Source organism: Lentzea sokolovensis (assembly GCF_033949975.1).
In the GTDB taxonomy this organism is placed as follows: Bacteria; Actinomycetota; Actinomycetes; order Mycobacteriales; family Pseudonocardiaceae; genus Lentzea; species Lentzea sokolovensis.
The window spans coordinates 170,994-227,668 of the sequence record NZ_JAXAVU010000007.1; the positions used below are offsets into that span (position 1 = coordinate 170,994).

A 56,675-nucleotide genomic window follows, 5' to 3' on the forward strand; every position below is an offset into this window, starting at 1 on the left:
GCCCCGACTACGGCCTGGGCCTCGCGGTCGCGTCGTTGCCCTGCGGCACGACGGTCTACGGCCACGACGGCCAGATCCACGGCTACGGGACGATGATGGTCGGTACGCCCAACGGCAAGCGCCTCGAACTGTCGCTCACCGAGGCGGCCGACGGCGCGAGCCCTGGTGACGGTTACTCCCGTTTGCTGAACCACGTGTTCTGCTGATTTTCGGGCAGAACAAAAGGGGAGCTGGGTTGACCCAGCTCCCCTCCCGGCGTTCGAAGAACTAGTTGAGACCGCTCTTCATCGCTTTGACGAGCTCACCGTTCGAGGTGTCTCCGGACATCTCCCAGAAGAAGGCGCCACCGAGACCCTGGGTCTTCGCGTAACCCATCTTGCCGTTGATGGTGGACGGGGTGTCGTAGCTCCACCACTGGTCACCACACTTGGCGTAGGCCGTACCCGCGACCGTGCCCGTTGCGGGGCACTGCGTCTTGAGCACGTTGTAGTTCTGGTTGCCCGGCTCGATGCCCGGCGCGGGGCCGGTAGCCGTGCCACCAGGAGCGTCCTGCGTCACGCCGGACCAGCCGCGGCCGTAGAAGCCGATGCCGAGCAGGAGCTTGCTGGACGGAACGCCCTTGCCCTTCAGCTTCTGAATCGCCGCGTCGGAGTAGAAGCCCGGCGTCGGGATGCCGTTGTAGGACGTCAGCGGGGAGTGCGGAGCCGTGGGGCCCTGCGCCGCCCAGGAACCGAAGTAGTCGTACGTCATGACGTTGTACCAGTTCTGGTACTGCGCGGCACCGGCGTAGTCAGCGGCGTCGATCTTGCCGCCGGCGGTGCCGTCAGCCGTGATCGCCGAGGTGACCAGGTAGTTCTGGCCGAAGCGATTGCGCAGCTTCTCCATCAGCAGCCGGTAGGCGTCGAAACCGCTCGCGTCGCAGCTCAGGCCACAGGCGTTCGGGTACTCCCAGTCGATGTCGATGCCGTCGAACAGGCTCGCCCAACGCGGGTCCTCGAGCAGGTTGTAGCAGGAGTCCGCGAAGTCCTGGCGCGACTTGTCGTTGGCAGCGGCCGCGCCGAAGCCACCGGACCAGGTCCAGCCACCGAAGGAGTACAGCACCTTGATGTGCGGGTACTTCTTCTTCAGCTTGATCAGCTGGTTGAAGGCACCGCGCACCGGCGCGTCCCACACGTCAGCGACGCCGTCGACCGACTCGGCCGCCGTGTAGGACTTCTCGATCGCCGGGAACGACTCACCGATCACACACTTGCCACCAACCACGTTGCCGAACGAGTAGTTGATGTGCGTGATGTTGGCGGCCGTGCCGGAGGTGTCGATGTTCTTCGGCAGGTAGTTGCGCGCGGGGTACGTGCCCCACTCGGTGAAGTAGCCGAGGTTGACCTTGCCACCGGGCTGCGGACCACCGGTCGTGGTCGTCGTAGTGGTGGTCGTGGTGGTGGTAGTCGTCGTGGTCGACGTAGTGGTGGTGGTCGTCGGGTTCGTCCCGCCGGCCTCACACGAGCCACCGTTGAGCTTGCAGTTGGTCGGCGCACCGAACGCGCCGGTGTAGGAGCCGTTGAAGCCGAAGCTCGCCGACCCGCCGACACCGATGCTGCCGTTCCAGGTGTTCTTGACCGTGACGGTCTGGCCGCTCGTCGTGTACGAGCCGTCCCACAGCGAGGTGACCTTGTGGTTGGCGGGGAGCGTGAACTCGACGGTCCACGACGTCAGGGCCGCCGCGCTGTTGTTCTTGATCGTGTACTTGCCCTCGAAGCCAGTTCCCCAGTCAGAACCCTTGGAGAACGTGGCGGAAACGCCACCGGCACCGCTAGCAGCGGGCACGACGACGATTCCGAGGACCATCGCGGCGACAGCCGCGAAGAGAGCAGCTAGATGCCATCGGAACTTGGACATCGGTCTCCTCAGTCGCAGGGGGTACCGGAACGATGTGGTTTAGACCACTCGAAGGTCAAGGTCTAGACCTCTGCCGTCACTCGAATGGAGCAGTCCGAAAACGGTTTAGGTGCCCTGGTTGTCCTGTCTCTGTCTAGTTGGTTAACTATTGGAGGGGTTCCGAGACGACAGCCCTTCGGGTCGAGTTTCACCTGAGCGACTGCACAAAGAGGACGGTCGGTCCTAACTTCGTTCCATGCCAAAGCGTTTCTCCACCGCGCGTGGGCGGGAGTTCGGCGACGCGGTACGAGCTGCTCTGTCCGCCACGGGCATGACCGCACGCGAGATCTGCGAGAAGATCGACTGGGACCCCGGCAAGCTCTCGGACCTCATGAACGGCAAGGGCGGTTGCTCAGAGGTGGACGTCGCGATCCTGCTCAGCTTCTGCAGAATCGCTCCAGAAGAGCGTGAACACCTGCTGCGGCTCTTCCGCCAGACTGACACCAAGGACTGGTGGCAGCAGCACGGTGCGACTCAGCCGATCCGCCCCCGGACGTTCATCGAGCACCTGCAGAAGGCGAAGAAGTTCATCGCCTGGTCGCCGCTGGCCATCTCAGGGCTCCTTCAGCTGCCTGACTACACGCGAGCGGTGTGCCTCGCCGCAGGCAAGGGCAAACCCGCGGAGATCGAAGAACGTGTTGCGATACGCCAGAGCATGCAGGAGGTGTTCCGGCAGCGTCTCGACTGCGTGTTCTACGTTCACGAGCAGGTCTTGCTGCTGCCCGTCGGCGGCCACGAAGTGCTCCGCGCACAGCTGCATCACCTGCTGGAGATGTGGGTACGCCCGTACATCGACATCAGAGTTGTGCCCACCGCTGCGGGTGCGCACGCTGGCCTTGCCGGATCGTTCAGCCTGATGGAGTTCGACCGGATCGAGAAGGTCGTCTTCGTGGAGGCGGAGAACTCCAGCCTCGTCATCGAGGCGCCGGTAGCCGTCGAGGGCTACAGCGATGTGCTCACGTCCCTCGAAAAGATTGCGCTGGATGCGGAAGAATCCAGAAAGAGGATCTCCAAGCACGCGACCTGACGAGGAGCCGGGATGTGGCGTAAGAGCAGCTATAGCGCGAATGCGGTGGACTGCGTCGAGGTCGGCCGTGGCGTCGGCATCCGTGATACCAAGGCTCCCGCCACCCACCTCGCCGTCGCCCCTGGCTCGTGGTCCACGTTCCTGCTGTCCGTGAAGCTCGGCAAGTTCGCACGTTCGGGTCAAACCGACTAGTCCGCCGAGCGTCACCCCCGCCCGTTCCCAACGATGAGGACGTGAACCTCACCGTTCCTGAACAGGCAAAACGCAAGCCAAGCCTCGACTCGGTCCAGGCCGCCATCGCCGACCTGCGCGCAGGCCGCCCGGTGATCGTGGTGGACGACGAGGACCGCGAGAACGAAGGCGACCTGATCATGGCCGCCGAACACGCCACCCCGCGGGCGCTGGCGTTCTACGTGCGGCACACGAGCGGCCTGATCTGCGCGCCGGTGGCCCCCGAGGTCGCCGACCGGATGCGCCTGCCGTTGATGGTCCAGGACAACGAGGACCCCGAAGGCACCGCCTACACGGTCTCGATCGACGCCAAGAACGGCATCGAGTCCGGCATCTCCGCCGCCGACCGCGCCCGCACCCTGCGCGTCCTGGCCGATCCGGCGAGCACCCCGCAGGACGTGCGCCGGCCCGGTCACGTGTTTCCGTTGCGCGCCAGGGCAGGTGGCCTCACCGAACGGCGCGGGCACACCGAGGCCGCCGTCGAACTGATGCGGCTCGCCGGGTTCGCGCCGGTCGCGGTGATCAGCGAGGTGTGCGACGAGGACGGCGGCGTCGCGCGGTTGCCGCAGCTCAGGGCGTTCGCGGACCAGCACGGGCTGAAGCTGGTGTCCATCGAGCAGCTCGCGGCGTTCGTGCCGGAGAGCGTGGTGGCGCGGTGACGCTGCTTGCGACCGTCTTCGACCTCGACGAGACCCTCGTCGACAGCGCCGCGACGTGGAACCAGGTGATCGGCGCCGTCGCGGCCCGCCACGACCACCGCTGGACCTCCACCGACTGGACGGCGATCCAGGGCACGAGCACGGCGAGCTGGAGTGCCTACCTCGCCGAACGGTGCCACGGCCTCACGCCGGAGCGCGCCGCGTCGGAGTGCGTGGACGGCATGGTGGACGCGATCGCGCGCGGCACGTTCGGGATGCTGCCCGGTGCCGCGGAACTCGTTGCCCTGGCGGCCGAACTCGGGCCGGTCGGGCTGGTCTCGGCGTCGCCGCGGCGGTACGTCAGGGCCGCTGCGTCGGCGTCCGGGCTGCGCAGGCACGTCGAGGCGATCGTGACGGGCGACGACGTCGCGAACGGCAAGCCCGCGCCCGACCCGTACCTGCTCGCCGCCCGCAAGCTCGGCCTCGACCCCCTGAACGTCCTCGCGGTCGAGGACTCGGCGTCGGGCATCCGCTCGGCGCACGCCGCGGGGATGACCGTGCTCGCGATTCCCAACGCCACCACGGCCCGCGACGCAGACGTCCTGAAGCTGGCTGCCTGCACGGCGTCCGATGCCCGTGTCGCGGCCAAGGAGATCTGCCAGCTGTGGGTGAACGTGTACGCGCTCAGCCGATAGCGCGTTCCGCTCCCCAGGCCGCGATGTCCTCGCGGCTCTGCAGCCCGAGCTTGTCCCGCAGGCGCTGCAGCCGCGAGGCCACCGTCCGCAGCGACACGTTCAGCCGGTTCGCGATCTGCTGGTTCGTCAGTCCCGTGGCGAGCAACGCGATCACGCGCCGTTCGTGGTCGTCCAGCGAGTCGAACGCGGCCTCCGTGCGATCGAGCCACACCTCGTCCTGGATGAACGCCTCGGTCTCCGCGGCGGTCAACGGAGTGGAGGCGGCTTCTGCGCGCGCGACGGACAGCATCAGCCGTGCGGTGCGCATGGCCACGGCGACCTTCTCCGCCCAGAACGGATTCGGCACCACGCCGACTGACCGCCTGAGCGCGCGTCCCGTCGCTTCGATCCGTAGCGCGCGCTCAGCCTGACCACGCGTCACGGCGACCACGGCCAGGCCTTCCAGGGCGTCAGGGGCGGTCAACGGGTTGATGCCGTCCATCCGCAACGCCTCCTGGAAGGCGTGCGTCGCCTCGTCCAGGTCGCCCTGCGCCAACGCGACGGCGCCCCGTGTGGTCAGTGCGGAGGCGATGCGCGCGGGCATGCCCGACGCGCGCGAGATCGGCAACGCCTTCATGACGTTCTTCTCGGCGCGTTCGTGCTTGCCCAGAGACAACGCCGTGCGCGCGAGGTCCACCAAGCACGCCGCACGGGCGAGAGGCTCGCCCAGCAACTCCGCGACCCGCAGGCACTCGGTGCTGTTCGCGTTCGACGCCTCCCACTCGCCGGACGACTGCTGCACTGCCGCCAGCGTGCTGCGGCAGCTCATCGCCAAGGCCGTCGAGCTGTCCGGCACCAGCCGCGACGCCTCGCTGGAGAGTTCGACGGCCTCGTCGTGGTCGCCCTGCTCGGCCGCGAACCGGGCGGCGTGGTTGAGGGCCACGCACCGGTAGTCGTCCCTTGTGGACGGTCGTCGCAGCGCGTCCCGAAGCATCACGCGCGCCTGGCCCAGCCGTCCGCGCCGGGCAGCGCAGTCGGCCAGTGCGGAGGTCAGCAGCAACAACCGTTCGTCATCGCGATCCGCCGCCCACTCGACCGTGCCGAGCAGGCTGTCGACGTGGTTGTCGAGCTTGAGCTGCACGTCCGCGGGCACCGACAGCGGCGCGGTGATCAGCACGTCCGAGAGGTCGGTGAACCAGCGGGCCAGCGCCTCGTAGGCCATGTCCAGCTCGCCGGCCGCCAGCAGCTTCTCCCTGGCGTGCAACCGAACCGACTCCAGCTGCCGGAACCGGGTCGTGCCGGGCACGGCCGTCAGCAACGACTTGGCCTGCAGCCGGGACAGCACGTCCAGCACCGGTTCCGCGGAGCGTTCCGACGAGCAGACCTCGGTGGCCGCGGTCAGGTCGAAGCCGCCGTCGAACACCGAGAGCCGCCGCAGCGCGAACTGCTCGTCCGGCTGCAACAGCTGGTAGCTCCAGTCGATGGCTTCACGCAACGAACTCTGGCGCGACGGCGACTTGCGGCAGCCCAGCGTCAGCAGCTCCAGCGGCTCGTCCATGCGGTCGCAGATGTCCGCGACCGGCAGCACCTGCACCCAGCGCGCGGCCAGTTCGATCGCGAGCGGCATGCCCTCCAGCCGTGCGCACAACAACGCGACCGCGGCGATGTTGTCGAGGGTCAGCCGGAAGTCGGGCTTGCGCTCACGGGCCCTGTCCACGAACAGCTTCACGGCCTCCGAGCGCGGCGCCGCCGTGGTGACCAGGTCTCGATCCGTTGAGGGGACAGGTAAACCCTCGACGTGGAAGCTGACCTCGCCGGTGATCCACAGGGCTTCGCGTGACGTCGCGAGCACCCGCACGCCGGGGCAGCGGTTCAGCAGCATGTCGGTGAGTTCGGCGCACGTGTCGAGGAGGTGTTCGCAGTTGTCGAGGACTACGACCGCCTTCATGTTCTTGAGCGTCTCGACCACGGTGGCGCGCAACGGTTCGTCGGACTCCGCGGCCACTCCGAGCGCGTCGGCGAGGGCCGGCACGACGTCTCGGGAAGCGGTGATCTCGCCCAGCGCGACGAGCAGGACCCGGTCCGTTCGCCCGCGCCGCAACCGTCCCGCGGCCTCCAGCGCGAGCCTCGTCTTGCCCGCACCCGCACTGCCCACGAGCGTAACGAGACGATGCCTGCGCAACAGCTGGTCGAGTTTCGACAGCTCCTGCTGACGGCCGATGAACGTGTCACGCGCTGCGGGCAGGTTCGAGAGGACGCGCAGGTTCTGCCTGGTGGGAGGCGTTGTCGTGGAAACGGTGGCACGGCGGCGATACGCCCGTTGGCGGCACGCGTTGGAGCAATAGGACCTGCGTTGCTCGGAGGTGGCGGGAGGCATCGTGCCGTCGCACAGTGCGCAACGTCCGCTGCTGGTCATGAGTCCCTCTCCTCAAGCCGTAACGGCAGGCTGTTGCTGTCTCGATGTGGTGTTCGCGCAGGTCGTAAGTAGTGGGCCGTTATGTGCAACCCGTTACGCCTGCGTGCGCGCGAGACGGTTCGCAACCTGCTCGTTATGCCTGCCTTCCTGAGTTCCTCGTTCGGGAACAAACTGGAGACTGGTCCGGTCTGACAGGGAGTGCGCATGACGTTGACGACGAGCACCTCGTGGGCGAGCGCAGGTCTGCAACTGGTGGACAAGCCGCGCACGATCACCGTTGGCATCGCCGACGACGAGGTTCTGATCCGCACGGGAGTCCGCGGTGTGCTGGAGCGTTCCGGCAACGTCGTGGTCGTCGGCGAGGCCGGTGACGGCGGCGGCGCGCTCGAACTCGCGCGGCGCCAACGACCGCAGGTGCTGCTGATGGACGCGTCCATGCCCGGCATGGAAGGCCTCGCGGCGGTGCGGATGGTGCGCAGGCACGTGCCCGGTACCCAGGTGATCATGCTGTGCACCCGGCAGACCGAGGAGATGCTCTTCCCCGCGTTGCGGGCCGGCGCGGCGGGATTCCTGTTCAAGAGCGGCGAGCCCGACGCGTTGGTGACCGCCGTGCGTGCCGTCGCAGCAGGAGAAGCGATCCTCTCGCCGTCCGCGACGCGTGCGCTGATCGACCACTTCACCGGCGCCGACTCGGAACGCCGGGACGCCGCACGCAGCCGCATCGGCCTGCTCACTCGACGCGAGCAGGAAGTGCTGGTGTATCTGGCGCAGGGCATGGCGAACGCGCGCATCGCTAGGCTCATGTACCTCTCGGAAGGGGCGATCAAGGCCCACGTCAGCCGACTGCTGACGAAACTTCGGTGCGACAACCGCGTCCAAGCCGCTCTCATCGCACGCGACGCCGCCCTTCCATGCTGAATCTGACAACTGCTGCCACGGCGCGAAGGCCAGCCTAGCCACGGATTTTCGCGCCGCGAAGCAGGTCACCCGGTTGGCCCCGTCCGGAATGATGTCGCTTTCCCGCCAGCGTCTCGCTTGGAATGGCGTCATGCTGGTGGACATGCAGCTCGACACGTTCTCGGAACACTTGCACTTTCAAGCACCTCTGTGTCCCGACAACCTGTTCGGCCACCTCATCGCCACCGCCGTGCCCGGCGTGGAGGAGTGGCGAGGCGGTGTCTACCGGCGGACCTTGCGACTTCCTTGCGGATTCGGGATCGTCGCATTGCAGCCGTTCCCGGAGCACGTCGCCTGCACGCTGGAACTGTCCGATTCTCGCGATTTGACTAGTGCTCTAGACCTTTGCCGGTTTCTGCTGGACCTCGACGCCGATCCATTCGTGGTCGATGCTGCGTTGTCCGCGGATCCGCTTTTGGCGCCGCTGGTTTCCGCCGCGCCCGGTCGCCGTGTGCCGCGCACGGTGGACGGCGCGGAGTTCGCTATTCGCGCCGTGCTGGGCCAGCAGGTGTCAACGAAGGCCGCGCGCACGCATGCCGCACGCCTCGTGGCCGCTCACGGCACGCCAGTAGGTGACCTGTTCCTGTTCCCGCTGTCGTTCGACGTCGGCGAGTTGGCGATGCCCGAGTCCCGCCGCCGCACGATGGCCGCGTTGCTCGATGCCCTCGAGTCCGGTTTGGACCTGTCTCCCGGCGCGGACCGAACCGTTGCGCGCGAATGGCTTTCGTCGCTGCCCGGCTTCGGCCCGTGGACCGTCGAGTCGATCCTGATGCGCTCTTTGGGTGATCCCGACGCGTTCCTGCCGACCGACCTCGGCATCCGTCTGGCCGCGGAGGCTCTGGGCCTGCCGTCGACGCCGGCGGCACTCGTCAGGCGTTCGGAGGCGTGGCGACCGTGGCGTGCGTATGCGGTGCAGCACCTGTGGGCGACAGGTGATCACGAGGTGAACCGAATCCCGGCCTGACCTGCACGCTGGAGTACATCGCCGTCGACCCGTCCCGCACGAACCCGGGCAACGCCGGCGGATCCTGCGCAAACCCTTGCAGATCCTCGAAAACCTCCAGCGCCGTCGCCGGACGCCCGCCGGGGTCCTTGGCCAGCAACCGCTGCACCACCGGGTCGAGCGCGCCGGGCAGCCGTGGCGGCGGCTCCTTGACGTGCTTGTCGAACACCGCGTACGCCGTCGGCCCGGTGAAGAGTTGGTCGCCCGTCAGCATCTCGTGCAGCACGCACCCCAGCGCGTACAGGTCGCTGCGCGGCTCGGCGATCCCTCGCTGAATCTGCTCGGGTGCCATGTACGAGGGCGTGCCGAGGATCTGGCCGGCCCGGCTGAACGGCGCGACGTCGCTCTCCCGCAGCAGCGCGAGCCCGAAGTCCAGCACCTTCACCGCGCCGTCCGGGCACAGCATCAGGTTGGTGGGCTTGAGATCCCGGTGGCAGATGCCGCGTTCGTGCGCGGCGGCCAGGACCGCGGCGGCCTGCGCGGCGATGTTCGCGGCCCACGCCTCGGGCAGCGGGCCGAACTCGCCGACCAGGTCGGCGACCGTGACGCCGTCGACGAACTGCATGACCTGGAACAGGCGCTGCTCGTACGTCCCGAAGTCGTACAGGACGGGCACTCCGGGGTGCTCCAGCTTGGCGACGATCCTCGCTTCGCGCGCGAACCGTTGCGCCACCTCGTCATCGCTGCCGGGCAGGCGCAGCAGCTTGACCGCGACCCGGCGATCCAGCCGCAGGTCCCGCCCCTTGTGCACGGCACCCATGCCACCCCGCCCCAGCGGCAGGTCGTCGATCTCATAGCGGTCGGCGATCAGCACCCGGGAAGCCTAACTGCCGTCGCCTGTTCGCTGACCCCGCGCTTCCTCGTACGCGAGGCGACCGCAACAGCGTTTCAGGACGTACCAATCGGGTGAATCTGCTGGAATCACGCTGGCCCGACCTGTCCGCTCAGGAGTCCATTGTAGCCCAAACGGACCAGCGAGGCGGCCTCTTCCAGGCCTGCTTCCAGGGCCTTGAGCTGCGCGAACGCCTGTCCGTACCGCTGTTGTTCGGCCAGCGGCAGCGACGGGACCTGCGTCCGGCGCACGTCGAGGCGGGTCGAGCCGGTCGGCGTCCTGGCGAACGCGGCGCGCAGCACGCCTTCGAGGAAGTCCGGGTCGATCTTGCGCGGATCGATCTCGTAGATGGCGCCGGTCGGGGACGTGACGACGTGTTTGCCGGGGGCCGCGCGGACCAGTTCGCCGATCGTCGTCATCGGGGGAGCGGTCTGTTCCCGCAGTTCGGGCAGAGGCGCCAGACCGAACGTCGGTTGTGCGTCGAGGTAGGCGGACGCGTCGGTGCCGTTGCGGCGCGACGGACTGAGGTCGACGTCGTCGTCCAGCAGGTCGATGACCCGCGTGTTCGGGTCGAGCGGGCCGGGCGCCTCCAGCAGTGCGATCTGTTCGGGCGCGCGGCCGATCGGGTTCCGCAGCAGCCACAGATCGCGTCCCGGTTGCACGGTCATCACCGCGCGCACGGCTCCGGCGCGCAGGAGGTTGCCGCGAATCCGCTTGCCGGGCCTGCGGGACGCCGCCGCCGACGGCAGCAGCACCGCGACCAGCCCACCCGGTTTCGTCAGCGACAGGCAGTGCTGCAACCACGCCAACTCGGGTTCGCCGCGCGGTGGCAGCCCGTAGGTCCACCGGGCGTCGCCCACCAGTTCCTCGTGCCCCCACGCCCGGTCGTGCCACGGCGGGTCGCACACCACGGCGTCGGCCCTCTCCTGGACGCCGTTGTGCCGCAACGAGTCGCCGGTGTAGATCTGCGCGTGCGGCATTCGGCGGCGCGCGATCACCGCCGAGACGGGATCGAGCTCCTGCCCGATCTTGTTCCGGGCCTTGGAGGCCTTCAGCAAACTGCCCGTGCCGCACGCCGGATCGATCACCGTGTCACCGTCGGTCGTGGCCAGCACGACCTCGATGACCTCGGACGGAGTGGGGTTCAACAGCCGCGAGTGCGCTTCGAGGTAGCGCTCGTGCAGGAACTCGAACGTCTGCGCGTCGGCCTCGACCGCGGCCAGCGCCTCACCGAGCTTCAGGTCGTCGGCTGTGCGCAGTTGGGTCCACAGCCGTTCGGCCGGTGAGACACGGAACGGTTTCCCGTTGCGCCGAAGCCATGACTCCACGTCGCGCAACAGGTACAACGGACTTGAGGCCGTCCCGCCGACCGGCGACGGGAAGTCCTCGAACCGCCGCCGCCAGTTCGACACCGCCGCCCGCCCCACATCAGCGAGGCGCGCGATGTCACCGGCGTTGACCGTCTCATCCATGTTCACAACCGTATTGCTTGTGAACTCACTTCACAACTGATCTACTGGAGACATGACACACGAGCTGCGTATCGCCGTGGCGACCGATCCTGGGCTCGTTCGCGAGCACAACGAGGATTCGGTCTACGTCCGCGCGGACCTGCAGGCCGTGGCGGACGGCATGGGCGGCCACGAGCACGGCGAAGTGGCCAGCGCGCTCGCGGTGAACGTCTTAGCGGGCTGGCAGGGCGACCTGGGCCCCGCGGTCTCCGAGATCGCGCGCAGACTCGACGCCGAGACGCCCCAGGGCGCCGGCACCACTCTCACCGCCATCCGCTGGGAGGGCCTCGCCTTCCAGTTGGCGCACATCGGCGACTCCCGCGCGTACCTGCTCAGGGAAGGCGAGCTCCGCCAGATCTCCCACGACCACACCATGGTGCAGGCCCTGGTGGACGCGGGCCGCATGACGCCGGAGGAAGCGCTCGTCCATCCACGCCGCGCCTATGTGTTGCGCGCCTTGCAGTCCGGCAACTCGCACGACCCGGACCTCACGTGGCACCAGGCCAAGATCGAAGACCGCTACCTGCTGTGCAGCGACGGCCTGACGGACTACACGGACCTCGAAGACGTCCACGAGATCCTGCTGTCCACTGAGGACGGAACGGACGCTGCCTGGCAGCTGATCGCGCTGGCGAACGGCAACGGAGGCCCGGACAACATCACCTGCGTGATCATCGACGTGGTCCGCAAAAAGTGGTGGCAGCGCTAGCGAATCCCGTTACGGTCGCGATGTGACGACAGATGGGGGCATCAGTCTCGGAACCGCGGCCGCACGACGATTGGCCGAGCTGGGCTGCTGTGAGATCGCTCCAGGGCTGACCGACGCGGAGTTCGCCCGCATCGAGGCCGAGCACGAGTTCGAGTTCGCTGACGACCATCGCGCGTTTCTGGCGGCGGGGTTGCCGGTGAACACTCCCTACATGTCGGAAGCAGGGGTCTTCCACACCTGGGAGCAGCCGTGGCCCGAGTGGCGTGACGGCGACCCGGACGACCTCCACAGGCAACTCGGGTGGCCGGTCAGGGGAGTGTTGCGGGAGGTCGAGGCCGGGCAGCACTGGAACCCGGCCTGGGGTGAGCGGCCAGACGACAGTGAAACAGCGATGGTGGTGGCGCGGTACGAAGTGGACGAAGCGCCCAGGTTGATCCCGGTCTACGGGCACCGATTCCTTCCCGCGGGGCGAGGCACGTTCGGGAATCCGGTTCTGTCCGTCTACGGAACGGACATCGTTCGCTACGGCGTCGACCTGACCGACTACGTCAACCAGGAGTTCGAGAAACCCCCGCCCGGGCACCCGAACGGCTTTCCGGCGAAGGCCACCATGCCGTTCTGGAGCGACTACCTGAACCAGCGCTGGTAGTCCCGTGCGTGGAAACGGCCCCCGGCGCATCGCGCCGAGGGCCGCAGCTCTAAACGGGTGTTACAGGTTGGCCGGCATGCCCGACTCGTCGGCCGCCGCCGTCGAGGAACCGCTCAGCAGGTCCTTGACGATCTTGTTGGCTTCCTTCACGGCCGGAGTGATCATCTTGATCTTCACCTTGCCGTTGGTGAGCTTGCCGCCGACGTCGAACGTCTTGTCCTCGTTCGGCAGCGGAAGCGCCTGGCAGCCCGTGAACTGCTTGCGCGGGGTGGCGCCGGTCTGGAAGTAGAAGACGATCGGGTCGTCGACGCAGTCCGTGTTGTACGGGAACAGGCCGTGCGAGCCCTCGTTGTCGACGCTGATCAGCTTGGCGTTCGGCAGCGCCTTCGTCGTGGCGAGACCACCCTCGTACGCGGTGGCGGCGTCGAGCTCGGACTGCGCGACCAGCAGACGCGGGAAGGTCTTCTTGTCCGGCTTCGGCATCGAGTTCTTCGTCGGCCAGTAGGCGCACAGCGGGGTGCTCATGAACGGCGCGATGAACGGCGCGTTCACGGTCAGGTCGGCCAGCCAGTAGTTCCAGTAGTGCAGGTTCTGGTTCCACTGACCGTCCTGGCAGCGGATCGCCTCGAACGTCGCGTCCCAGGTCTCGACCTCGGCGGCGGCGGTCGTGGTCTTCACCGCGACGCGCTCCTTCTTGGCGATCGCGTTGAGCGCGTTGGCCTTGGCCTTCGCGATGAACGCCTTGTTCTCGTCGGTCAGGCCCGGCGTCGTCAGCATCTTCGCGACGAGCTGCTCGACCTTCTCCGCGTCGGTGCCCGTGGCCGGGGTGCCGATCACGGCGGAGACCGCGGCGGCGGCGGTCGGGTACTGGGTGGTGTCGTACATGGCCGGGATCACGAACCACGCGACGAACAGCTGACCCAGGAACTCACGGGTGCCGCCGGCCTTCTCCCAGTTGCGGCGGATCTCCATCGGGTCGGTGCCCTGGCCGTACTCGGCGTCGTTGCGCGCCATGTACGGGAGCAGCGCCTCCTGGAACTGGCGGTCGCGGGTGCGCGGCTGCAGGTCCCAGGTGTTCTCCAGCGTCGACTGCGAGGCGTCGACGGCCGAGTCGAGCAGGAAGCGGTGCGCCTTGCTCGGGAACGTGGCGGCGTACCAGGTGCCGAGCCACGTGCCGTAGGAGTAGCCGATGTAGCTCATCTTCTTCTCGCCGAGCACGACGCGGATGAAGTCCATGTCGTAGGTGGTCTGCTCGGTGGTGATGAACTGGGTCAGCGGGTTCTCGAGGCAGCCGTCGACCTTGGCCTTGTTCAGCACGTTGATGTCAGTGCTGTTCGGGACGGTGTAGCTGCAGGTGAGCGGCGCGGAGAGGCCGACGCCGCGCGGGTCGAAGCCGATGAAGTCGTACTGGCCGGCGAGGACCGGGGTGCGCAGGGCCATCGCCGCGCCCCACGGCAGGCCGGAGCCGCCGGGGCCACCGGGGTTGACCAGCGCGATGCCCTGACGGCTGGTGCCCTTGTACGCGGTCTCGGTCTTGGAGACGCGGATGCCGATCGTGTTGCCGTCGGCCGGGTTGTGCCAGTCGCGCGGGACCTGGATGGTCGCGCAGGCGAGACCCTTGACGGTCTTGAACTTCTCGACGGTCTCCGGAGCGACGCCGGGGAAGGTGCACTCCTCCCAGGTCACCTTCTGGGTGGCGAGCGCGCCCGCGAGCTTCTGCGTGTCCGGGTCCTGCTTTGCCGCCGCACCGGCCGCCGGCGTGAGCACGATGCTCGTCGCGATCAGTGCCCCCGTCAGCGCGGCGATGCCGCCTCTGAAGTACTTCCTCACTGGTGGATCCCTTCCTGCCCCCGCACGGCCGGTGAGGCCGCGCTTGCAACAGAGGAGAAAGGAAAAACGTGCGTTTAACACTCCTGGGTGATGGCAGAAAGTCGCCATGTCTGGAAACCGTCACCAATCGTGTTCGCAGAGTGATGAAGATCGGTGACTCGGTGACCTTGGGTGACTAAAGCCAACCGCGCCGTGACGCCTGCACGCCGAGCTGGAACCGGGTCTGCGCGCCCAGCAACTGCTGCAGCCGGCTCACCCGGCGGTGCACCGTGCGTTCGCTGATCCCGAGCTCTCGCGCGATCGACTCGTCCGTCAGACCGGCGCTGAGCAGTGCCATCAGTCTCCTGGTCGCGGTGGTCGGCTCCTCACGGGTGACCTCCTGGCCGCCAGGCGTGATCGACACCGCCATCCGCCAGAACGCCTCGAACAACTCGATGAGCGCGCTCAGTAGCACGGACGGGTGAATGAGGAGTGCCACCACGTTCCCGCCCGTGACCGTAGGCACCGCGATCAACGCCCGGTCCGAGTCGGCGATCACGAGCTTGAGCGGCACACCGGGAAACGTCCGCGCCTGCTCGCCCGCGGCGATGCTCTCCTGCACCGACGCGAATCCCCGCTCGGTCTGCAACAGCGCCGACTCGTACACGACCCGATAGCCGATGCCGCGGGCCAGCGCCGGGGGCTGCGCGGGACTCGCCTCCGGCTGCGGGCTCAGGTACGAACCGGGGTCGAGCGCCCGGATCTCCGACTTCGCCTGGCTCTGCATCTCCTCGAACGCGCTGATCACCTCGGCCGCGTCCTGGAGCACCTCGACGAAGTCGACCTCTTTCGCACCACGCGCGGCGTAGGCGGCGGCCAGGAACTCAGCGGTCTCCCTGGCCCTGACGGCCGCGGCCTCGTGCCCGGACGCGATCGCGGCCAGTGCCGACCGCGGCGGCCGCACGCCGTCGTTCCTGACCAGCCCGAGCCGTTCGAGTTCCGCGCGCGCCGCATCGGACTCCGCGCTGTCGTCTCCGCGCAGCATCGCCAGGTAGAGCTTCTCGGCCTCCGGCGACAGCCCCTCGTGCACACGACTCCCCTCGGTGGTTCTGAACCGAAGGTACCTGCTCAGACAGGAGGAACACGGCTTAGGCGAACCGGCGCAGCGCCCCGAGGAACAGCGCGTCGAACGCCCGGTCGGACAACACCCTGCGCGCGAACAGGATCGGCCGCGCCCCGAACCCCGCCGCGTAGCGCGTGCGCGGCCTTTTTGCCTCGGCCGCCTTCACGATGACGTCCGCGATGACCTTCGGCTCACTGGCGCGATCCATCTGCGTGAAGAACCCGGACAACTGCTTGACCTGCCCCGCGTAGGCACCGCCACCGGAAGTCTTCTGCAGGTTCTCGACCGCGATCCCGCCCCACTCGGTCTTGATCCCGCCGGGCTGGATCACCACGACGTCGATCCCGAACGGCTTCAGTTCGAGCCGCAACGAGTCGCTCAGCCCTTCCACCGCGAACTTCGTCGAGTGGTACCAGGCTCCGAGCGGCTCGTAGATCCGCCCGCCGATCGACGAGACGTTCACGATCCGCCCGCGCCCGGCCTCCCGCATGTGCGGCGACACCAGCTGAACCAGTCGCGCCAGCCCGAACACGTTGACCTCGAACTGGTACCGCGCCTCGTCCAGCGGCACGTCCTCGACCGCGCCGTACGACCCGTAGCCGGCGTTGTTCACGAGCACGTCGATCCGCCCGGCCTCCGCGATGATCTTCTTGACCCCGTCGACCATCGACTCGTCGCTGGTGACGTCCATCTCCAGCACCCGGATGCCCTGCGCGGCGAGCCCCTCCATCCGCTGCACCCGCCGCGCCGCCGCGTAGACCGTGTAACCGGCTTTGTGCAGCTCAAGCGCGGTGGACTCGCCGATCCCCGACGAGGCACCCGTGACCAGTGCGACCTTCATGGCGTTCTCCCGACTACCTGGTTGGCTCAAGTAACCAACTGTTTGGTTGCTAGAACCAGGCAACCACGTCCGAAGCGCGCTGTCAACTAACTGGTTGGTTGCTAATACCAACCGGTTGGTTAAGATGGAGGTGTGGTGAGGGACAAGGAAGCGACCAAGGCCAAGTTGCTGGACGCGGCGCTCGAGGAGTTTTCCCAGTACGGGATCGCCGGGGCGCGGGTCGACCGCATCGCGGCCACGGCCGGCTGCAACAAGGCGATGATCTACGCCTACTTCGGCAGCAAGGAGGGCCTGTTCGACGAACTGCTGAAGATCCAGGTCGACCGCATGATCCGGGAGGTCCCGATCACGCCGGAGGACCTGCCCGGCTACGCGGGCCGGCTGTTCGAGGCGTACCTGGAGCGGCCGCAGTTGCTCAGGCTCGTGGCCTACCACCGCTTGGAGAACGGCTTCAGCGAAGTTCCGAAGGCCGAAGCGGAGGCCTACAAGCACAAGATCGAGGCCGTCGCTCAGGCTCAGATGGAGGGCAGGATCTCAGCGGCGTTCAACGCCACGAACCTGCTCGACCTGGTCGTGCACATGTCGATTCTCGCGTTCAGCACCCCGAACGCGACCCGTGAGCTCGTCGAACGCTCCGTGCGCCGGTTGATCGCCGAGTAGGGGCGAAGCCGGCACGCGGAAACCACCGCCGGGGAGGACCTGTCGGAGGATCAGGGCCTGCGCAGCAGGTAGGTGTCCATGATCCAGCCCTTGCGCTCGCGTGCTTCGGACCGAACCCTGCGGATCTCCGCGGCCACGTCCCCGACCCGTCCCGACACCAGGATCTCGTCGGGCATGCCGAGGTAGGCGCCCCAGTAGATCCACGTGTCCGGGTCGACGCCCTCGAAGGAGTACGACGCGTCCAGCATCACGGCCACGTCGTCCACATCGGACGGCCACCCGGCGGCGAGGCGGCGGCCGGTCGTGATCTGCACCGGCTTGCCCACCTGGTTCAGCGACACCCGGTGGCCGGCCGTCAGCGCCGCCACCGATGTCACGCCCGGGATGACCTCCACCGCGAACGACTCGCCGCGGGCCAGCAGGTCGTCGAGGATCGCCAGGGTCGAGTCGTAGAGGGACGGATCGCCCCACACCAGGAACGCCCCGACCTCGTCCTCGCCCAGGTCCGACAGCAGGCCCAGGACGACGTCCGCGCGGTCCCGGCGCCAGGCGTCGATCGTCGCGACGTAGTCGGCGGGGTTGCGGTCGCGCTCCGGATCCCGGCCCTCGACCCAGCGGTACGGCCGCGTCACGTGCGCTTCCAGGATCGACGCGCGCAGGTCGACGAGCTCCTGCTTCACGGACCCCTTGTCCAGCACGAAGTACACGTCGACCGTCTGCAACGCCTTGACGGCCTGCACCGTCAGGTGGTCGGGGTTGCCCGCGCCGATACCGATGACCAGGATCTTTCGCACCGGAACACCCTAACCAGTGCCGAGACCGGCAGCCTTCACCGCGTCTTCCGGCGCCCAGCAGGGCACCACGACGCACCCGTCTGGACTACCGGCAGGCTTGCGCATTCGTTTGACGTGTGTTCGCGAGTGCGCCCCCGATCGCTGCAGTGGTGACGGGCGTTGGTTTGTCAGGTCTTGCGGACAGCGCTGGTAAAGCCAGCGATGAAGAGGGTGGCGAAGGCCCAGGCCAGGAGTCGCAGTGCCCAGCTGGTGGAGGTGAAGATCTGACCAGTTGTGGTGTTGGTGGCCTCGCAACGTGCACGGGCGCCCGTGGTGAACAGAGGAATGCCCAGGTCGAGGCCGACTCCGATGCGCTCCACCACGGTGCACCCGAGTGCCGTGGGTGGGGGCGGCGTTCGCAGCTGTGTGAGGCCGCCGTGGCCGCCAAGGACGACTGCGAGAACCACAGCGGCGACCACAACGACGAGCAGGCCGATGAGAGCCCGCCAGGGTTGGTAGCCATAGCCCAGTGTGAGACCGGTGAAACGGGACCAGGTGCGCTCTGCGCGACCGGTGAGCGCTCGGCGGCCGATCTGATCCCGGCGTTGTGCAATCAGGACGCGTCGCGCGTGGCTGTCGTGTCCGGCGGCCCGGTGCGCGGCCGCCAACTGCTGATAGGGCTGAGCCGCATAGGACGGGGTGCCCTCACGCAGCAGTTCCAGCCAGGAATCAGCAGAGATGCCCTCGGGCAACCCGCTGTAGACCAGTCCATCCACTGCGAGCCGCGCCAGCGAGTTGGTGGTGTGCTCCAGACGATCTGGATCAAACACCAGAGTGCTTCCAACCCGAAGACCAGTGAGGTTGACAGTGACACTGTCGCCACCGCCGATTGCCGCGAACCCGTCACTGAGGAAGACGCGTTGGTCGACCTGCAGGCCGTCGGCGTCAAGAGCCGGGCCCGAGTCATTGCGCACTGAGGAATTCCCGCAGTCCAGTTCACCGATGTGCGCGCCGCGCAGGCGGACCGCCCCGGTGTCCCCGGTGCCGGTGGCGGTGAACCCGCCGCGCAAGAACATGCTCTGGTCGATCTGCAGGTAGTCGGCGTTGAGGGCGGGGCCAGAGTCGTTGCGCAGTGTCGCGCCATCGCAGTCCAGTTCACCGATGTGCGCGCTGCGCAGGCGGACCGCCCCGGTGTCCCCGGTGCCGGTGGCGGTGAACTCGCGCAGAAACATGCTCTGGTCGACCTGCAGGCGGTCGGCGTCAAGGGCGGGACCAGAGTCGTTGCGCAGTGTCGCGCCACTGCAGTCCAGTTCACCGATGTGCGCGCCGAGCAAGCGGACCGCCCCGGTGTCCCCGGTGCCGGTGGCGGTGAACCCGTCACGGAGGTAGACGCATTGGTCGACCTGCAGGCCGTCGGCGTCAAGGGCGGGGCCAGAGTCGTTGCGCAGTGTCGCGCCATCGCATTCCAACTGGCTGATGTGCGCGCCGAGCAGGCGGACCGCCCCGGTGTCCCCCGTGCCGGTGGCGGTGAACCCGCCGCGCAAGAACATGCCCTGGTCGATCTGCAGGTAGTCGGCGTTGAGGGCGGGGCCAGAGTCGTTGCGCAGTGTCGCGCCACCGCAGTCCAGCTGGCCGATGCGCGCGCCGAGCAGACTGATAGCGCCTAGATCGCTGTGCCCGGTGATGGTCACCTCGCTGGCGACGAACACCGTGGTGATGAGTCGATCTGCGTCCAGGGGCGGCTCGCTGGGGTGCTCGAGTCGGCACACGGACAAGACCAGGGCGGGGATGTGGGTGTCGCGGGCGTTGAGCCCTTCTTCGAGCAGGCAGTTGTCCAGTTCGATCGCGACTGTGCTGGTGATGTTCTCCAGGTCCACGCGGCCAGCGACACGTGCCCCGCGCAGGCGTAGTCCGTGCGGGTCAGGATCAGCGGCCAATCGTCCTCGCACGATGTCGCGCACCACCCACGACCGGATAGTGCGCGACTCATCCCATGCGCGCATGGCGATCTCGTCAACAGGCTGGTCACGAGCCAGGTCGAGGATCTCTCCGCGTTCGACGTGCTCAATCAGGGCACGTTCCACAGGCCTCAGTGCACCCGGCCTGTCACTTGCCGTAGTCACGTTCATGGGTCGCGGGAAGTGGTGATCACGTTACTGCCGCGTGCGCGGCCAAACCGCTGGTACCACCCGCCACCCGATCCCGCGCACGCCGAGGTACCGCTCTCCATCATGGTTCTGGGCAACAACCTCATCGCGTACGGCGACCACCGCGAGGCCGCTCAGTCCAGAGCGCGACCTCCGACACGGCGGGTTCATCCACGCCGACCAGGGGCAGCAGCATCACCAGTTGCTGCACCCCGACGTCTACGGCACTTCTGGCGCACAGCGGAGCGCGGGCTGCCCATCTTTCCGGCACCGCGACGCGGCGGGACGCGACTGACATTTGCTGTCGCCGAGCACTGACAGACCGATATCACTTCCACAGACGTCGACATGGTCAGGGTCCCGAGCAGCGCCAACCAGGTCACGCAGCCTGCGTGGCGGCGAGTTTTCAGCAGCAGCGAGGCGAACGGCTCAGGCACAGGTCGCGGCACTAGACAGGGCGCTCGTCGATGAGCCGGACGGTCTTGCCCGTGCGGGGATTCACCTCCAGCGCCGGCACCCAGTCCACCGCCAGCGGTGCGACCACGCCGCGTCCGGCCTGCAGCTCGAACCGCGGACTGATCACGTGCACCTCGTCCCGGACAGCCTCGAAGTCCTGCGGCTCAGCGGCGATCCGCAGCACCAGCTGGTCGCGTGCGTCCACGCGGCGGATCACGACCTGCACGCCGTTGTGCGCGATCCCGGCGCGGTCGACGGCGGCCCGCAGGTGGTCGAGGTGCAGCGTCACGGGGCCGACCCGCGCGCCCTCGTCGGCGCGGCCGAGCAGCCGGAAGATGCCGTCCTCCGCGTCGACCCACTCGGCCAGGTCGCCGACCGGGTAGCGGATCATCGGCTGGAGTCGCCGGGTGAGGTCGGTCTGCAGCAACCGGCCCGGTCGGCCGGACTCGGTGATCAGTTTGCCCGTCTCGACGTCGACGATCTCCAGCACTGAGCTGTCCACAAAGGAGCGGAACACCCGCGCGTCGTCCGAGCCGAGCACCGCCGTGCCGATGATCCCGCCGTCCACGCTGCCGTAGACGAACGACCGGAACTCGGCGCCGGGAAAGGCAGAAGACAGCAACGCGCGCTGGTCGTCGTACAGGGCCTCGCCGCTGAACAGGATCAGCCGCACCAAAGGCAGTGAGCCGACCGAAGCCACGACGTGCGAAGCCAGCCGGCACAGCGTCGTCGGGAAGCCCGCCACGACGGTGGCGTCGAAGTCCTGCATGGTGGTCAGCGTGAACTCGACCGGTGCGCTGCCGGTGATCGGCAGCTGGACCAGGTCGATCGGGGAGCGCTGCAGGGAGTTCAGCGCGAAGATGAAGCTGGAGTACAGTTCGCCGGCCGCGAAGAGGTTCGCGATCCGGTCGCCGTGCCGCAGTCCCGCCGCGGGCAGCGTTTCCGCGTACGCGCGGCACATCGCGTCCCATTCCTCGTTGGTGTAGAAGGAGACGCGAGGTGCCTTGGTGGTGCCGCCGGTTTTGAAGATCAGGCCGTCGGTGTGCGCGCGGGTCAGCACCTGGTTGTGGCGGATGGTGTTCGCGGCCCAGAACGCGGCCTGGTCGATCACCGGCAGCTCGGACAGCGGCGTCGAGGAGTCGTAGCCGTCGTACAGCTCCTTGTAGAACGGGGAGTGCGTGCGGGCGTAGCAGATGAGGTCGAGCACGGACATCGTTCACACACTCCTGCTGCTGCGCTGGTCGACGACCGCGATCAACTTGCCGCTGCTCTTCGTCCGCAGGAAGTCCGCCAGCGGGACGTTCTCGACGCGCACGGTCAGCAGCGAGTCCTTTTCGACGGCCTCCGAAACCTCGGCATAGCGGGACAACAACGTGGTGTGGGTGGCCGCGGGTTCGGGCGCGCGATCGCGTTCCATCCGCACGACGAGCTCCTCGCCTTGAGCGTCCTCGTTCAGCACGATCTGCAACGCGCCGGCGTAGCTGTGCTCGTCCTCCAGGATCGTGAGGAACCGCCGGTAGTTCAACGTCTGCGCGGCTGCCCGGAACACGTCACCGGTGCGCCCCAGCAGTTCGAACCGCGGCGTCTGGCGGCCGCACTCGCAGTCGCCGGGGACCCAGCGGCCCAGGTCACCGATCTCGTAGCGCTCCAGTCGCTGGCCCCGCCTCGTGTGCGTCGTGAAGACGAGCCTGCCGGGTTCACCTGACGAGACGAGACGGTCCGTCTCGTGATCAAGGATTTCCAGCGTGTGCAGGCCGGTGAACAGGTGGTGCACCTTGCCGGACGAGGCCTGGCACTGGTAGCCGACCGGGCCCGCGTCGACGGTCGCGTAGGCCGCCGAGCGGATCACCTCGACGCCGAACTCGTCGCGCAGCCGGGCGATGGCCTGCGCGCCGAAGTGCTCGCCCGCGTAGAAGATCTTGCGGATCCCGCCGTACTGCTTCAACTGCTCACCGTGCTCGGCGAAGAGGCGCTGCACGAACGAAGGCGCGGTCAGCAGCGTGTCGACGCGGTTGTCCACAATGGCCTGCGCGATCGCGTCGAGCTGGCCCCACTCGCCGCCCATCGGGAACTGCACCGCGTTCATCCGCTCCAGCGCCGAGAAGAAGCTGACGAAGCTCGCGTACATGTGCCCGTTGAAGAACAGGTTCATGATCCGGTCGCGGCGCGGGTCGAGGCCGGTGGCGAGCAACGCCTCGGCGCCCACCCACATCTGCTCGTCCCAGTCCGCCCAGGTGTACGCGGACAGCTTGGGCGCGCCGGAGCTGCCGCCGCTGCGGAAGTACACGTCCGCCGGCCGGTCCTGCAGCGTCTCGAAGTCCGACTTCAGCGTCACCGGAACCGAGGGAACCGGCAGCTGCCGAGACTCGGTCAGGTCGTCCAGCGAGGCGTCCGCGGCGAACCTGTCGTCGAGCTGCACGGACACCCGGTTGCTGTAGCGCTGCAACGCGTAGACGCCGTCGTGCGGCTCACCGCTGTAGCCGCCGAGCATCGAGCCTGGCGTGGTGATCCGCTGCACGCCGACCGACACGAACGAACGCGCCAGGGCGGCGGTGTCAGGCCTGTCGGCCGCGAGACCGACGGTCTGCAGGTAGCGGCGCATGGGCCGCAGTACGGACGTGATCTGCTTGCGCGGCAACGGCTTCACCCACACCGTCCGGTACAGCGGCGAGGTGCGCAGCGCGGAACGGACGTCCGCCAGCACGCGCCAGTGCTCGCCGGTGTGCACCTTCGTGAGCTTGAGGTGCTCTTCGAGTTGCGTGACGACGACGGTGTTCGTGATCTCCGCCCACTCGGCCTGCGACGGTTCACGGGTCGGCGGGCCGGTCAGTTCCAGCACCGAGGCGAACCGCTCGGCGAACGCGAAGACCTCGGCCGGGTCCTCGGTGTCGAGGTAGATCACCTGCGGGCTGGAGCACGCCTGCTGCTCCAGCTGGCACACGTCCGCGGCCAGCGCGTGCAGGGTGTCCACATCGGACCACGAGTCGCCGGTCAGGTAGGCGAACGACAGCTTCGGGCCCCAGTCGATCACCCGCGTGCCGGGCCTGACCAGCTCGGTGACGCCGGTGATCGCCTCCTCGCCGCCCCAGACCGCGACCGCGTCGGCGGCGCCGAGCACGCGCGACATCCAGTCGGTGCGCGAAGAGGAGAAGTGCAGTACGACGAGCCGCGCGGCGATCTGGCCGGTCTGGTCGTGTGCTGCCAGCGAGGCGAGCACCTCGGCGGTGAACCCCGAGTCGTCCGAGGCGACCTTGATGACGTTGAGGTTGCCGGACAGCAGGCCCTCGACAGCGCTCAGGACGCCCGCGACCGGGGCGTTGCCCGCCGTCACGTGGGCGAGCAGGCCGAGCGGCACCCAGGCCTCGTAGACGGGCGTGCGGAAGTCGAACCGGACCATCCGCGCCGGGTCGAGGTTGCCGAGCTCGCGCTTGAGCTTGCGTTCCAGCGACGGTCGGCTGAGGGCGTTGCGCAACGCGTCCAGCGTCTCGTCGATCTCCACCTCGTCGAGGCCCCACGTGACCAGCGACGCGCGGTGCTGCTCCAGGTCCAGCTTCTCGGCGGCGGCGAGCACGACGAGCGGGTTCAGGCGCGGCCCGGTGATGACCTGCTGGGTGAGGTCGTCCAACGTGTCCAGCCGCAACGCGACAGCGTCGTCGTCGACCCACTCGCCCTGCCAGAGGTGCCTCATGCCTTGCCCTTCAAGAGTTCTGCTGCCGCGATGGCGCAGGATCGGTTGCGGGAGACGCCGGCGCGGCCGAGGATCTCGAACCACGGGGTCTCGTTGCCGCAACCGCACTCCTCAGGTGCGTGCAGTGCGGCCAGGTCACCCATCAGCACGCTCTGCGCGGGCGCCGAGGTGATGTACGGGGACACGAACTGGATGTAGCCGGACTCGCCGTACGGCAACGGTTCCAGCGTCCGGACGTCCCGGACGATCGCACGTGACCAGGTCGGCACGTGCAGGTTGTGGTGCGAACACTCGACGTACGGCACCGAGTGCTCGACGGAGCCGTAGCTGTCGCGGATGCGCGCGTCCGGGATGCCGAGCACGTCCGTGACCTTCGCGCGCAGCTCGGACTTGGAGATCTGCTTGTCCGCGTTGCCCTTCCAGCCACCGCCGAACCACACCATCGAGCGCTCGTTGAGCCGCAACGGTTCCACGCCCATCGCGCGCATGCGGTCGATGGTGAAGCTCAGGAACGCCGGGAACCCGAAGATCCGCACCGGCCGCCCGCTGTCGGCGAACCGCTGCAACGCGCGGATGCTGCCGAACGCGTCGAACTCGTGCCCGGTGCCGGTGTGCGCGAGGCCGTAGTCGACGGACTCCACGGGCGCGAAGTCGGTCATGAACTGCCCGGTGAACGAGCTGCCGAGCTTGCCGGAAGGCGTCGGCTGGTTGAGGTTGATCAGGTAGTGCACCGGGTCGGCGTCGATGAACCCGTTGTGGTCGTAGATCCGCGCGACCATCCGCTGGCCCGCGCGCAACGTCCAGGCGTCCCAGAACATCTGCGACTTCTGCCCGGTCGTGCCGGACGAGGTGGCGTGCACGACGACCTCGTCGCGCGGCACCGACAGCACCTCGTGCATCTTGAAGAAGTTGGCGTGCACGAACGGCTGGTCGGTGAGGTCGCGCAGCGGCTTGCCGTTCCACAGGCTGCGGAAGAACTCGTTGCGCTGGGCGTGCCAGCGGTTCGACTCGTTCATCGCTTCCAGGAACAGGTCCGGATCGCTGTGGTCGTACGGCGCCGCGATGTCGCAGAGCGCCTGGACGGCACTGAGCGAGGGGTCCGGCACCGTTGCTGGACCGAGGTGCGGGTTCATGCTCGAAAGACTCCGTTGGTGTTGAGGAACTTCTGCGTCCACAGCTCGATGTACTGCTCGGTGAAGGGCCGGAACGCCTCGTCGATCGCGAGGCCGCGGAAGTCCGGCGGCTGCGGCGTGTGCACCATGACCACGTAGTCGTGGTAGACCTCGCCGTCCTTGCGCATCGCCGGGTACAGCGCCACCGGCAGGAAACCGAAGGCCAGCAACGCACTCAGCTCGTCGAACTCGTGCAACGGCACCAGCGTCTCGACGTGCGGCGCACCGAGACCGGCCAGCGTGTCGATCACGCCACCGAGGTGCGGGAGCAGTGCCTGGGGACTGGGGGTGGCTCCGAAGATCGTGCAGTAGCCGTCGTGGCGGTTGAGGTGCCCGTAGATCTGGTATTCGCCGTGCTCGTCCGCCAGCAGCACGTTCGGCTTGTGCAGCGGGTAGAACCGCCGCGCCGGGTCGTTGATCGTGTGCTCGAAGTGCCGCTGCACGAACTGCGGCGCCTCGATGACCTCCAGCCGCGACACCTCGCCGGCGGCGAAAGCGGTGTCCTCCACGAACTCCGGCAACGTCGGCAGGCCGAGCAGAGCGTGCGTGGCCGTGACGAGCTTCCGAAGGCTCGCAGGCACCTTGTGCACCTCGGCCCGCTGCTCCAGCACACCGTCTCGGTGCCTGGCCAGCAACGTCATCGTCTCGCGCTTGGCGTGCTTGAACAGGTTCGGCACGAGGCCGAGCGGGTGGAACCCGTTGCGCAGGCACACTCTCTGCGGTGCGAGGTGGATCGTCCGCGCGGTGCCGTAGACCGAGTCGACGTCGCCGCTCGCGAGCATCCGGCCGGTGATCTGCCCGACGGCGTGGTGCGCGATGCCGCCGCCCTGCGCGTCCGGGTCCACGACCAGCCCGGCGATCTTGCCGAGACGGTCCGCGCTCTCGACGTGCCCGGTGATCGAGGCGACGACCCGGCCGTCGCGGCGCCACACCAGCCACGTGGTGTGCGGGGCCTCGATCTCGGCCGCCATGACGTCGGGGTCGGTGCCCATCGCGATGGGGTAGTTCGCGCCGTGAGCCCGCCGGTAGAGCCTGAGCAGATCGTCGACGTCGGCGAGTCGAGCCGGCTCGAACTCGGGTGCCACTCCTGTGCCTCCTCTAATAACCGGAAATCAGGCTACTGGCTGGTACAGCCGCCATTCAGGTGACGGAAGCGCGGGAGCTGCGGAATTGATTCCTGAGGGCGATCGGGATCACAACGAGAATCAAATCCTCCTTAACAAGGATGGTTCTTCTGGGCTAATTTGCGCAGGTAGAAGCTGTGACGGAGATCGCGTACCGGAATTTCGCCTTTCAGTCACATGTCAACACGACGCGCTCTCGTGGCGCTATTCCGGCGCCAAACGCAAAGTAGTCGCCGTTTCAACGAAACGGCGACTACTCGGAAAATCGGCAACTAGTGGGCGAGCACGTGCAGGATCCTGACCGGCTTCTTCGGCGCGCCGTCCAGCAGGCCGTCCGGCTGCGGCACGATCCCGGCCTTCACGATCCGGTCGAGCGTGTCCATGCCGTAGGTGACGTGGCCCATCACCGTGTAGTTCGGCGCGATGTTGGCGAACGAGTGCACGATGAAGAACTCGCTGCCGTTCGTGCCCGGCCCCTGGTTCCCGTACGCGATCGTGCCGCGCGAGTAGGTCTCCTTGCCGGTCACCTCGTCGGCGAACCGGTAGCCGGGCCCGCCCTCCTCCGCGCGGTAGATGTCGCCGCACTGCAGCACGCCCAGGCGCGTGGTGTCGGTCAGCCGCCAGCACTGCGACATCGTGTAGAACCAGCTCCGCGCCAGGTGGGCGAAGTTCTCCACGCCGCACGGGGCGTTGGCGCGGTCGAGGTTCGCGCCGACCACGCCGTAGTTCGTCACGATGGTGACCTTCACCGTCCCGCGGGCGGGCACGACGGCGCTGGGCGGCTGGACCGGGCGGGCGGCCGGGTTGTCCGGCGTCGGGATGAACTCGCACTTCGCGGTCGGCGCCGCTTCGGGTGAGGCGGACGCGACCGGTGCGAGAACGACCATCATCAAGACAGCGAGCAGTAGCCTCATGGATGCCGACGGTAGCCGCCCGAACGTCACACGGGAACGGTTTCACGCTGCTCAACTGGGGCCTGCCGACGCTGGGGCTTGCGTTCCAGCCACCACTGCGAGAGCAGCAGCGGGATGGTCCACCCGGCCCACGTCGAGATCCCGGCGATCGTCTGCGGCAACTCCGACTCGGGGACGCGGTCGGCGAACGCGAGGAAGCCGATCACGCCCCAGATCCGGTTCGTGATGATCGAGACGGTCAGCGCGAAGCTGCGGATCATCCACTTGCGGTGGTCGCGGAACCGGCGCTGCCGTGCCGCGCGCCACGCCAGCCACGTGAACGTCAGCCACAGCACCGACAGGACGAGAGTGCTGACCATCGCCACCGGACCGAACGGGGTCATGTAGCCGATGACCAGTCCGGACAGTCCGGCGGGCAGCACGCCGGCGAACACGTACACACGGCCGATGCGGCGGTGCCACGTGGGGAAGCGGCCACGGAACCACGGCCAGATCTGCACCACGCACGTGAGGATGGCGATCGACGCGCAGACGACGTGCACGACGAGCAAGGGGTAGTGCGGTCCCCAGTCCGACTGCACGCGTGCCTGCAGCCGATCACCGGTCAGATACGGCGGCAGCGAGAACGCCACGAAGGCCACCACCACGAACGCCAACGGTCCCACCCAGGGTTTGCGCAACCACGTCATGGCGTCACCATGGCCATTCCCGCTGACCGATCGCGCACCGTTCGCTGACGTGCCGTTCTGACACCGCGCTGACACCTGACGGGGTGTAACTGTCAGATCGCTGTGAGCGCTGGTCAGCAGTGTCGGCGCCATGAAGTCGACAGCCCTGATCGCCGCGGCCGCGTTCACGCTCCTCATGGCGCCGGACGCGCAGGCGGCGTCCTGCAGCGGACGCGGATGCAACGACAAGGACCCGGTGGCCGCCGGATGCGGCAGCGGTTCCACCACGGCTGATACCGCGCCCATGTACACGGGCGGTACGGCCGAACTGCGCTGGTCGCCCGGCTGCAGGACGAACTGGGTGCGGATCTCGAACTACTCGGGCGGCGACTCGGCTCTGCGCATCACGGTCTGGTCGAGCAGCGACCACGTCGGCTTCGTCGCGGCGGGAACGCCGGGAAACCACTGGGGAAACATGGTCTACGCGCCCGGCTGCGCCCGCGGCGAGGTGCTCTACGTCGACTCCGCCGGCGTGCACCGCACCGCCCGTCTCGCGTCGAGCGCTTGCTGAGGGGGCGCGCCGTGACCGGCTACATCACCGACTGACTTTCTCTGCACGGCCTTCGTGCGCACGCAGATCGCGGACCTGACCGGTGAGCGCCAGTGCTACGTGGGCGACTACCGGCCCGGTGAGCCGTCGACGAGCAACCACAACACCGGCAACGCGTTCGACTGCACCATCTCGAACGCGATCGGCCAGTACCCGAACGCCTCGCAGGGCTGGAAGCTCGCGAACTGGCTGAAGCAGCACGCCGTCCGGCTCGACGTCCGCTACGTGATCTGGGACGGCGAGATCTGGAGCGTGGCCCGCGCGTCCGAGGGCTGGCGCACCTACACCGCCGGCAGCGGTGTGACGGGTGGTCACCACGACCACGTCTCGATGCAGAACCCTTACGGCGACTGATCAGCTGATCAGGCTGTCCAACAGGTTGTCCCGACGCAGACCGGGTGTGCCGAGCAGTTCGGCTGCCCGGTTCGCGTGCTTCTCCAGCCCTGCCTTGGCGAGCACGAGACGGGCGACTCCTTCGCCGTAACGGTCCCCGCGAGCGCTCGTGATCTCCAGGCAGCGTTCGGCGTCCTTTGTGGCCGGTGCGGGCCTTCCCGCGGCCAGCAGCACTTCCGCACGGCACAGCAGCGCCTGCCACTCGTCGTTGTGCTCGCCCGTCACCCGGCACAGTTCGATGCACTCGTTCAACGCGGCCTCGGCCTCGGCCAGCCGCCCGAGCTTGAACAGAGCCTGCCCCTGTGATGCCAGCGCGTAGGCCGTTCCAGCCTCGTCCGCGTGTTCACGCGCGTGCCCGAGGCTCTGCGCGGCGGCGTCGAGCGCTTGTTCGTACCGTCCGGCCACCTGGTGCACCTGGGCCAGCGCGGACAACGGAACCCGTTGCGCGCCTGCCGGTCCGTGCTCCTCGGTGAGCTTGATCGCCTGCACCAGAGTCTCCGAGGCCTGCTCCAGCTCGCCCAGCTCGCGCTGGATCGTGCCGATACCGGCGAGCGCGCGGCCCTGTCCGAACGGGTCGTCGGCGCGCGCCTCCAGCACCTCTTCCAGCTGGGCGCGAGCGGTTTCGAACGAGCCGATCCTGCGGTTCGCGGCCGACCGCACCAGCAGCGCCGTCTGCGACGCGGCCGAACCACCCGCCGTGCGGGCGGCCTGGTCCGCGATCTGGCCCAGTTCGACCAGGTCCGCGACTCTGTCCTGTTTGAACAGATGCGGGTAGAGCATGTGCGCGATCGCCAGGGCGTCCTCGGCCAGCGCCGGTTCGGCCACCGCCGAACGCGCTGCCGCCAGCAGGTTCTCGGCCTCGTCGGTCAGCCACCGCAACGGCTCGTCGAGGTCTCCGGCGGCGGAGTATCCCAGCGCGCCGTAAGCGTGCGGCCGCAGCTTCTTCAGGGCCGCGGCAAGCGTTTCGCGGTAGTGCGTGAGCGCACGGGCGAGAGCGTCGTGCTTCTCGTCGTTCACGTGCTCGGCGCCGAACAACCGCAGCAGGTCGTGCACCCGATACCGCTCCGGCCCGCGGGGTTCCACGAGTTTGGCGTCCACCAACGGATCCAGCGCGCGGTCCACGTCGTCCTGCCCGAGCAGCGCCTGGATCACCGGCTCGCCGACGGAAGGCACGTTCAGGCAGCACAACAGGGTGAACGCCCTGGTCGCCCCGGCGTTCAGGCCCTCGAAGCTCAGCTGGAAGCTCGACCGGACGCCGAGGTCGTCGAAGTTCAGCTCGTCCAGCCGATGACGCTGGTCCGCGAGCCGTTTCGCCAGCGTCGCGGTCGTCCAGTCCGGCCGCGACCGCAGCCGCGCGGCCGCGATCGTGAGGGCCAGCGGCAGGTGGTCGCAGGCCTTCGCGACCTGCTCCGCGGCCGGGCTGTCGTCTCCCAGCAACCGCACCGCGTCGTCCCGCGGCAACGGGTCTAGCCGGACGTGCCGCGCGCTCAGCGTGGCCAGCATCCGGCGGCTGGTGATCAGCACGGCTGAGCCCGGTTCGCCGGGCAGCAGCGGGCCGACCTGAGCCGCGTCCACTGCGTTGTCCAGCAGCACCAGCACTTTGCGCCTGGCGAGCGTCGACCGGTACAGCGCGGCGGCTTCGGACGGGTCCGTCGGCACGGCCAGCGGCGGCGTGCCCAAAGCGCGCAGGAACCGCCTGATCACCTCGGCGGGGGAGAGCGGCGAACGGCCGGGCGTGGCGCCGTGCAGGTCCACGTACAGCTGTCCGTCCGGGAAACGTTCGGCCATCGCGTGCGCGGCGGCGGTGGCGAGCGCGCTCTTGCCCTGCCCGCCGGGCCCGTGCACGGCGATCACGGTGTCTGAGGTGCCCGTGATCAGCTCGATCTCCGCACGGCGCCCCACGAACGGGTCGGGTTTGGCGGGCAGTTCGCGCGGCACCGCCGGGATGTCGCCCCGCAGGATCGCGGCGTGCAGGTCCTTGAGCTCCTGGCCCGGATCGAGCCCGAGCTCCTCGGCCAGGAGCCGGCGGCCCTCGTCGTACGTCCTGAGCGCGTCCGCCTGCCGTCCGCTGCGGTGCAGGGCGACCATGAGCGCTCCCCGCAGCCGTTCCCTGGTCGGGTGCTCGGTGACGTACCCGGTCAGCTCTCCGACGACCTCGTGGTGCCGGCCGTCCTTGATCGCCTTGTCGACCCGGCGCTCGACCGCCCCGAGCCGCTCCTCCTCCAGCTGGTTCGCGAGCTGGGTGTTCGTGGTCAGCTCGGCCAGCGCCGGTCCGCGCCAGTGCGCCAGCGCCTCGTCGGGGTCCTGCGCGTCGCGGAAGAGCCGCAGGTCGAGCGACCGGTCGGGGATGTCGAGCCGATAGCCCTGCCGCGACCACTCCAGCGACACCCCGGGAAGGTCCTTCAGCGCTCTCCTGAGCTGCGAGACGTGCACCTGCACGGCCTTGCGCGCGCTGGCGGGCGGATCGCCGTCCCAGAGGACCGACATGAGGTGGTCGACGCTGACGGTCTGACCGGTGTGCAGGAGCAGCAGCACCAGGACCTGTCGCGGCTGGCCGGCGGGAACGCGGACGTCCCGCCCCTCGTGTGTGACGAGCAGCGGCCCAAGCACCCCGAACCGAACGCCGTCCACGGCCCTCACGATAGTCCGTTGATCTCCGCTCCCACCTCGTCCAGAACCAGCAACGGTCAACGACGAAGGTCGCTTACCGACCAACGGGTCGGAAATATCGGTGGTACGAGGTGTGCGAATCACGGCCAAGCAGCGAAAAGTCGTGCGAAAATCGATCGGGGACCACCCGCGGGCAAGGATCGGCGACACCCGAGATCAACGCGGAAAGCAGAACCGTGATTTGCGGTAGCGTCGTATTAGTGGGTCACCTCATTGGAGTAACGACGGTGCCGCGATCATCCCGAGTCGGGCATCATCACGTGGCTCGACCAAGTCGTAGAACGAGGGGTCTCGTGTGACCATCTTCCGTACCGGCCACACCGGGGCGTGGTGGATGTACCTGGTGGCAGGTCACCTGCTGCTGGGCGTCTACTACCTGATCCCGGTCAGTCCCGCGGGGACGACGGGGCAAACGGTACGGGTGGTGCTCTACTGCACGATCAGCGCGTCGGCCGCCATCGCGACATTCGCCGGTGTCAAGCGCAACCGCCCCCAATGGCGGCGGCCATGGGTGTTCCTCGCACTCAGCCAGGTCGTTTACGCGATCGCCGACCTCACGTTCTACGCATCGCACTACATCTTCGAGTACACGGTTTACCCGTCGTACGCGGACATCTTCTACCTGGGCCATTACCCGTTGATGGTGGCGGGCGTGATCCTGCTGATCCGCCGCCGCACCCCCGGCCTCGACCTGCCCAGCCTGCTCGACGCCGCCGTCCTCGCGGTCGTCGCGGGCATGGCGTCCTGGCTCTACGTGATCGGCCCGCAGGCCCGTCTCAGCTCGCCGGTCCTGGTGAAGATCGCCTCGCTCGGCTACCCGATGATGGACCTGGCGCTGTTCGTGGTGGCGCTGCGACTGATCTTCGGGGCAGGACCTCGGCCCCGCGCGTTCGTCCTGCTGACGGCCAACCTGCTGGGCATCCTGACCGCGGACACGATCTACGTGCTGCAGCGCCTCGACGGCAGCTACCACGCGGGCAACTTCCTCGACGCCATCTGGCTGTCGGCGAACCTGTGCATCGGCGCGGCGGCGTTGCACCCGACGATGTCGCGGCTCGGCGACCGCGCGCACGTCAAGGACGTCGGCCTGAGTCGCGGCCGGATCATCGCGCTGTGCTCGGCCGCCCTCGCCGCGCCGGTGCTGATGCTGGTGCACGACGTCGGCCAGTCCTCGCAGGACGTCCTGGTGATCGCCGCGGGCAGCGCGCTGCTGTCGCTGCTGATCATCGCCAGGCTCGCGGGACTCGTCGCGGACCAGCGGAAACTCGCGATCACCGACAGCCTCACCGGCCTGCACACGCGCAGGTTCTTCGAAGCCCAGCTGCCGTTGGAGATCTCCCGCGCCCGGCGCAACGACGGATCGGTCGCGGTGTTCATCATCGACGTCGACCGCTTCAAGTCCATCAACGACAACTACGGCCATCCCGCGGGCGACGACGTGCTGATGGAGGTCGCGGCCCGGCTGCGCGCGGCTTCCCGATCCGGTGAAGTCCTCGCTCGTTACGGTGGTGAGGAATTCGCGCTGCTCGTCCCGGAGGCCGGTCCCGGCCGGTTGTCCGTGATCGCGAACCGGTTGCGCGAACGCGTCGCGGAGAAGCCGATCCCGGTCAACTCGGGCAACGACGACATCCCGTTGTTCGTCACGGTGTCGGTCGGCTCGGCGAGCTTTCCGACGCACGGCGACGGTCCCGACGACATCGTGGTGATCGCGGACCGCGCCCTGTACGCGGCGAAAGCGGCGGGGCGCAACAGGATCGCGGTCGGGCCGGAGCCGTTGCCCGCGGTCGACCCGGACACCGACGGCGCGATGGCGGAGTTCCTCTGCCAGGTCGCGGACCGGGTGGACGGCTGGCTGCACCGCTACGACCACAGCCGTTCGGTGTCGCGCTGGGCCGGTGTGGCGGCGGGGGAGTTCGGCCTGGACGCGCCGACGACCAGGGTCGCGCAGCTCGCCGGTCGCCTGCACGACATCGGCAAGGTCATCATTCCCGAGGTCGTGCTGACCAAGCCCGGCGCACTGTCCGAAGAGGAATGGCGGCTGCTGCGCCAGCACCCCGACTTCGGCTACCGGCTCGCGCGGATGGTGCCGGGGTTCGCGGGCGTGGCGCACGTGATCAGGCAGCAGCACGAACGCTACGACGGCGCGGGCTATCCGGACGGACTGCGCGGCGCGGACATCCGTGCGGAAGCAAGGATCCTGTCCGTCTGCGTGGCGTGGGCCGCGATGCGGTCCAATCGTCCACATCAGACCGCGCTGGACGAGAACCGCGCGCGGCGGGAACTCTGGGCAGGCCGCGGCGAACAGTTCGATCCGGACGTGGTGGACATGTTCCTCGACCTGCACACCCAGGGCAGCATCGGAATGTTGCGTCCGTCCGGTTTGTCCGTTCAGGAGGCGGGTTTTCCGGCGGAGTTCAGGCCTTGATCATCTGACGATGGCATGCTCTGCGCCATGAGCACGGAGTTCGCCATTCCCGCCGAGGTCCCGAGCCCGGAACGGCCGGCCCCACCCGGCGGGCCACTGGGCAGGTGGTTGCTCGCGGACCGCGTGGCGCCGTCCGGTCCGGAGAGCCACGAGTCGCACGCCAAGCCGCACGCGTGGTGGAAGGTCATGACGCTCACCGGCGTCGACTACTTCTCCACGTTGTCGTACCTGCCCGGCATCGCCGCTCTGGCCGCCGGCGCGTTGTCCCCGCTGGCGACGTTGCTCATCGTGGCGCTGACGCTGCTCGGCATGCTGCCGATGTACCGGCGGGTGGCGCGGGAGAGCCCGAACGGCCAGGGTTCCGTGGCGATGCTGGAGGACCTGCTGCCGTTCTGGCGCGGCAAGATCTTCGTGCTCGTGCTGCTGGGGTTCGTGGCGACGTCGTGGATCATCACCATCACGCTGTCCGCGGCCGACGCCTCGGTGCACGCGCTGGAGAACCCGTACGTGCCGGAGTCTCTGCACGGCGCCGAGCTCTGGCTGACGATCGTGCTGCTGCTGATCCTCGGTGGCGTGTTCCTGATGGGCTTCAGCGAGGCCGTGGGCGTCGCGATCCCGTTGGTCGCGGTGTTCCTCACGTTGAATGCCGTGCTGGCCGTGGTCGGGCTCGTGGACGTCTTCGCGACGCCGGACGCCCTTGATCGCTGGATCTCGGCTCTGGGCTCGCACGGCGACGGGTTCTTCGGCGTCATCGGGCCGGCGATTCTGGCGTTTCCGTTGCTGGTGCTCGGTTTGTCCGGCTTCGAGACCGGCGTGAGCATGATGCCGCTGGTCGCCGCGTCCGGCAAGACGCCGGAGGAGCGCATGGAGAGCCGGGTGCGCAACACCCGCAAGCTGCTGACGACCGCCGCGCTGATCATGTCGGTGTACCTGGTCGCGACGTCGTTCATCACCACCGTGCTGGTGCCGCAGGAGAAGTTCGCGCCCGGTGGTCCCGCGAACGGTCGTGCACTGGCGTATCTCGCGCACGAGCTGCTGGGCGAGGCGTTCGGCACGGTCTACGACATCAGCAGCATCCTGATCCTGTGGTTCGCCGGTGCGTCGGCGATGGCCGGTCTGATCAACATCGTGCCGCGCTACCTGCCCTCCTACGGCATGGCACCGGAATGGGGACGCGCCGTTCGTCCCGTCGTGATCGTCTACACGGTCATCTGCATCATCATCACGATCATCTTCAAGGCCGACGTGAACGCGCAGGCCGGCGCCTACGCCACCGGAATCCTGGCGATGATGGTCTCCGGATCGTTCGCGGTGACGGTGTCCGCGTGGCGCAAGAGGCAGCGGGGCGCGGGGATCGGCTTCACCGTGCTGACGCTGGTGTTGCTGTACGCGTTGGTGGAGAACGTGATCGAGAAGCCCGATGGCATCACGATCTCGTTCGGCTTCATCCTCGGCATCGTGGTGATCTCCCTGGTGTCGCGGATCTCCCGCACGACCGAGCTGCGCGTCGACAAGATCAAATTCGACGAGGACGCGCGCAGGTTCATCACCGACACGATCGAGAACGACGGGCGCATCACGTTGATCGCGAACCGCCGTCAGCAGGGCGACAAGGACGAGTACGACGAGAAGGAGGCCGAGCAGCGCGGGATGAACCCGGTGCCGGGCACGGCGGACGTGATCTTCCTGGAGATCGACATCGTCGACCCGTCGGCGTTCAGCCACGTGCTGTGCGTGACCGGCGTCGAGGTCGACGGCCATCGCGTCCTGCGCGCCTCCGCTCCGGCCGCACCGAACGCGATCGCGGCGATCCTTCTGGCGTTGCGCGACTCGACCGGCGTGATCCCGCACGCGCACTTCGAGTGGTCGGAGGGGAACCCGCTCGGGCACCTGTTCCGCTACCTGATCCTCGGCCGCGGCGATACTCCTCCGGTCGTACGGGAAATCATCCGCTCGGCTGAATCGGATCCGACTCGACGGCCACGCGTGCACGTCAGTTAGCTGGAAGACTCCCTCTGTACGTCCGACTACAGGGGGAAGGACGCTATATGTTCCGCAAGTTGTTGGTATCACTCGTTGTTCTGGGAACGGCGGTGGCGGGGATCGCACCCGCCGCCGCCGATTCCGCTTTCCGGCCAGTGCGATCATGCACTGACCTGGTGCGTTCGTTCGACGTGCCAGACGCGCGCACTCGCGTCACGTCGGCGGTGGTCGTCAGTGGTGCCAAGGAGTTCTGCGACGTCCGCGGCACGATCGAACCGAATGTCGGCTTCCAGCTGAAGCTGCCGACCCGCGGCTACCAGGGCCGCTATCTCCAGTACGGCTGTGGCGGATTCTGTGGAATCATCGGCGATCCGGCCTTTCCCGCGGGCTGCGGCCCCGCCTTCGGTGACGCCGCGGTGGCCGCCACGGACGACGGCCACCAGGTCTCGCTGGAGAACCCGTTCGACACCACCTGGGCCATCAACGACCAGAAGGCCCGCGACGACTACTTCTTCCGCGCGCCGCACGTGTTGTCGAAGGTGTCCAAGCACCTCATTTCGGTGTTCTACGGCAAGGCGCCGGTGAAGTCGTACTTCAGCGGCTGCTCCAACGGCGGTCGTGAGGGCCTGCTGCTGGCCCAGCGCTACCCGCGTGACTTCGACGGCGTCATCGCCGCCGCGCCGGCCGCCTACTACGGCGGGCTGATCGGCTACCAGGCGTGGATCGCGCGCAACACCATCCCGAACGACAAGATCGTTCTGTTGCACGGCGCGGTGATGAACGCGTGCGACGGCCTGGACGGACTGGTGGACGGGCAGATCGACGACCCGCGCCTGTGCAAGTTCGATCCGGGAACGCTGTCCGGCCAGTTGACCGACGACGAGGTCGCCCGTGTCCGCCGCCTCTACGCCGGCCCGTCCGACCACGGCACGCGGCTCTACCCCGGCGGTCAGCCGTACGGCTCGGAGATCTCGTGGACGTTCTGGCTGAACCCGTCACCGGGCCTGGGCAGGGGAATCGCCGCCGAGCTCGCGGACAACGGCCTCAAGCACCTCGTCTACCCGATCGGCAGGCCGCACTCGTCGCTGGAGAGCTTCGAGTTCACCACCCGTGAGTTCCGGCGCGTGGTGCCCGAGACCGTGAAGGCGAACGCGCTTTCGCTGGACCTGCGTGCGTTCCAGCGGGCCGGTGGCAAGCTGATCATCTGGCACGGTGCGGGAGACCAGGGCATCCCGTTCGAGGGCACGCTCGACTACTGGCAGCGGCTGACCGGCGGCAAGAACCCTTCCTGGGCAAGGCTGTTCGTCGTCCCGTCGATGTGGCACTGCAACGGCGGCGACACCCTGACCGACTTCGACCCGTTGCGCGCACTCGTGTCGTGGGTCGAAGGCGGCCAGGCGCCGTCCCGGATCATCGCCGAAGGCCGTGACCAGGACGGCAACGTCGTGCGCACCCGTCCGGTGTTCCCGTATCCGTTGCGCGCCAAGTACGACGGATCGGGCTCGGTGGACGACGCGGCGAATTTCGTCGCGGCGCCGGGATTCGGGTTCGAGGACCGGATCCGCTGGGCCGGGGAGGACCTCTACCGGTCCGGACCCGTCGCGCCCTAGCGGAACTTCTGGATGGCAGCGGTGATGGCCTGGTCCATGCTGCTGCCGTTCATGATCTCGTGGCCGGCGTCGTTCAGGATGACCAGTTCGGCGTCCGGCCACCTCTTCGCCACCTCCCACGCGGTGTGCAGCGGTCCGCCGAAGTCGTTGCGGCCGTGGATGAGCACACCGGGGATGCCCTTGAGCCTGTCGAGGTTGTCCAGGACGTGGTTCGGCTCGATGAACGCCTCGTTGCCCCAGTAGTGAGTCACGGTCCGCGCGAGCCGGTAGCGCGTGACGGGGTCGGCGTACCTCGTGCCTTCGAAGTCGTTGTCGCCGCCCGTGATCGTGGACAGGTCCCACTTGCTCCAGTCCCAGGCGGCCTTCTCCCTGACCGCCGGGTCCGGCGAGTTGAGGAGCCTGTTGTAGGCCAGGGCCAGGTTGCCGTCGCGATCTTCTTCGGGAACGCCGTCGCGGAAGGCGTCGAAGTGGTCCGGGAAGAACATGCCGAGGCCGCGGGTGATCCACGCGTGCTCCTCGGGGCGGGAGGTGGTCACCGCCGGGATGATGATCTCGCTGACCCTGGTGGGGTGCTGGATGGCGTAGGCGAGGATCAGGGTGGAGCCCCAGGAACCGCCGGCCAGCAGCCACTTCTCGATGCCGAGGTGCTCGCGGAGCTTCTCGGCGTCGTCGATCAGGTGCTGGGTGGTGTTGTGCTCCATGCTGGTCGCCGGATCCGCGACCGACGGGGTGCTCTGACCGCTGCCGCGCTGGTCCCAGAGGATCAGGTTCCAGTGGTCCGGGTCGAAGTCCTCGCGCCATCGGGGATGTGAGCCCGATCCTGGGCCGCCGTGGAACACGCACGCCGGTTTGCCGCCGGGATTGCCGCTGGCCTCCCAGTGGACGAGTTGGCCGTCGCCGACGTCGAGCATGCCCTGGGCGTAGGGCTCCACCTGTGGGTACATGGCGGCGAGACTATTGACGAACATGCCGACACGCCCACTGCCTTTACGGCTGCGGACGTGTGTGTGGCGTGCTTGTCCTGTTGCGGTGTCAGGACTTCTGCTTGGCGGCGATCTGGTCCAGCACCTCGGTCTGCGACACGATGATCTTGCCGGCCAGCGCCTTCGAGCCGATGTGCTCACCCTTGGCCTGGGCGTTCTTCGCCATGTCGACGCCACTGCGGAGATGGCGGGAGAGGGTGGCGAGGAAGAGGTCGTCGTACTGCTTGCCGGTGGCGGACTTCAGCGCCTCGACGTCCTTGACGGTCATCATGCCCGCCATCTTGTGCGTGGCGTTGGCGTCGTTACCGGGCACCTGGATGTTCCAGCTGCGCAGGTAGGTGGCCATCTGCTCGATCTCGCCCGCCTCGGCGTTGGCGATCTTGTCGGCCACGTTGATGACGAACTCGTCCTTGGACTTCGTCATGGCGACCTTGGCGATCTCGATCGTCTGGTGGTGGTGCGGGATCATCTGCAACGAGAACGTCGCGTCCGCCTCGTTGGCCGCCGGTTCGCCGGAGCTGCTGCCTCCGACCGATGAACAGCCCGTCAGCGCAACCAGCCCTAGCACGATGATGAGCAGACGCGCTCGCATGAAGCCTCCCGTCTCGCGGTTCCCTGACGAGGGATACGGGTGGCCGAAGTGTCCGGTTCAGCGAAAGTTTCGGAACCTAAGTGGTTCGGTGGAGTTCGAGCGCCGCCAGCACGCCCTGAACCACGTCGGGATGGCCCAGCGGAAGCGGTGCCGGGGTGTCGTTGGTGTGGTGGATGACGTGGGCGAACGGCACGTCCACCGCGACCTCGGGGTCGACCAGCAGGACCGAGCGCACGAGGTCCGAGTGGGCCGCGACCAGTTCGATGACATCCGCTGCGATCGGCCCGCTGGCGACCACGTCGAGCACGGTCGTGGTGTCGTCCCTGTGCCTGGTCAGCACGGTGTCCACAGTGGACTTCCAGCTCGGTGCGGCGGGAACTCGCAGCCACACGACTCGCAGGTGTTCGGTCAGCGGCCGCCAGGTCGCGGGAATCTCGTTGTGATTGGCTTCTCCGGCTGGATCGATCACGAGGACCGTGGGGGCACCTGCGGGTCCGTCGGCGACAACGCCGGGGCCGGCCGCCCTGCTGGGCTCGTCGAATTCACGCATGTCCTGGGATACCCAGTGCGCGGAGTTCGTACCAGTGGGCTGACTGGTCTGATCCAGTGACCCGAATGGCGGAGCGATAGGACCACTTGCTCGCGTGGACTTGTTGGTGCGCACCGATTTTCGTTCGCATCAGGTGGTTGCTTGACCACTTTCTGAACACCGGTTTATGGTCTAGACCACAGACCGAAACTGGATCGGTGAGCGCATCTGACGCGCTGCCGGTTCCCGCCCCCTGCCTACGGGTCCACCCGTTTGGGAACGATCCAAGGAGTTCGGACGAATGAAAATCATGCGTAAAGCGGCGCTCCTGATTGCCGCTGTCCCTGCCATCGTGCTCATCACACCGGTCGGTTCGGCGAGCGCGCACGGTTACGTGTCGTCGCCCGCCAGCCGTTCGGCGCAGTGCGCCAGGGGAGACGTCTCCGTCGACCTCTGCGGCCAGGCGAAGTACGAACCGCAGAGCGCCGAAGGCCCCAAGGGTCTGAAGAACTGCAGCGGCGCGACCAGCGCGAACAGCCCCTTCGCGCCGCTCGACAACGACAGCCTGCCCTGGAAGGTCACCAACACCGGCCAGACCCTGTCTCTGACCTGGACCTTCACCGCCCGGCACGCCACGCGCGACTACGAGTACTTCATCGGCGGCACGCGCGTCGGTTACGTCGCCGGCAACAACCAGCAGCCGAACAACCCGACCACGCACACGATCAACCTCGGCGGGTTCTCCGGTCGCCAGAAGCTGTACGCGATCTGGAACATCAGCGACACGGTCAACGCGTTCTACTCGTGCATCGATCTCAACATCAACGGTGGAGGCACGACTCCGCCGCCCACCACCACGACGACCACTCCTCCGCCCACCACGACGAGCAGCAGCACCACGACGCCGCCGCCCGCCGGTGGCACGTGGGCGGCGAACACGTCGTACGCGACCGGGCAGACCGTCACCTACGGCGGTTCGACCTACCGCTGCCGTCAGGCGCACACCTCGCTGACCGGCTGGGAACCGCCGAACGTGGCGGCACTGTGGGAGAAGATCTGATCCGATGAGGCGCCTGGTGATCGCGGTCGCGGTCCTGGCGCTGGCGGGGTGCGGCGGAGAGGCGATCGTGCCGGAGGGCCAAGGGGCTCACGGGCACGGCGCGTCCTCCGCCGCACCACCCGTTCCGGGTGCCAGCGCGAGGTTCAACGACGCGGACGTGATGTTCGTGCAGATGATGGTGGACCACCTGCAGCTCGGCATCAGCCTCTCGCAGGTGGGGCTGGCGAAGGCGACCAGCAAGGAGGCGAAGGACCTCGCGGGCGCGATCGACGTGACCCAGCGCGAGGAGCTCACGATGCTCAAGTCGTGGCTGAAGCTCTGGGGCAAGCCGGAAGGCGACGGCGCCAACCTGCACGCCGCCCACGGCGGTCAGCCGCTGCTCGACGACAAGGTCATCAACGAGACCAAGGACAAGAGCGGGGCCGAGTTCGACCAGCTCTTCCTCAACCTGATGGCGGGGCACCAGGGCGCGGGTGTGGAGATGGCGCTCGACGAGAAGAAGGAAGGCATGAACCCCGAGACGACGGCCTATGCCGAGCGGGTGGTCAACACCCGGCAGGGCCAGATCTCGCAGATGCTGAAGATCATCGGCGGAGCGTAGGCAGGCGCGTCAGCGGACGGGCAGCGTTCGGTCAGCGGCCCGGCGTTGCATCCCGTGCATGGACGTACTGATCTCGGGAGCGGGAATCGCCGGGCCCGCTCTCGCGCACTGGCTGACGCGCTTCGGCTTCTCCCCGGTGGTGGTGGAACGCGCGCCGTCGCTGCGCAGCGGTGGCCAGGCCGTGGACTTCCGCGGCGAGGCACACCTGTCCGTGCTCAGGCGGATGGGCGTGCTCGACGCGGTGCTGGCCGCGCGGACCACGCCGCGGGACATGGTGTTCCGCGGCGTCGACGGACGTGAGCGGGCACGGCTGCCCGCCTCGTTCACCGCCGGGGACGTGGAGATCCTCCGCGGCGACCTGTCACGCCTGCTGTACGAGCTGACCGTGGACCAGGTGCCGTACGTGTTCGGCGACTGGATCACATCGCTGCACGATGACGGTGATGGCGTGGACGTGACGTTCGCGCACGGGGCGCCAAGGCGGTTCGACTTCGTGATCGGCGCGGACGGGATGCGCTCCGGCGTGCGGCGGCTGGTTTTCCCCGAGTACCGGCCGAAGTTCCAGGGCTACTACTTCGCGATCTGGGACGCGGAGGGCGACGACCGGGACCTGACCTGCTCACCGGGCGTGCTGACCGCGCCGGGGTGGCTGATGTACAAGTCGCCGGTCCCTCCCGAACTGATGCCGGACGAGGTGGTGGCGAAGGGCGTCTACTTCGACTCCATCAGCCAGGTGCGCATGCCGGCGGTGAGTTCGGGGCGGGTCACGTTGATCGGTGACGCCGGATACGGATCCACGTTGGGCGGCATGGGAACCGGGCTCGCGGTCGTCTCCGCCTACGTGCTGGCGGGGGAGATGGCGTCGGGAGGCGACGCCTTCGCCCGGTACGAGGCGCTGATCGGGCCGTACGCCCGCGGCAGCCAGGGCAATCCGGGGCCGTTCCTCGCACCCGGCAGCAGACTCGGGATGTGGGTGCGGGACCGGATGTTCGGGCTGCTCCCCAAGATGCCGATGTTCGCGCGGATGGATCTGCGCGCCGCTACCGCGATCGAACTCCCCGAGTACGCCGCAGTTCACTGAGCGCCGCGTCCACGTGCTGCCTGGCCGCGGTGTGCATCCACCCGAACCCGAGCTCCTGCTGGGCTGCCAGCAGGAGCTCCTCGGCCCGCTCGGGATCTCCCCGGCGCTGGGCGATCTTGGCCAGCCCGGCGTTGGCGAGCACCCGCGTGGCGGCCAGCCCCGCCTTCGCTGCCATCTCCAGCGCCTCGAGGTAGTCGCGTTCGGCCTGGTCCAGGTCGATGTCGAGCAACCGGTCCGCGCGCCGGGCCCGCAGCTCGGCCAACTCCTCGACGGCGCCCAGCTCGGCGACGGCCTGGAGTGCCTGGTCCGTCAGCGCGAGGGCTTCGGCCGGGTCCTCGGTCAGGGTGGCCAGCACGTCCAGGACCTGGGCCGATCCCCAGCGTTCGCCGATGTCCTGGAAGTGCCGCAGGGCTTCGCGGGACTGCTGGATCGCGACGGCGCGGTCGCCGCTGCCGGCCCAGGTGGTGTAGGCGTTGCTGAAGCCCATCAAGCCCTGGATCCAGGGGTCTTCGCTGCTCTCGATCTCGTCCTGGAGCGCGGTGCGCGGCGCGGCCGGGTCGGGAGGGCCGCTGAGCATGGCCCAGGCGATGAGCACGAACGGTTGCTTGATCGGGCCGTGCAACGCCAGGAGCTTCTCCTGCACGCGTTCGGGTTCGGCCAGGGCGAGCAGGACCGTGTACTCCTCTGTGGACTGTTCGGGCGTCCGGTCCAGCAGCAGGCGGGCCGCGCCCTGGACCTCCGTGCGGCTGCCCTTCAGGTACCAGTACCAGGCGAGGTCGCTGACGAGCCGCAACGCCTGCTCCGGCACGAACGAGGTGGTCCATTCCAGCGCCTGCATCAGGTTCGCGTGCTCGGCCATCAGCCGGGTGAACCACCGCACCTGATCCCGTTGGCGCAGCTCGGGATCCGCGCGGCGGGCCAGCTCCTGGAAGTACGCGGCGTGCTCGGCGTCGACGCGCTTGTGCTGCGAGCAGAACTCGCGGATGGTCTCCAGCATCCGGTAACGGCCGTCGTTCGCCTCCACCAAGGACTTGTCCACCAACGCGTCCAGCACCTCGACGTCGTGCCGGCAGACCTCCTCGACGGCCTCCAGGGTCGCCCCGCCGCTGAACGTGGCCAGGCACGCGGCCAGGTCGCGTTCCTCCTCGGACAGCAGGTCCCACGACCACTCGACGACCGCGCGCAGCGTCTGGTGACGGGGCGCGGCGGCGCGGTTTCCCTTGGTGAGCAGGCGGAAGCGGTCGTTCAGGCGGTCGGCGATCTCCTCGGTGGTCAGCGTGCGGGTGCGCGCCGCGGCCAGTTCGATCGCGAGCGGCAGGCCGTCCAGTTCCCGGCAGATGTCCACGGTGTGCTGGTCGCGCACGAACGCGGGGTTGACCAGCCGGGCGCGGTCGGCGAACAGCGCCACGCTCTGCTCGGGGTTCAGCGGGGGCACCGGGCACAGCGTCTCGCCGGTGATGCCGAGCGCTTCCCGGCTGGTGGCGAGGATGCGCAACGACGGGCACGTGCTGAGCAGGCGCCCGGCCAGTTCGGCGGCCTGGACGATCAGGTGCTCGCAGTTGTCCAGGATCAGCAACGTGTCGCGTTCGCGCAGGGCCAGCGTCAGGCGGTCTTCCGGCTCCAGCACGGTTTCCTTGAGCCCCAACGCCTGCAGGGCCGCCGCCGCGACGTCCTTGGCCGGTGCCAGGTCCACGAAGATCGCGCCGGGACCAGCGGCCTGCAGCGCGAGCCGGGTCTTGCCCGCGCCGCCGGGACCGGTGAGGGTGATGAGACGGGAGGAGAGCGAAGCGATCCGTGCGAGTTCCTCCTGTCTGCCAACGAAAGTGGTGAGCTGGGCGGGCAGTTCGCGGTGGGTCTGGCCGCGCAGGACCTGCAGGTGCACGGCGCGCAGTTCGGGGGACGGATCGGTGCCCAGCTCGTCGGCCAGCACGGCGCGCGCGTCCTCGAACGCCTGCAACGCCTCGGCTTGACGGCCCTGTTGGTTCAGCGCCTGCATCAGGTAGCCGCGCAGGCGTTCGTCCAACGGGTGCTGCCGCACCAGGTCCTGGATCTCCTGAACGTCCGCCTGGCCGAGCCGGATCCGTGCGGCGATCAGCGAACCCGAGGCGGCGGAGCGCTGCTCTTCCCAACGGGTCGCGTGGTCCGCCAGCGGAACGTCGGCGAGCGCCGGACCGCGCCAGAGCTGAAGTGCTTCGGACAAAAGGGATTCCGCTGCCTGCGAATCCCCCTGTTCCAACGCGGTCCGGCCCTCCGTTGCCAGCGCTGCGAACCGGTGCGCGTCGACCTGGGAGGCGGGCAGAGCCAAGCGGTATCCGGCCGGGTGGAACTCGATCAGCGACGTGTCCCCGAGCGCCCGGCGCAGGCGTGAGACCTGACCCTGCAAGGCGTTCGCGGCATCGGCCGGCGGTTCGGAGCCGTAGAGCTCGTCCACCAAACGGTCGAGCGGGACGATTTCCCCCACCCGGATCGCCAGCAGCGCCAGCAGAGTGCGCGGCCGAGGGCCACCCACCGCGATCTTGCCGTCGGGAGAGTGCGCTTCAACTGGCCCGAGAATGCCGATGTGCACGGTGTCAGCGTACGAAGCGCCCAGGACTCGTACCCAGCACACGGCGAAAGTGGCGCGTGAGGTGCGACTGGTCGTGGAACCCGGCCAGCACCGCCACCTCGGCCGCCGGCCGTCCCTCGACCAGATAGCCGCGGGCGAGATCCACCCGGCGCCCGGTCAGGTAGCGGTGCGGCGGCAACCCGAACCGGCGGCTGAACGCCCGCACCAGGTGGGTCGGGCTGGTCTGCAACTCCCGCGCGGCCGCGTTCAGGGTCATGCCGTCCGGCAGCGAGGCGTCCAGCAGCTGCCGCAACCGGTCGGCGAGCGTCGGATCCGCGTGCACGACGGGCGCGGTGCCGGCGAAGTGGTGCGTGAGGCGTTCGGTGATCAGCGCCAGCCTGCTCGCCGCCTCGAACGGCTCGTCCAGCGCCAGGTGCAGTTGGTGGACTCGGTGGCGCAGCAGAGGATCGGGCAGCATCGGCGTGTCCACGGCCTTGCCGATCAGGTCGGACGGCAGCACCGAGTCGTCCAGGTAAAGCACGCGCTTGTGGAACCCGGTCGGGTACGCGGATCGGCCGTCGTGCGGCACGTGGGGCGGCAACAGCGTGACGCCGTCCACGAGCGCGCCGTGCTCGTGACGGTCCAGTTCGTATCGCACGGCCCCGGTGTCGAGCACCATCAACGTCCACGCGTCGTGCGTGTGCGCCGGGTAGACGTGCGTGGTGAAGGAGGCGTGGAAGACCTCCTTGATGCCTTCCACCGCCGGTTTCCACGCGGCCACGCTCATGTCAGAAACGTACAAGACCGCACACGTGGGTGCCCGCGATCGTGGAGTCCATGTTCGACACCAAGATCGCTGTGCTGCTGCGGGACGACCTGGCCGGCTGGCAGGCGCTGAACGTCACCGCCTTCCTCGTCAGCGGGCTGTCCGAGACGCTGCGCGGCGAGCCCTACATCGACGCCGACGACGTGCACTACCTGCCGATGTTCGGCCAGCCCGTCGTGGTCCTGCAGGGCGACCAGGAACTCCTCAAGAAGGCCCACGAACGCGCCCTGAACCGCAACCAGGCCATGACGATCTTCACCGCCGACCTGTTCGCCACCGGCAACGACGCGGACAACCGGGCGGCCGTCCGCAAGGTGCACACCCAGGACCTCGACCTGGTCGGGATCGCGGTGCACGGCCAGAAGAACGCCGTCGACAAGATCTTCAAGGGCGCCCGGATGCACCCCTGACCAAACCGAGTTCTAATGCGTGCGTGATCAAGCTGCTCCGGATGGCCGTGTTCCTGCTGGTTCTTTCGGCAGAGGTGTACCTGGTGGTCGTGCTGGGCGACAGGTTCCAGCCGGCCAACCACTTCAGCTACTTCACGGTGCTGTCGAACGTCTTCGCGGCCGTCGTGGCGCTGCTCGGCGTGTTCAACCCGGTGTCGCCGCAGATCAGGGGCGCCGCCGTGCTCTACATGGGCACGACGGGAATCGTGTACTGGCTGCTGCTGCGGGGCATCGACGTGCAGACACCCGCCTACGCGAACTGGGTGCTGCACACAGTCGTCCCGATCCTCGTGGTCTTGGAGTGGCTGCTCGCGCCGGAGAAGACCAAACGGTGGTGGATCTGGCTCTCGTTCCCACTCGCCTACCTGGTGTACACGCTGGTCAGGGGCCCGATCGTGGGCTGGTACCCCTACCCGTTCATGGATCCGCGCTCCAACGGCTACGGCGAGGTGCTCCTGAACTGCGTGTTCGTCGCGGTGGTCTTCGGCGTGCTGGCCTTCGTGATCTCCTGGGCCGGAAACAAATTGGCCCAGAAACGCAGCCTGTCGATGTCCCACAGCCAGGGCCAATAACCGTCCTACGGTCTAGGACATGACCAGGCGACTCGCGTACGCACAGCTGACGAACTCGATCGGGGACGGCGGATTCCTCGTCGTCTCCGCCCTCTACTTCACGCAGGTCGTCGGCCTGAGCGCGGCGCGGGTCGGCCTCGCGCTGACCCTCGCGTGGGGCGTCGGAGCCGTCGCGGGCGTGGCGCTGGGACATCTCGCCGACCGCCTGGGCCCGCGCACCACCGCCGTCGTGCTCGCCGCGGCCACGGCCACGAGCATCGCGATCCTGCTCCTCACCCGGAACTTCGCCGCGTTCGTGCTGGTCATGTGCCTGTACGCGAGTTTCCAGAGCGGTCTGCAGGCGTCCAGACAGGCACTGCTCGCGGGCCTCACCACCCCGGAGGAACGCACCCGTGCCCGTGCGCGGATCCAGTCCACGGCCAACGCGGGCATCGCGATCGGCGCGGCGGCGGGCGGGTTCGCGCTGCACCTGGGCACCGAGGCCGCCTACACGGCCGTGTTCGTGCTCGACGTGCTCGCGTTCGTCGTCGCGGCGGTGGTGCTGAGCACGCTGCCGGAGACCGTGATGACCAGGGCGAAGGGCAAGTTCGACGTCCTCAAGGACCGCCCGTACGCCCTGATCACGCTGATCAACGCCGTGATGCTGCTCTACATGCCGCTGCTGAGCCTGATCATCCCGCTGTGGATCGTGCAGCGCACCGAGGCGCCGACCTGGCTCGCGGCCGCGTTGCTGGTGCTCAACACCGCGGCCGTCGTGCTCTTCCAGGTCCGGATCGCCCGGCGCGCCACCGGTCTCGGTGAGGCCTCGAAGCTCGTGAAGCACTCCGGGCTGATCATGTTCGCGTCCTGCGCGGTCTTCGCCACCACGGCGTTCAGCTTCGGCGCCTGGCCGGTGGCGGCACTGCTGATCGCCGCGGCCGGGTTGCAGGTCCTCGGCGAGATGATGCTCGCCTCCGGCGCGTGGGAGATCAGCTTCGCCCTCGCGCCCGCCGACCGGCAGGGCCAGTACCAGGGCTTCTTCGCGACCGGAACGGCTGTCGCGCGCATGGTCGGCCCCGCCCTGCTCACCACCGTCGTGCTCGGCTGGGGAGCACTCGGGTGGCTCGCGGTCGGCGGGCTGTTCGTAGTGGCGGGTTACGCGATGGGACCGGCGGTGCGCTGGGCCCGCGAGAAGAACTCCACGAGTTCCGGCGCCATGACCGACGACTTGTACATGTGCGTCTGACCGGGCAGCGTCCGGTACTCCGTGTCCGCCCCGAGCACTTCCGAGACGTTCTTCATCGCGTTGCGGAGGTACTCGGGGCTCTTGCCGCCGTCCATCGCGAGGGTCGGCACCTTCACCCTCCAGCGGTCCGTCGGCAGCTTCGAGCCGCGGCCGTCGTCGCCGAGGATCGTCAGGTCCCACGGCAGCGTGTGCGCGACCGGCTTGAGCTTCTTCCACACCGGGGTCAGCTTCATGATCGCGAGGCCGAAGGCGGGCACGCCCACCATCTTCATGAACGTCGAGAGCATGCCCGAGCGGTCGCCGCGAGCCAGCATGTCGTTCATCTGCCGCACGATGTCCGCCGGCCGCGGCTTGTACGTGTCGTCCACGACGAACGGCGCCTCGTAGATGGCGAGCCGTGAGATGCCCGGCAGTCGTGACGCCGCTTCGAGAGCCAGCACCGCGCCCGACGAGACACCGAAGACGAACGCCGAACCGCCAGCTTCCTTGATCACGGCGTCGATGTCCTCGACCTCGCGCTCCACCGACCACGGCGTCGCGCCGTCACCGGTCTCGCCGCGGCCGCGCCGGTCGTAGGTGTGGACGGTGAAGTTCTTGTCCAGCACCGACGCCAGTTCGGTGGTCGGGCCGAACATGCGGTGACACATCGCGCCGTCCACGATGATCAGCGCCGGCCCGGAACCGGTGATCGAGTAGGCGACCTCGGTGCCGTCGGCGGAAGTCGTGAAGCGCGTCATTTCTGCTCTCCCAAGGTGGTGTCGAGGAAGTCCTGCCAGTCCTGTTCGGACTCGTCGCCCTCGAAGACGTTGTGCGCGGCGATGACCGGACCGAAGAACCCGCGCATGAACCGGTACATGCCCTTGTCGGTGCGCAGCGCGAGGGTGTGGGCGTTGCGGTGGAACTCGACGGCGTCCGGGAGCTTCCCGGCCAGCGCCGCGTCGAGCTTCTTCCAGGCCTCGTCCCAGTCCGCGACCATCGGCCCGAAGACCGTGAGCGGACGGGCCGTGCGGCCGGGGAAGTGCGTCAGGTACTCGAGCAGCGTGCGCCGGAACAGCGCGCCGCCCAGCGTCATCGCCTCGAACTCGTCGGCCCAGTCGTCGCCCGGCAGGAAGCCGCTCGTCACCATCCGCAGCACGGTGCTGCTGTGCTCGCGGCCCTCGACGAGGAACTCGTAGGCGATGAACCGGCCGTCGGGCGCCTTGCCGCTGTCGTACGCGAAATGGCGCCCCGGTTCCGCCGCGGTGACCTCGCTCGTCGGCTCGTACCCGCCGAAGGCCATCTTGACCTGGCCGTTCGCGACCTCGTTGCGGCCCATGAACCACGAGTCGATGCCCGGCCCCGTCGCAATGGCCGTCCAGACGTCCTCGACCGACGCCGGCACCTCGATCTCGTCGGTGCTCGTGAACTCGTGGCCCATCGGTTCTCCCTGTGCTGGCTTCGTGGATGGTCTCATCCTGCTCCCGACGATTCTCTTCGTCAAGACAGTGCGACTAGTCTTGACAAAAAAAATTGTCGGTGGTTCTGTTCTCGCCACACCGAACCTCTGGAGGAACCCGTGTCCCGCATCGCCTGTGGCGTCGTCGCCGGTCCGCTCTACCTCGTCGTCGGGTACGCCCAGGCGTTCACCCGCGAGGGCTTCGACCTCTCGCGGCACCCGTTCAGCATGCTCAGCCTCGGCTCGCTCGGCTGGATCCAGATCGCGAACTTCATCGTCAGCGGCGCGTTGTTCCTGGTCGCGGCCACCGGCATGGCGAAGCACACCAGGTGGGGAGCGAGGCTGATCGGCCTGATGGGGGCGGGCATGATGCTCGGCGGGGTGTTCGTCGCCGATCCGGCCATGGGCTTCCCCGCCGGAGCACCGGACGGCCCGCCGGCCTCGTTGTCCTGGCACGGCGCTCTGCACGCGGTCGCGTTCGGGCTCGCGATGATCGGCTGGATCGGGGCGTGCTTCGTGTTCGCGCGTAGGCTCGGAGGATGGCTGGCGGTGATGAGCGGCCTGACGGGCGTGCTCCTGGTGGTGCCGATGGCGTTCCTGGGCAACCCCGGCGGGACGGTGCTGCTCTACGTGGTCGCGACGATCGGCTGGGTCTGGACCTCGCTCGTGTCCCTGAGGCTGAACCGGCCTGCCTTCTCGAGCTGATCTGCCCGGAGTGCGGGCGCGTCACCACCGATGTGCACGCGCCCGGCTGTGCCGCCTGTCAGACCAGCTGATGAGCGTGCATCTTGCTGATGTCGTAGGAGACTCCGCAGAACGTGCACTGCAACCCGTACCTGCTGCTGATCGTGAACAGCGGGATGAAGAAGATCGTCGGCTTCGTGTAGCGGCGGAACAGGTTGTGCGCCGACTGGTGGTGGCAGTGCCCGCACACCAGCGTCAGCATGCGCAGCTGCTCGATCGTCGTGCGCCAGCCGAAAATGACCATCTGCTCTCCTCGTCCCGGATGTCCTTCTGACGTCTGAGGTCCCCTCTGAGTTGCAGTGGGCCCGCGGAATTCAGAAGGTGGACAGGTGGACACCCTGCTGCGGCCCTGGACCCCCGACGACGCGCCGATCATCCTGGCCGCTTCCGTCGAGCCGATGATGGACCGTCAGTTCACCGCCCAGATCGACTCGCTGGCCGCCGCCGAGGAGTGGATCGCGCTGCTCGCGTCCCACCGCACCGACGACACCGCGTACGCGTTCGCCGTGCTGCACGAGGGCGTGCCGGTGGGCAACGTCGCCGTGTCGAGCGTCGAGCGCCGTCACCTGACCGGGTGGGTCTCCTACTGGATGCGGGAGGAGGCGCGGGGCAAGGGGCTGGCGACCAGGGCCTGCCGCGCGGTCAGCGAGTTCGCCTTCTCCGAGCTCGGCCTGTTCCGCCTGGAGATCGCGCATCGCCTGGACAATCCCGCTTCCTGCCGGGTCGCGACGGGCGCCGGCTACGCGGTGGAAGGCGTCGAGCGGGCCCGGTTGCTCTACGACGGAGTCCGCTACGACACCGAGACCCACGCGCGGCTCGCCACGGACTGAGGTTCACACCGCAGTTCGGCGGGTAGCCCGAAGTGCATGAGCGGACTGCAGGACGAGCTGCTGCGGACGTTGGTCAAGGTCGCCAACGCTTTACGTGGCGCGGAGATCCCCTTCGCGCTGACGGGTGGTTGCGCGGGCTATGCGCGGGGCGGGCCGGCGAGCGAGCACGACGTGGATCTTCTGGTGCGCCCGGAGGACGCCACCGAGGCCGTGCGCGTGCTGGTGAAGCGCGGGCTTCGCGCCGCGGAGCCGCCGGAGGACTGGCTGCTCAAGGTCTACGACGGGGATTCGTTGGTGGACCTGCTCTTCCGGCCGAACGAACGCCTCGTCACCGACGAGATCCTCGCGATGGCCGAGGAGATGCCGGTCGGTTCGGTGATGCTGCCGGTCATGCCGGCGACGTTCGTGCTGAGCAGCAAGCTGCTCGTGCTGGACGGGCACCGCTGCGACTTCAGCGAACTGCTGCCGTTCGCCCGCGCGCTGCGAGAACAGATCGACTGGGAGCAGGTGCGCGAGGAGACCAAGGACTCTCCTTACGCGGAAGCGTTCCTGGTCCTCATCGAACGCCTGGACATCATCGGGAGTGACCATGAGTTCCGAGCAGTACCTGGCAGCAAATCTGCGTAGGGCGGTGGCCGAGGACCCGCGCACGGCCGAGCTCGGCGTGCGCGTCACCGTGCGCGGTGATCACGTGATGCTCTCCGGCGACGTGGCGTGCGCGGACCGCCGTGCCGCGCTGGAAGAGGTCCTGCACGAGGCCGCCCCCGAACTGACGATCTTCAACGACGTGCGCGTGACACCTGCGGGCGAACCGGAGGGTGAGGAGGACCTGCGATGATCCGAGTCGCTGCGGTCGGGGACATCCACCTCGGCGAGGACATGCGCGGGCATCTCCGACCGGCGTTGGAGAAGGTCGGCGAGCACGCCGACGTCCTGCTGCTGGCCGGTGACCTGACGCGGCACGGCACGGTCGTCGAGGCCTCCGTCGTCGCGGACGAGTTCGCGGACCTGCCGGTGCCCGTCGTCGCGGTCCTGGGCAACCACGACCACCACGACGACAAACCGCTCGAAGTCACGAAGACTTTGCAGGACAAGGGCATCCACGTGCTGGAGGGCACGACGTTCACCCATCGGGCGAACGGCTGCTCGATCGGCATCGCGGGCGTGAAGGGGTTCGGCGGCGGGTTCGCGGGCAAGTGCGGCAGCGCGTTCGGCGAGCGCGAGATGAAGGCGTTCATCCAGCACACCTGCGAGATCGCGGAGAACCTGCAGGGCGCACTGTCCGAACTGGACACCGACATCAAGGTCGCGTTGACGCACTACGCGCCGGTGCCGGACACGTTGCGCGGCGAACCGCCGGAGATCTACCCGTTCCTCGGCTCGTACCTGCTCGGCGAGGCCATCGACGCCACCGGCACGGATCTCGCCGTGCACGGCCACGCGCACTTCGGCACCGAGCAGGGCATGACGCCGGGCGGGGTGCGGGTCCGCAACGTCGCGCAGCCGATCATCCGCTCCGCCTACACGGTGTACGTGCTGGAAGGGACCTCTTCATGACCGTCGGCGACTTCGTCGTGCAGCGCCTGCGGGACTGGGGTGTCAAGCAGGTGTTCGCGTATCCCGGCGACGGCATCAACGGGATCGTGGCCGCGTTCGGCAAGGCGGACAACGACCCGAAGTTCATCCAGACCCGCCACGAGGAGATGGCCGCGTTCGCCGCCGTCGGCTTCGCGAAGTTCAGCGGTGACGTGGGTGTCTGCCTCGCGACCTCCGGACCCGGCGCGATCCACCTGCTCAACGGCCTGTACGACGCGAAGCTCGACCACGTCCCGGTCGTCGCGATCGTCGGCCAGACCGCCCGCACCGCGCTGGGTGGCAGCTATCAGCAGGAAGTCGACCTGCACTCGTTGTTCCGCGACGTCGCCTCGTACCTGGTCGACGTGACGGTGCCCGAGCAGCTGCCCAACGCGCTGGATCGGGCGATGCGCACGGCCGCAGCCGATCGCGCGCCCGCCGTGCTGATCATCCCGAACGACGTGCAGGAGCAGGAGTACGCCGCGCCCAAGTACGAGTTCAAGTACATCCCGTCGAGCCCGCCGTCCCGTCCGTCGTCGACCGTCGTGCCCGCTGATGACGAGGTGCAGCGCGCCGCCGAGGTGCTGAACAGCGGCGAGAAGGTCGCGATCCTGATCGGCCAGGGTGCGCGCGGAGCGTCCGACGAGGTGCGCGCGACCGCGGAGGTGCTGGGCGCCGGCGTCGCGAAGGCGTTGCTGGGCAAGGACGTGCTGCCCGACGACCTGCCGTACGTGACCGGATCGATCGGGCTGCTCGGCACCCGGCCGTCGTACGAGATGATGCGCGACTGCGACCGGTTGCTGATCATCGGATCGAACTTCCCGTACTCCCAGTTCCTGCCGAAGTTCGGGTCCGCCCGAGGCGTGCAGATCGACCTCGACGGCCGGGCGATCGGCATGCGCTACCCGACCGAGGTCAACCTCGTCGGTGACGCGGGAGCGACTTTGCGCGCGCTGATCCCGTTGCTGGAGCGCAAGGAAGACCGCTCGTGGCGGGAGACGATCGAGGCGAACGTCGAGCGCTGGTGGGAGGTCGTGGAACGGCAGGCGCAGGTGCCCGCCGACCCCGTCAACCCGATGCGGATCGTCTCCGAGCTCTCGAAACGGCTGCCGCACAACGCGATCGTCACCGCGGACTCGGGTTCGGCGACCAACTGGTACGCGCGGCTGCTCAAGATCCGGGGCAACGTGCGGTCCTCGCTGTCCGGCACGCTGGCCACGATGGGCTGCGCGGTCCCGTACGCGCTGGGCGCCTCCTTCGCGCAGCCGGACCGGCCGTTGATCGCGTTGGTCGGCGACGGCGCGATGCAGATGAACGGCATGGCGGAGTTGCTGACCCTGCGGCGATACGGCATCCGTTGCGTCGTCTGCGTGTTCCACAACAACGACCTCAACCAGGTCACGTGGGAGCTGCGCGCGATGGGCGGTGCGCCGAAGTTCGAGGAGTCGCAGACACTTCCGGACATCTCGTACGCCGCCTTCGCCCGGTCGATCGGCCTGCAGGGCATCGAGGTCAACGACCCGGCGCAGCTCAGCACGGCGTGGGAGACGGCGCTCGCGTTCGACGGCTCGACCGTGCTCGACGTGCGCTGCGACCCGAACGTGCCGCCGATCCCGCCGCACGCGACGTTCGAGCAGATCAAGGACATGACCGAGGCCGTGCTGCGCGGCGACCCCGACGCGTGGGACCTGATGACGCGCGGCCTCAAGACCAAGATCCAGGAGTTGCTGCCGTGATCACGGGCTATTTCCTTTCCTCAGAAGAACACGGACCACGCGACCTGGTCCGCAACGCTCGAATGGCGCAGGAGCACGGCTTCGAGGCGCTGTGGATCTCCGACCACTTCCACCCTTGGAACGACGAACAGGGCCAGTCCCCGTTCGTCTGGGGCACGATCGGCGCGCTGTCCGAGGCCGTCACGTTGCCGATCACCACGGCCGTGACGTGCCCGATCGTCCGAATCCACCCGGCCGTCATCGCGCAGGCCGCCGCCACCGCGGCCGTGCAGACCGAAGGCCGTTTCGTGCTCGGCGTCGGCAGCGGCGAGGCGCTGAACGAACACGTCCTGGGCGACCGCTGGCCGTCCGCCGACGTGCGGCTCGAGATGCTGGAGGAGGCGATCGGCCTCATTCGCACGCTGCACCAGGGCGACGAGGTCACCCACCACGGCAAGCACTACACCGTCGAGAACGCCCGTCTCTACACCGTGCCCGAACGGCCGGTGCCGATCTACGTCTCGGCGTTCGGCCCCAAGGCGGTGCGGCTCGCGGCACGCTGCGGCGACGGCTACGTGTGCGTCGGCCCGGCCGGCGATCTGGTGAAGCAGTATCGCGCCGAGGGCGGCCGTGGGCCGGCGCAGAGCGGGCTCAAGGTCTGCTACGCCGCGTCCGAAGAGGACGCGGTCGCCACCGCGCATCGGTTGTGGCCCAACGACGGCCTGCCCGGCGAACTGGCCCAGGTGCTGCCGACGCCGAAGCACTTCGAGCAGGCCTCGGAACTGGTCACGCCCGAGATGATCGCGAAGGCGATCCCGTGCGGCCCGGACCCCGAGAAGTACGCGGAGAAGGTCAGGGAGTTCGCCGAGGCCGGGTTCGACGAGGTCTACGTGCAGCAGATCGGGCCGAACCAGCAGGAGTTCTTCGAGTTCTGGGCCAAGGAAGTCGTGCCCCTGCTCGACGTGTGACGGGCTAGGATCGCGGCATGACCACCAGAAAGGGCCATGCCGCGTAGGCGCCCCGTCCGCGAGCAGCGGACCAGTCAGCCAGTTCCTCAGGTGGCCCGGCTTTCCGCCGCGGCGACCAACGCGATAGCCGCGTTCGAGCGCGACAACTTCCATCCCGGTGCGGTCGCCAGATCCTTCGCCACCTGGTCCCGGTTCGTGCACGGCCCGGCCCGTGCGATCGTCGGCTACCAGCCTGACGACTGCGGCTGCATGGGGTGCGAATGGGGTGATCCGGTCACCTCACGAGGAGTCCTGGCGGAGGCCCTGCGCGTCCTGCCGGGCAGATCGGCCCGTGAGTTGCGCGCACTCGTCCGGCCGCTCGACGAGCTCTACCTCGCCCGCTCGCTCCCCGTTCCCGAACACGCCCACATCCGTGCGTTGCTCAACGCGTGAAAGCGCGGCGGGACACGAAGTCCCGCCGCGCTCTGCAAGGCAGCGCGACCACCTTCTCGGGCCGTCGCCGCCGCCTCAGGCGAGGATCTCGCCGACCGTGCCGGCACCCACGGTCTTGCCGCCCTCGCGAATCGCGAAGCCCAGCCCGGTGTCCATCGCCACCGCCTTGCCCAGCTCCACCGTGACCTCGACGGTGTCACCTGGCAGGGCCAGCGTCCTGTCGAGCTCCACCACGCCGACGACGTCGCCGGTGCGGAAGTGGAACTGCGGGCGGTAGTTCGACGCGATGCCCGTGTGCCTGCCGCCCTCGGCGTGCGAGAGCAGGTACACGGTCGCGCGGAACCGGGTGTGCGGCGCGACGCTGCCCGGCAGGGCCAGGACCTGGCCGCGCCGGACGTCGCCGCGCTTCACCCCGCGCAGCAGGATCGCGGCGTTGTCTCCCGCCTGGGCCTGCTGCATGGGCTTGCCGAACGTCTCGATGCCGGTGGCCACGGACGACACGGCGTCGCCGAGACCGAGCACCTCGACCTGGTCGCCGAGGCCGAGCACGCCGCGTTCCACCGCGCCGGTCACGACGGTGCCGCGGCCGGTGATGGTCAGGACGTTCTCGATCGGCATCAGGAACGGACCGGAGATGTCCCGTTCCGGCACCGGCACGTGCGAGTCCACGGCGTCGAGCAACGACACCACCGACTGCACCCACTCGGGGTCGCCCTGCAGCGCGCGCAGGCCGGACACCCGCACGACCGGTGTGGCGTCGCCGTCGAAGCCGTACTGGGAGAGCAGGTCGCGGATCTCCAGCTCCACCAGGTCGAGCAGCTCCGGGTCGCTCACCGCGTCGGCCTTGTTCAGCGCCACCACCACG

54 protein-coding genes (2 of these 54 cut by a window edge) are annotated in these 56,675 nt (G+C 68.3%); 29 read left to right on the forward strand and 25 right to left on the reverse strand.

Translation table 11 applies throughout. From position 1 onward, the window contains the following. Positions 1–206: the end of a serine hydrolase domain-containing protein gene (locus SK854_RS13075; protein ID WP_319975338.1), read on the forward strand. The gene continues 859 nt to the left of window position 1, outside the view; the window shows 206 of its 1,065 coding nt (coding positions 860–1,065); the start codon falls outside the window, past its left edge; it ends in the stop codon at positions 204–206. Positions 207–267: 61 nt separating this feature from the next. Here SK854_RS13075 and SK854_RS13080 read toward each other — a convergent pair whose 3' ends face one another. Then, complete coding sequence (locus tag SK854_RS13080) at positions 268–1,896, reverse strand: glycosyl hydrolase family 18 protein (protein WP_319975339.1); 1,629 nt, start codon at positions 1,894–1,896, stop codon at positions 268–270. 235 nt (positions 1,897–2,131) lie between these two features. Between SK854_RS13080 and SK854_RS13085 the strand changes: the two genes are divergently transcribed. Genes SK854_RS13085 through SK854_RS13100 form a run of 4 tightly spaced genes read left to right on the forward strand, consistent with a single transcriptional unit; the run spans position 2,132 to position 4,526 of the window. Then, positions 2,132–2,962: a helix-turn-helix domain-containing protein gene (locus tag SK854_RS13085; RefSeq protein ID WP_319975340.1), complete on the forward strand. Its 831-nt coding sequence runs from the start codon at positions 2,132–2,134 to the stop codon at positions 2,960–2,962. 12 nt (positions 2,963–2,974) lie between these two features. After that, entirely contained in the window at positions 2,975–3,154 is a 180-nt protein-coding gene (locus SK854_RS13090; protein ID WP_319975341.1) for a DUF397 domain-containing protein, read from the forward strand. Positions 3,155–3,195: 41 nt separating this feature from the next. Further along, complete coding sequence (gene ribB / locus SK854_RS13095) at positions 3,196–3,852, forward strand: 3,4-dihydroxy-2-butanone-4-phosphate synthase (protein ID WP_319975342.1); 657 nt, start codon at positions 3,196–3,198, stop codon at positions 3,850–3,852. Continuing rightward, a complete protein-coding gene (locus tag SK854_RS13100) occupies positions 3,849–4,526 on the forward strand; it encodes an HAD family hydrolase (RefSeq protein ID WP_319975343.1) in 678 nt (225 codons plus the stop codon). Before ribB ends, SK854_RS13100 begins: the two co-directional genes overlap by 4 nt. Here the strand turns inward: SK854_RS13100 and SK854_RS13105 are convergent. Continuing rightward, a complete protein-coding gene (locus SK854_RS13105; RefSeq protein ID WP_319975344.1) occupies positions 4,516–6,921 on the reverse strand; it encodes an ATP-binding protein in 2,406 nt (801 codons plus the stop codon). The genes SK854_RS13100 and SK854_RS13105 overlap by 11 nt on opposite strands. Positions 6,922–7,125: 204 nt before the next feature. On the opposite strand from SK854_RS13105, the gene SK854_RS13110 reads away from it, so the two are divergent. After that, positions 7,126–7,839, forward strand: coding sequence for a response regulator transcription factor (locus SK854_RS13110; protein ID WP_319975345.1), 714 nt, complete (start codon positions 7,126–7,128; stop codon positions 7,837–7,839). A gap of 130 nt (positions 7,840–7,969) precedes the next feature. After that, positions 7,970–8,842, forward strand: coding sequence for a DNA-3-methyladenine glycosylase family protein (locus SK854_RS13115; RefSeq protein WP_406601770.1), 873 nt, complete (start codon positions 7,970–7,972; stop codon positions 8,840–8,842). Here the strand turns inward: SK854_RS13115 and SK854_RS13120 are convergent. Continuing rightward, positions 8,748–9,695 (reverse strand): serine/threonine-protein kinase, encoded by a 948-nt coding sequence (locus SK854_RS13120; protein WP_319975346.1) that lies wholly within the window; start codon positions 9,693–9,695, stop codon positions 8,748–8,750. The two genes, SK854_RS13115 and SK854_RS13120, sit on opposite strands and share 95 nt — an antisense overlap. Positions 9,696–9,802: 107 nt before the next feature. Then, positions 9,803–11,185, reverse strand: coding sequence for an N-6 DNA methylase (locus SK854_RS13125; protein WP_319975347.1), 1,383 nt, complete (start codon positions 11,183–11,185; stop codon positions 9,803–9,805). 52 nt (positions 11,186–11,237) lie between these two features. Between SK854_RS13125 and SK854_RS13130 the strand changes: the two genes are divergently transcribed. Together SK854_RS13130 and SK854_RS13135 are read left to right on the forward strand one after the other, a co-directional pair. Then, positions 11,238–11,933 (forward strand): PP2C family protein-serine/threonine phosphatase, encoded by a 696-nt coding sequence (locus tag SK854_RS13130; RefSeq protein ID WP_319975348.1) that lies wholly within the window; start codon positions 11,238–11,240, stop codon positions 11,931–11,933. A 22-nt stretch (positions 11,934–11,955) separates the two neighbouring features. Further along, positions 11,956–12,582, forward strand: a complete 627-nt coding sequence (locus tag SK854_RS13135) for an SMI1/KNR4 family protein (RefSeq protein ID WP_319975349.1) — start codon at positions 11,956–11,958, stop codon at positions 12,580–12,582. A 60-nt stretch (positions 12,583–12,642) separates the two neighbouring features. Here SK854_RS13135 and SK854_RS13140 read toward each other — a convergent pair whose 3' ends face one another. From SK854_RS13140 to SK854_RS13150, 3 genes are all read right to left on the reverse strand, one after another. Beyond that, positions 12,643–14,412 carry an alpha/beta hydrolase gene (locus SK854_RS13140; protein ID WP_319975350.1) on the reverse strand — a complete coding sequence of 590 codons (1,770 nt, stop codon included), beginning with the start codon at positions 14,410–14,412 and terminating at the stop codon, positions 12,643–12,645. Between the two features lie 175 nt (positions 14,413–14,587). Then, positions 14,588–15,481 (reverse strand): helix-turn-helix transcriptional regulator, encoded by an 894-nt coding sequence (locus tag SK854_RS13145; RefSeq protein ID WP_319975351.1) that lies wholly within the window; start codon positions 15,479–15,481, stop codon positions 14,588–14,590. Between the two features lie 58 nt (positions 15,482–15,539). Next, positions 15,540–16,355, reverse strand: a complete 816-nt coding sequence (locus tag SK854_RS13150) for an oxidoreductase (protein WP_319975352.1) — start codon at positions 16,353–16,355, stop codon at positions 15,540–15,542. Between the two features lie 135 nt (positions 16,356–16,490). On the opposite strand from SK854_RS13150, the gene SK854_RS13155 reads away from it, so the two are divergent. After that, complete coding sequence (locus tag SK854_RS13155; RefSeq protein ID WP_319975353.1) at positions 16,491–17,015, forward strand: TetR family transcriptional regulator; 525 nt, start codon at positions 16,491–16,493, stop codon at positions 17,013–17,015. Between the two features lie 50 nt (positions 17,016–17,065). Here the strand turns inward: SK854_RS13155 and cobF are convergent, their stop codons facing one another. From cobF to SK854_RS13195, 8 genes are all read right to left on the reverse strand, one after another. Next, the gene (gene cobF, locus SK854_RS13160) at positions 17,066–17,809 is read right to left on the reverse strand and encodes a precorrin-6A synthase (deacetylating) (protein ID WP_319975354.1); all 744 of its coding nucleotides are present in this window, start codon (positions 17,807–17,809) and stop codon (positions 17,066–17,068) included. A 167-nt stretch (positions 17,810–17,976) separates the two neighbouring features. Beyond that, positions 17,977–19,872 (reverse strand): hypothetical protein, encoded by a 1,896-nt coding sequence (locus SK854_RS13165; protein ID WP_319975355.1) that lies wholly within the window; start codon positions 19,870–19,872, stop codon positions 17,977–17,979. 511 nt (positions 19,873–20,383) lie between these two features. Then, the gene (locus SK854_RS13170; RefSeq protein WP_319975356.1) at positions 20,384–21,604 is read right to left on the reverse strand and encodes a phenylacetate--CoA ligase family protein; all 1,221 of its coding nucleotides are present in this window, start codon (positions 21,602–21,604) and stop codon (positions 20,384–20,386) included. Positions 21,605–21,607: 3 nt separating this feature from the next. Then, positions 21,608–24,079: an acyl-CoA reductase gene (locus SK854_RS13175; protein ID WP_319975357.1), complete on the reverse strand. Its 2,472-nt coding sequence runs from the start codon at positions 24,077–24,079 to the stop codon at positions 21,608–21,610. Further along, positions 24,076–25,212 (reverse strand): LuxE/PaaK family acyltransferase, encoded by a 1,137-nt coding sequence (locus SK854_RS13180; protein ID WP_319975358.1) that lies wholly within the window; start codon positions 25,210–25,212, stop codon positions 24,076–24,078. The genes SK854_RS13175 and SK854_RS13180 overlap by 4 nt, the downstream gene beginning before the upstream one ends. Next, positions 25,209–26,336 carry a GNAT family N-acetyltransferase gene (locus tag SK854_RS13185; RefSeq protein WP_319975359.1) on the reverse strand — a complete coding sequence of 376 codons (1,128 nt, stop codon included), beginning with the start codon at positions 26,334–26,336 and terminating at the stop codon, positions 25,209–25,211. The genes SK854_RS13180 and SK854_RS13185 overlap by 4 nt, the downstream gene beginning before the upstream one ends. Before the next feature lie 311 nt (positions 26,337–26,647). Then, complete coding sequence (locus SK854_RS13190) at positions 26,648–27,289, reverse strand: peptidylprolyl isomerase (protein WP_319975360.1); 642 nt, start codon at positions 27,287–27,289, stop codon at positions 26,648–26,650. A 26-nt stretch (positions 27,290–27,315) separates the two neighbouring features. After that, positions 27,316–27,978, reverse strand: a complete 663-nt coding sequence (locus tag SK854_RS13195; protein WP_319975361.1) for a DUF2306 domain-containing protein — start codon at positions 27,976–27,978, stop codon at positions 27,316–27,318. A gap of 130 nt (positions 27,979–28,108) precedes the next feature. On the opposite strand from SK854_RS13195, the gene SK854_RS13200 reads away from it, so the two are divergent. Further along, complete coding sequence (locus SK854_RS13200) at positions 28,109–28,528, forward strand: DUF2690 domain-containing protein (RefSeq protein WP_319975362.1); 420 nt, start codon at positions 28,109–28,111, stop codon at positions 28,526–28,528. A 54-nt stretch (positions 28,529–28,582) separates the two neighbouring features. Then, the gene (locus SK854_RS13205) at positions 28,583–28,921 is read left to right on the forward strand and encodes a M15 family metallopeptidase domain-containing protein (protein WP_319975363.1); all 339 of its coding nucleotides are present in this window, start codon (positions 28,583–28,585) and stop codon (positions 28,919–28,921) included. On the opposite strand, the gene SK854_RS13210 is transcribed toward SK854_RS13205, so the two are convergent. Continuing rightward, on the reverse strand, positions 28,922–31,591 hold the full coding sequence (locus tag SK854_RS13210) for an AfsR/SARP family transcriptional regulator (protein WP_319975364.1): 2,670 nt from the start codon (positions 31,589–31,591) through the stop codon (positions 28,922–28,924). Positions 31,592–31,925: 334 nt separating this feature from the next. On the opposite strand from SK854_RS13210, the gene SK854_RS13215 reads away from it, so the two are divergent. The 3 genes from SK854_RS13215 to SK854_RS13225 all read left to right on the forward strand — a co-directional run bounded on the left by SK854_RS13215 (position 31,926) and on the right by SK854_RS13225 (position 37,648). Further along, on the forward strand, positions 31,926–34,055 hold the full coding sequence (locus tag SK854_RS13215) for a bifunctional diguanylate cyclase/phosphohydrolase (RefSeq protein WP_319975365.1): 2,130 nt from the start codon (positions 31,926–31,928) through the stop codon (positions 34,053–34,055). Positions 34,056–34,082: 27 nt separating this feature from the next. Next, complete coding sequence (locus SK854_RS13220) at positions 34,083–36,056, forward strand: APC family permease (protein WP_319975366.1); 1,974 nt, start codon at positions 34,083–34,085, stop codon at positions 36,054–36,056. Between the two features lie 158 nt (positions 36,057–36,214). After that, on the forward strand, positions 36,215–37,648 hold the full coding sequence (locus SK854_RS13225) for a tannase/feruloyl esterase family alpha/beta hydrolase (protein ID WP_319975367.1): 1,434 nt from the start codon (positions 36,215–36,217) through the stop codon (positions 37,646–37,648). Here the strand turns inward: SK854_RS13225 and pip are convergent. The 3 genes from pip to SK854_RS13240 form a co-directional block, all read right to left on the reverse strand. After that, positions 37,645–38,592 carry a prolyl aminopeptidase gene (pip, locus tag SK854_RS13230; RefSeq protein WP_319975368.1) on the reverse strand — a complete coding sequence of 316 codons (948 nt, stop codon included), beginning with the start codon at positions 38,590–38,592 and terminating at the stop codon, positions 37,645–37,647. The genes SK854_RS13225 and pip overlap by 4 nt on opposite strands. Positions 38,593–38,680: 88 nt before the next feature. Beyond that, positions 38,681–39,223: a DUF305 domain-containing protein gene (locus tag SK854_RS13235; protein WP_319975369.1), complete on the reverse strand. Its 543-nt coding sequence runs from the start codon at positions 39,221–39,223 to the stop codon at positions 38,681–38,683. Positions 39,224–39,299: 76 nt separating this feature from the next. Next, on the reverse strand, positions 39,300–39,773 hold the full coding sequence (locus SK854_RS13240) for a hypothetical protein (RefSeq protein WP_319975370.1): 474 nt from the start codon (positions 39,771–39,773) through the stop codon (positions 39,300–39,302). Positions 39,774–40,053: 280 nt separating this feature from the next. Here SK854_RS13240 and SK854_RS13245 point away from each other — a divergent pair, with 280 nt between their 5' ends. The 3 genes from SK854_RS13245 to SK854_RS13255 are packed head-to-tail and all read left to right on the forward strand — an operon-like array spanning position 40,054 to position 42,494. Then, entirely contained in the window at positions 40,054–40,812 is a 759-nt protein-coding gene (locus tag SK854_RS13245; RefSeq protein ID WP_319975371.1) for a lytic polysaccharide monooxygenase, read from the forward strand. 4 nt (positions 40,813–40,816) lie between these two features. Next, the gene (locus SK854_RS13250; protein WP_319975372.1) at positions 40,817–41,413 is read left to right on the forward strand and encodes a DUF305 domain-containing protein; all 597 of its coding nucleotides are present in this window, start codon (positions 40,817–40,819) and stop codon (positions 41,411–41,413) included. Positions 41,414–41,471: 58 nt separating this feature from the next. Next, complete coding sequence (locus tag SK854_RS13255) at positions 41,472–42,494, forward strand: FAD-dependent monooxygenase (RefSeq protein WP_319975373.1); 1,023 nt, start codon at positions 41,472–41,474, stop codon at positions 42,492–42,494. On the opposite strand, the gene SK854_RS13260 is transcribed toward SK854_RS13255, so the two are convergent. Together SK854_RS13260 and SK854_RS13265 are read right to left on the reverse strand one after the other, a co-directional pair. Further along, a complete protein-coding gene (locus SK854_RS13260; protein ID WP_319975374.1) occupies positions 42,454–45,060 on the reverse strand; it encodes a BTAD domain-containing putative transcriptional regulator in 2,607 nt (868 codons plus the stop codon). The genes SK854_RS13255 and SK854_RS13260 overlap by 41 nt on opposite strands. A 4-nt stretch (positions 45,061–45,064) precedes the next feature. Further along, on the reverse strand, positions 45,065–45,826 hold the full coding sequence (locus tag SK854_RS13265; RefSeq protein ID WP_319975375.1) for an AraC family transcriptional regulator: 762 nt from the start codon (positions 45,824–45,826) through the stop codon (positions 45,065–45,067). A 50-nt stretch (positions 45,827–45,876) separates the two neighbouring features. Between SK854_RS13265 and SK854_RS13270 the strand changes: the two genes are divergently transcribed. Genes SK854_RS13270 through SK854_RS13280 form a run of 3 tightly spaced genes read left to right on the forward strand, consistent with a single transcriptional unit; the run spans position 45,877 to position 48,111 of the window. Next, positions 45,877–46,275 carry a DUF2000 domain-containing protein gene (locus SK854_RS13270; RefSeq protein ID WP_319975376.1) on the forward strand — a complete coding sequence of 133 codons (399 nt, stop codon included), beginning with the start codon at positions 45,877–45,879 and terminating at the stop codon, positions 46,273–46,275. 23 nt (positions 46,276–46,298) lie between these two features. Then, positions 46,299–46,886: a Pr6Pr family membrane protein gene (locus SK854_RS13275; protein WP_319975377.1), complete on the forward strand. Its 588-nt coding sequence runs from the start codon at positions 46,299–46,301 to the stop codon at positions 46,884–46,886. Between the two features lie 19 nt (positions 46,887–46,905). Then, positions 46,906–48,111, forward strand: a complete 1,206-nt coding sequence (locus SK854_RS13280) for an MFS transporter (protein ID WP_319975378.1) — start codon at positions 46,906–46,908, stop codon at positions 48,109–48,111. On the opposite strand, the gene SK854_RS13285 is transcribed toward SK854_RS13280, so the two are convergent. Both SK854_RS13285 and SK854_RS13290 read right to left on the reverse strand, forming a co-directional pair. Then, the gene (locus SK854_RS13285; protein WP_319975379.1) at positions 48,021–48,848 is read right to left on the reverse strand and encodes an alpha/beta fold hydrolase; all 828 of its coding nucleotides are present in this window, start codon (positions 48,846–48,848) and stop codon (positions 48,021–48,023) included. The two genes, SK854_RS13280 and SK854_RS13285, sit on opposite strands and share 91 nt — an antisense overlap. Continuing rightward, positions 48,845–49,528 carry an SRPBCC family protein gene (locus SK854_RS13290; RefSeq protein WP_319975380.1) on the reverse strand — a complete coding sequence of 228 codons (684 nt, stop codon included), beginning with the start codon at positions 49,526–49,528 and terminating at the stop codon, positions 48,845–48,847. Before SK854_RS13290 ends, SK854_RS13285 begins: the two co-directional genes overlap by 4 nt. A 138-nt stretch (positions 49,529–49,666) precedes the next feature. Between SK854_RS13290 and SK854_RS13295 the strand changes: the two genes are divergently transcribed. Next, positions 49,667–50,251, forward strand: coding sequence for a DUF998 domain-containing protein (locus tag SK854_RS13295; protein WP_319975381.1), 585 nt, complete (start codon positions 49,667–49,669; stop codon positions 50,249–50,251). Between the two features lie 58 nt (positions 50,252–50,309). Here the strand turns inward: SK854_RS13295 and SK854_RS13300 are convergent, their stop codons facing one another. Next, complete coding sequence (locus SK854_RS13300) at positions 50,310–50,534, reverse strand: zinc-ribbon domain-containing protein (protein ID WP_319966184.1); 225 nt, start codon at positions 50,532–50,534, stop codon at positions 50,310–50,312. 85 nt (positions 50,535–50,619) lie between these two features. On the opposite strand from SK854_RS13300, the gene SK854_RS13305 reads away from it, so the two are divergent. Genes SK854_RS13305 through SK854_RS13335 form a run of 7 tightly spaced genes read left to right on the forward strand, consistent with a single transcriptional unit; the run spans position 50,620 to position 55,810 of the window. After that, positions 50,620–51,120, forward strand: a complete 501-nt coding sequence (locus SK854_RS13305; protein WP_319975382.1) for a GNAT family N-acetyltransferase — start codon at positions 50,620–50,622, stop codon at positions 51,118–51,120. 36 nt (positions 51,121–51,156) lie between these two features. After that, complete coding sequence (locus SK854_RS13310; RefSeq protein ID WP_319975383.1) at positions 51,157–51,747, forward strand: nucleotidyltransferase family protein; 591 nt, start codon at positions 51,157–51,159, stop codon at positions 51,745–51,747. Further along, positions 51,710–51,958 carry a BON domain-containing protein gene (locus SK854_RS13315; protein WP_093592439.1) on the forward strand — a complete coding sequence of 83 codons (249 nt, stop codon included), beginning with the start codon at positions 51,710–51,712 and terminating at the stop codon, positions 51,956–51,958. Before SK854_RS13310 ends, SK854_RS13315 begins: the two co-directional genes overlap by 38 nt. Beyond that, positions 51,955–52,677, forward strand: a complete 723-nt coding sequence (locus SK854_RS13320) for a metallophosphoesterase family protein (protein WP_319975384.1) — start codon at positions 51,955–51,957, stop codon at positions 52,675–52,677. Before SK854_RS13315 ends, SK854_RS13320 begins: the two co-directional genes overlap by 4 nt. Then, on the forward strand, positions 52,674–54,431 hold the full coding sequence (locus SK854_RS13325) for a thiamine pyrophosphate-requiring protein (RefSeq protein WP_319975385.1): 1,758 nt from the start codon (positions 52,674–52,676) through the stop codon (positions 54,429–54,431). Before SK854_RS13320 ends, SK854_RS13325 begins: the two co-directional genes overlap by 4 nt. After that, a complete protein-coding gene (locus SK854_RS13330) occupies positions 54,428–55,378 on the forward strand; it encodes a TIGR03557 family F420-dependent LLM class oxidoreductase (RefSeq protein ID WP_319975386.1) in 951 nt (316 codons plus the stop codon). Before SK854_RS13325 ends, SK854_RS13330 begins: the two co-directional genes overlap by 4 nt. Positions 55,379–55,414: 36 nt before the next feature. Further along, entirely contained in the window at positions 55,415–55,810 is a 396-nt protein-coding gene (locus tag SK854_RS13335) for a hypothetical protein (RefSeq protein ID WP_319975387.1), read from the forward strand. 75 nt (positions 55,811–55,885) lie between these two features. Here SK854_RS13335 and tuf read toward each other — a convergent pair whose 3' ends face one another. Beyond that, on the reverse strand, positions 55,886–56,675 hold the 3' portion of the coding sequence (tuf, locus tag SK854_RS13340) for an elongation factor Tu (RefSeq protein WP_319975388.1). 392 nt of this gene lie beyond the right edge of the window; 790 of the gene's 1,182 nt are visible here — the last part of the coding sequence; its start codon lies beyond the right edge, outside the window — the gene reads right to left on this strand; it ends in the stop codon at positions 55,886–55,888.

Bases quoted from the DNA above. Each gene is read 5' to 3' on its own strand.
- SK854_RS13080 (WP_319975339.1), bottom strand. From the start codon at position 1,896: ATGTCCAAGTTCCGATGGCATCTAGCTGCTCTCTTCGCGGCTGTCGCC.
- SK854_RS13085 (WP_319975340.1), top strand. From the start codon at position 2,132: ATGCCAAAGCGTTTCTCCACCGCGCGTGGGCGGGAGTTCGGCGACGCG.
- SK854_RS13090 (WP_319975341.1), top strand. From the start codon at position 2,975: ATGTGGCGTAAGAGCAGCTATAGCGCGAATGCGGTGGACTGCGTCGAG.
- SK854_RS13105 (WP_319975344.1), bottom strand. From the start codon at position 6,921: ATGACCAGCAGCGGACGTTGCGCACTGTGCGACGGCACGATGCCTCCC.
- SK854_RS13110 (WP_319975345.1), top strand. From the start codon at position 7,126: ATGACGTTGACGACGAGCACCTCGTGGGCGAGCGCAGGTCTGCAACTG.
- SK854_RS13115 (WP_406601770.1), top strand. From the start codon at position 7,970: ATGCTGGTGGACATGCAGCTCGACACGTTCTCGGAACACTTGCACTTT.
- SK854_RS13125 (WP_319975347.1), bottom strand. From the start codon at position 11,185: ATGGATGAGACGGTCAACGCCGGTGACATCGCGCGCCTCGCTGATGTG.
- SK854_RS13130 (WP_319975348.1), top strand. From the start codon at position 11,238: ATGACACACGAGCTGCGTATCGCCGTGGCGACCGATCCTGGGCTCGTT.
- SK854_RS13150 (WP_319975352.1), bottom strand. From the start codon at position 16,355: ATGAAGGTCGCACTGGTCACGGGTGCCTCGTCGGGGATCGGCGAGTCC.
- SK854_RS13170 (WP_319975356.1), bottom strand. From the start codon at position 21,604: ATGTCCGTGCTCGACCTCATCTGCTACGCCCGCACGCACTCCCCGTTC.
- SK854_RS13175 (WP_319975357.1), bottom strand. From the start codon at position 24,079: ATGAGGCACCTCTGGCAGGGCGAGTGGGTCGACGACGACGCTGTCGCG.
- SK854_RS13180 (WP_319975358.1), bottom strand. From the start codon at position 25,212: ATGAACCCGCACCTCGGTCCAGCAACGGTGCCGGACCCCTCGCTCAGT.
- SK854_RS13190 (WP_319975360.1), bottom strand. From the start codon at position 27,289: ATGAGGCTACTGCTCGCTGTCTTGATGATGGTCGTTCTCGCACCGGTC.
- SK854_RS13195 (WP_319975361.1), bottom strand. From the start codon at position 27,978: ATGACGTGGTTGCGCAAACCCTGGGTGGGACCGTTGGCGTTCGTGGTG.
- SK854_RS13200 (WP_319975362.1), top strand. From the start codon at position 28,109: ATGAAGTCGACAGCCCTGATCGCCGCGGCCGCGTTCACGCTCCTCATG.
- SK854_RS13220 (WP_319975366.1), top strand. From the start codon at position 34,083: ATGAGCACGGAGTTCGCCATTCCCGCCGAGGTCCCGAGCCCGGAACGG.
- pip (WP_319975368.1), bottom strand. From the start codon at position 38,592: ATGTACCCACAGGTGGAGCCCTACGCCCAGGGCATGCTCGACGTCGGC.
- SK854_RS13235 (WP_319975369.1), bottom strand. From the start codon at position 39,223: ATGCGAGCGCGTCTGCTCATCATCGTGCTAGGGCTGGTTGCGCTGACG.
- SK854_RS13240 (WP_319975370.1), bottom strand. From the start codon at position 39,773: ATGCGTGAATTCGACGAGCCCAGCAGGGCGGCCGGCCCCGGCGTTGTC.
- SK854_RS13245 (WP_319975371.1), top strand. From the start codon at position 40,054: ATGAAAATCATGCGTAAAGCGGCGCTCCTGATTGCCGCTGTCCCTGCC.
- SK854_RS13250 (WP_319975372.1), top strand. From the start codon at position 40,817: ATGAGGCGCCTGGTGATCGCGGTCGCGGTCCTGGCGCTGGCGGGGTGC.
- SK854_RS13255 (WP_319975373.1), top strand. From the start codon at position 41,472: ATGGACGTACTGATCTCGGGAGCGGGAATCGCCGGGCCCGCTCTCGCG.
- SK854_RS13265 (WP_319975375.1), bottom strand. From the start codon at position 45,826: ATGAGCGTGGCCGCGTGGAAACCGGCGGTGGAAGGCATCAAGGAGGTC.
- SK854_RS13270 (WP_319975376.1), top strand. From the start codon at position 45,877: ATGTTCGACACCAAGATCGCTGTGCTGCTGCGGGACGACCTGGCCGGC.
- SK854_RS13280 (WP_319975378.1), top strand. From the start codon at position 46,906: ATGACCAGGCGACTCGCGTACGCACAGCTGACGAACTCGATCGGGGAC.
- SK854_RS13285 (WP_319975379.1), bottom strand. From the start codon at position 48,848: ATGACGCGCTTCACGACTTCCGCCGACGGCACCGAGGTCGCCTACTCG.
- SK854_RS13290 (WP_319975380.1), bottom strand. From the start codon at position 49,528: ATGGGCCACGAGTTCACGAGCACCGACGAGATCGAGGTGCCGGCGTCG.
- SK854_RS13300 (WP_319966184.1), bottom strand. From the start codon at position 50,534: ATGGTCATTTTCGGCTGGCGCACGACGATCGAGCAGCTGCGCATGCTG.
- SK854_RS13310 (WP_319975383.1), top strand. From the start codon at position 51,157: ATGAGCGGACTGCAGGACGAGCTGCTGCGGACGTTGGTCAAGGTCGCC.
- SK854_RS13315 (WP_093592439.1), top strand. From the start codon at position 51,710: ATGAGTTCCGAGCAGTACCTGGCAGCAAATCTGCGTAGGGCGGTGGCC.
- SK854_RS13320 (WP_319975384.1), top strand. From the start codon at position 51,955: ATGATCCGAGTCGCTGCGGTCGGGGACATCCACCTCGGCGAGGACATG.
- SK854_RS13325 (WP_319975385.1), top strand. From the start codon at position 52,674: ATGACCGTCGGCGACTTCGTCGTGCAGCGCCTGCGGGACTGGGGTGTC.
- SK854_RS13335 (WP_319975387.1), top strand. From the start codon at position 55,415: ATGCCGCGTAGGCGCCCCGTCCGCGAGCAGCGGACCAGTCAGCCAGTT.